The following is a 55,316-nucleotide window of genomic DNA, read 5'->3' as shown; positions in this document are numbered from 1 at the left end:
GGCGCTGCTCGTCGCCGTTTTCGTCGTCTCGGGCTGCACCGGCGACGAATCCCCCACGACACCGGCCCAGAGCGCGCCGGTAATCGTGCCGGGCAAGCCGGGTGAGCAGGCGAGCACCGGCTCCCCCGGACCGGTGAACCGCGCTCAGCCCAACGACGCCGACGTCGAGTACATGACGATGATGATCCCCCACCACCAGCAGGCGAAGGTGATGACCGATCTGGTGCCGGGCAAGACGGCGAACGAGCAGATCAAGGCGATCGCGGGCCGGATCTCGGTGGCGCAGGACGGCGAGGTCGCGATGATGAAGACCTGGCTGTCCGACCGCGGCAAGCCGGTCCCCGGCGAGGGTCACGCCGGGCACGGCGCGGGCCATGACCACGCGCTCATGCCGGGCATGGCGACCGAGGCCCAGCTGGCGGATCTGCGCGCGGCGAGCGGCGTGGCGTTCGAAAAGATGTTCCTCGACCTGATGATCGCGCATCACACGGGCGCGTTGACGATGGCCGAGACCCAGCTCGGCAAGGGTGTGGAGATCAAGGCGCAGGAGATGGCGCAGGAGGTCATCACCGGCCAGACCGCCGAGATCGAGCGGATGAAGACGATGCGCGCGAAGCTCTAAGCGTCGCCGGAAGAACCCATGTCACCTGAGTCGTCGAGAGTGCCCGAGACGATCCAGGTCGCCAGCGCGGCGGCCTGGACGTAGGGCGCGGCCTGCGCCGCGGCGCGTCCGGCGGCCTTGGTACGCCCCCATTTCTCCGGGCGTTCGGCGCGTTCCGGCGCCTCCTCACCCGGCGGGCGCTCGGTGCGCCAGGGCGTCTCCTCCGGCCGGACTTCCGCGAGGAAATCCGCTGTCGGGTCCTCCCCGTCCTTGTCGCTCATGGGGACAGCCTGACACCGCGGGCGGCCGGAAGCCACCCGCTGGTGTGAAGCGGTAAGAAAGCCGTCAGAAGAGCAGTGGCAGGAGCGCGTGGCGGCGTTTGAGGACGGCGCCGTAGCGGGCGTCGATGCGCATCCACGAATCGGTCGCGGTGATCCGGACGACGTCGTCGGCGATCGACGAGTCGAGGAAACCCATCCCGGACAGCGCGAACAGGCACCGCATCTGGACCTTGATCTCCTGCTCGCCGCCGGTGACGGTGAGCACGGCCTGGTCCATCAGCGACGCGGGCGGGTTGCCGTGCGGGCCGACGTTGTCGCGGGCGAGGGTGACCCCGCGATCGGCCAGCTCCGAGATCACCGTCGCGGGCAGTTCGTCCACCAGCTGCCAGCGGCCGGGCGCGGGCAGCTCCGAATGCCACATCAGGTCACGAGTCGGGCCCGGATCCATCCGCTCGCCGCCGGCGATGGTCAGCGCGGCGAGCAGCTCGTTCCCGGACACCGTGATGTCCGACGGCGTGATGTCGCCCGCGACCGCCCTGGTGGCGAGGACCTCGAACGGTGTCGCGCTCCACGCCTCGACGACGCCGTCGCCGCGCTGCCGCAACCGCACCAGCGTGTTCTGATCGAGCCGGACCGCCCTGGCCACGAACGCTCCGAGCGTCTCGCGGTCACCCGCGTCCGGGATGACGAGTTCAGGCATCCGCGAACCCCTTCTCCAGGAAGGCGCGTTCGTCCTCGGTCAGCCGCCGGGGCCGCTCCGAGGAGGTGTCGAACGGCGCGAGCACCGTCTCCGCGGTGACCGCGACCTTGTCGGCCTCGGCGGGCCCGTCATGCACCCGGTAGCCGAGGGTGAAGCTGGCGTGCTTCAAGTCCTTCAACGAGATCTCCACCCGGATGTCCTGATCGGACACCACGATCGGCGAACGGTAATGGACGGCCAGCTTGACCACCACGATGCCCTTGGGCAGTTCGGTGAGCCCGGCCCGGACGGCATCCCCGAACAGCAGGGGGATCCGCGCCTCTTCGAGCAGGGTCACCAGGTTGGCGTGGTTGACGTGCCCGTAGACGTCCATATCCGACCAGCGCGGCCGGATCAGGGAAATGTAGCTCACTACCTCACCGTGCTCCGGATCTGCCTCGCCGCCACCGACAGCGTCGCCAGGTCGAGCTTGCCGAACTGGCTGATCTCGTCCAGCGCGACACGGGCCCGTTGCAGCCTCGAGGCGTTCGTCTTCTCCCAGTGGACGATCTTCTCGTCCGGATCCGTACCCGAATCGCTGTGCCGCAACGCGTCCAGCGTGATCGCCCGCAACGAACCGTAGACGTCGTCCCGCAACGCGAGCCGCGCGAGGGCGTGCCAGCGGTTGCCGCGTTCGAGACCGCTGATCGACGTCAACATCTTGTCGATGCCGAGGTGGTCGGAAAGGGCGTAGTACAGGCCCGCGGTGTCCGACGGGGTGTGCACCGCGTCGATCCCCGCCTGCTGCTCGGCCAGCTCCGCGACGTCGGTGACGTCGAGCAGGCCGAAGGTGTGCAGCAGCAGCGCCACGCGTTCCGCCAGTTCCGTCGGGACGCCCTTCTCCACCAGCCGCGCCGTGTTCGCGTCCACCGACGCGCACTCGACACCGCGAAGCAGTTCGTGGGCGCGCGGAGCGAGCTCGCCGACGACCCGGCCGAACCGGTTGATCTCGGCGAGCGGGGCGAGCGGCTGCGGCCGGTTGGTGAGGAACCAGCGGGCGGCCCGGTCGAGCAGCCTGCGGGTCTCCAGCATCATCTCGTCCGCGACCTCGGTCGGCACGACGTTGTCCAGCGCGTCGATCTGCGCCCACAGGGAGGGCAGGTCGTACGCGTGGGTGACCACGGCGTACGCGCGGACGGCGTCGGTCGCGGTGGCGTTCATCTCCTCCATCAGGCGGAAGACGTAGGAGATGCCGGCGCCGTCGACGACCTCGTTGGCCACCATCGTCGTGATGATCTCGCGCTTCAGCGGGTGCTGGAAGATCGCGTCGCCGAAGCGTTCCCGAAGCGGCTTCGGGAAGTACTCGGGCAGGCGTCGCGAGAACACCTCCGAGTCGGGCAGTTCGCTCGCCAGCAGCTCGTCCTTGAGGTCGAGCTTGACGTGCGCGAGCAGCGTCGCCAGCTCCGGGGAAGTGAGGCCTTCGCCCGCCTTCTCCAGCGCACGGAACTCCGCCGAACTCGGCAGCGCTTCGAGCTTGCGGTTGAAAGCGCCCTTCGCGACCAGTGCCGCGACGAGCCGCTGGTGCACCGAGACCATCGGCCCGGCGTGCGCCCGGCTGACACCGAGCACGGCGTTCTGCCGGTAGTTGTCGGCCAGCACCAGCTCGCCGACCTCGTCGGTCATCTGCTCGAGCAGTTCGTTGCGCTGCTCCGCGCCGAGCGATCCGGTCGAGACCAGGTGGTCCAGCAGGATCTTGATGTTGACCTCGTGGTCGGAGCAGTCGACGCCGGCGGAGTTGTCGAGCGCGTCAGTGTTGATCTTGCCGCCCGCGCGGGCGAACTCGATCCGGCCGAGCTGCGTCAGCCCCAGGTTCCCGCCCTCGCCGACGACCTTGACGCGGAGCTGGTTCCCGTTGACGCGCAAGGCGTCGTTGGCCTTGTCGCCCGCGTCGGCGTGGGTCTCGTTCTCGGCCTTGACGTAGGTGCCGATGCCGCCGTTCCACAGCAGTTCCACCGGCGACAGCAGGATCGCCTGCATGAGGTCTGCCGGGGCCAGCGAGGTGACGTCCTCGGCGAGCCCGAGCGCCTCGCGGACCTGCGGGCTGACCGGGATGGTCTTCGCCGAACGCGAGTAGATCCCGCCGCCCTCGCTGATCAGCGAACGGTCGTAGTCCTCCCACGACGAACGCGGCAGGTCGAACAGCCTGCGGCGCTCGGCGAACGAGGAGGCCGCTTCCGGGTTCGGGTCGAGGAAGATGTGCAGGTGGTTGAAGGCGGCCACCAGCCGGATGTGCTCCGAGAGCAGCATTCCGTTGCCGAAGACGTCACCCATCATGTCGCCGATGCCGACGACGGTGAAGTCCTCGGTCTGGCTGTCCTTGCCCAGCTCGCGGAAGTTGCGTTTGACGCTCTCCCAAGCACCCTTCGCGGTGATGCCCATGGCCTTGTGGTCGTAGCCGACCGAGCCACCGGAAGCGAACGCGTCGCCGAGCCAGAATCCGTAGTGCGCCGAGACCTCGTTGGCGATGTCGGAGAACTTCGCGGTGCCCTTGTCCGCCGCGACCACGAGGTAGCTGTCGTCGCCGTCGTGGCGGACCACACCCGGTGCCGGGACGGTCTTGCCCTCGACGCGGTTGTCGGTCACGTCCAGCAGGCCGGAGATGAACATCCGGTAGCAGGCGATGCCCTCGTTCAGCTGGGCGTCGCGATCCAGGCCCGGGTCACCGGTGGCCGTCGGCGGGCGCTTCACGACGAAACCGCCCTTCGCGCCGACGGGCACGATGACCGCGTTCTTGACCGCCTGCGCCTTGACCAGGCCGAGGATCTCCGTGCGGAAGTCCTCCCGGCGGTCGGACCAGCGCAGGCCACCGCGCGCGACGTCGCCGAAGCGCAGGTGCACACCCTCGATCCGGGGCGAGTACACGAAGATCTCGTACTTCGGCCGCGGCTCGGGCAGTTCGGGCACCGCGCTCGGGTCGAGCTTGAGCGCGAGGTACTGACGGGAGTTCCCGTCCCCGTCGGTGACGTGGTAATTCGTGCGCAGCGTGGCGAGGATGACCGCCATCAGCCGCCGCAGGATCCGGTCCTCGTCGAGACTGGTCACCTCGTCGACCAGTTTGCCGATCTCGGCGGTGAGCTGATCGGCCTGCGACGCGCGGACCTCGGTGCCGAGCGCGAGGTCGAAGCGGGTCTCGAACAGCCGCACCAACGCGGTGGCGATGTCGGTGTGCGCGAGGACGGTGTTCTCGATGTACTCCTGCGAGAACGGGATCTTCGTCTGGCGCAGGTACCGCGAGTAGGCCCGCAGGATGGCCGCCTGGCGCCAGGTGAGCCCGGCGCGCAGGACGAGACCGTTGAAGCCGTCGACCTCGCAGTCGCCGCGCCAGGCGGCGTGGAACGCGTCCTGGAAGCGGGTGCGGAGGTCGTGGTCCGCGTGGTCGAGGACCTGCGGATCGATCAGCAGGCCGAAGTCGTAGATCCAGGACCGGCCGCCGTCTTCCCGGCGCAGTTCGTAGGGCCGCTCGTCGACGACCTCGACGCCCATCCGCTGCAGGACCGGGAGCACCTGCGAGAGCGTGACGCCCTCGCCGCGCAGGTACAGCTTGAAGCGCCGCTCCCCCGGCTCGGCGTCGGCCGGCAGGTAGAACGACATCGACAGGTCGCCCTCGTCGGTCAACGACTCCAGGGCGCGGAGGTCCGCGAGCGCTTCGAGCGCGGTGAAGTCCTCCTTGTAGCCCTCGGGGAACACCGCGGCGAACCGCTGGCCCTGTTCGCCCGCGGACTCCTCGCCCAGCAGGCCGATCGCGACGCCGCTGTCCCCGGCGCGCTCGCGGCGCTCGGCGAGGATCGCCTCGACCATCCTGTCGTCCCAGCTGCGCACGGCTTCGTTGAGCCGTTCCTGGATGCGCAGCGTCTCCGGCTCGGACCGCTGCGAAGGATCGGTGTGCACGATGAAGTGCACCTGCGCGAGCACGGTTTCCCCGATGCGCGCGCTGTACTCCAGTTGCGTGCCTTCGAGTTCCTCGAGCAGGACCTCCTGCATCGCGAGCCGCGAACGGGTCGTGTAGCGGTCTCGCGGGAGGTACACGAGGCAGGAGTAGAAGCGGCCGTACGGGTCACGGCGCAGGAACAGCCGCAGCCGTCTGCGATCCGAAAGCGTGATCGCGCCCGTCGTCGTGGAGTACAGCGAGTCGGTGTCGGCCGAGAACAGGTCCGCACGCGGCCAGTTCTGCAGCACTTCGAGCATCCGCTGTCCGGAGAAGGACTCCATCGGGAAGCCCGCGCGGTGGATGACCTCGCGGACCCGGTTGCAGACCACCGGGATGTCCAGCACGTTCTCGTGCAGGGCGGTGGTGGTGAACATGCCGAGGAAGCGGTGTTCGCCGGTGACATTTCCCTTGTCGTCGAACGTTTTCACGCCGACGTAGTACGGGTGGACCGGACGGTGCACCGTGGACGGGGCGCTCGCCTGGGTCAGCACCAGCAGCGTCGGCGCGAGCGCGGAGGCCGCCGTGTCGGGACCGGCGGTGAGGCTGCGCGCGGCCAGGCTGTCCTGGCGCAGCACGCCCAGCCCAGTGGCGAGCACGGCGCGCAGGGCGGGCTCTTCGCTGTCGGGGTGCGGATTGTCGATGAGCTCGTAGCGGCGGTAGCCGAGGAAGGTGAAGTGGCCGTCGGCGAGCCAGCGCAGCAGCCGGGCACCTTCGGCGACCTCGCGCGCGGAGAGCCGCGGCGGGCTCTCGTCCAGCTCGTCGGCGAGACGGCGCGCCGTCTCCGCCATCTTGTCGGTGTCCTCGACGACCTCGCGCACGTCACCCAGCACCGACGAAAGCCGGTTGTCCAGCTCGCGGGCGCGGTTCGGGTCCGTCACCAGGTCGATCTCGATGTACATCCAGGACTCGGCCGCCGAATTGGACGGCGGCTCGGCCGGATCGGCGTCCGGGTGGACCGCCAGCAGCTCACCGGTCAGATCGCGGCTGACCACGACGATCGGGTGCACGATGCGCTGCACCTGCACGCCGTCGCGGGCGAACTCGGCCGCGACGGAATCCACGAGGTAGGGCATGTCGTCCGTGACGACCTGCACGACGGTGGCCTCACGCGTCCAGCCGTCTTCGGGGCCCGTCGGGTTCAGCAACCGCACGGCGGGACGGCCGGGCATCCGGTCCTTGGCCAGCTGCAGATGCGAGCGGACGGCGCCGACGAGGTCGACCGGGTCGTCACCGAGAATCTCTTCGGCCGGGATGTGCCGGTAGTACAGGCGGATCAGGTCGCCGATCTCCGGGGCGTACGCCGCGGCGGCGTCGATCAGGTCGTCCCGGATCTGCTCCGGGTTCACCGACCGGCGCCTGGCGCCGTCTTCGGTGCCGACATCTTTTCCGGGCAGGGACGAGACTCCCGTCGAGCTCATTTGAGGCAACTCTCCACTGTAGCGAGATTGACACCGCGACCGGCACGACTCTGTACCGGACCAGACCCAACCTACAGCTCCGGACAGTCGGCTCCACAAGGCCGGGTCATTCCCGGCCGTCGAAGATTTCCCTGCTCAGATGCCGGAATCGCCGTGATCGGTTCAGCTACTCGCGGGTCACATAGGCGGTCTGTCCGGCCCTGCCCGCGTCCCGTCGTACCAGGGGTGACCAGCACCCATTGCCCCGCAAAGCGACGGCGCGCGGTCTCACCCGGCCGACTGAATCGTTCAAGCCGACGAGGGCCCCGACCGGGGGCGTAGCAAGGGACCTTTGCTATCGCCCGGTCAGTCGCTCCCGTTGGCGCGGTGCCGGTCGCGGCCGTTGACCGGACGCTTTCCCGAGTCCTGGGAACCGAGCTGTTTCACGAGCGCGGCGGCACTGGCCGTGCCCGCCTGGTGCTCGGCGAGCGCGCGGGCGAGCAGATCGGCGAGACCGGCGTCCGGCGGCGGCTCGTCCTCCGCGATCGCGCGGGCGTAGCTCTCCGGGAACGGCGTGATCGGCCGCCAGGAGCCGGTGTCGGTCAGCGGGTCGAGCGCCGGCGGCATCCGCAGGCGCGGCAACCACGGATCCGCGACCTCTTCCTTGCCGCCCTGCCGGGGGCTTTCCTGGGAGCTTTGCCGAGTACCGCCGCCATAAGACGGTGGCGGGTCTTCCCGAGGCGGCGGCGCGAGCGGGACGGCGGGTTCCGTGTACTCCACCGGCGGCTGCTCCCGGCGGCCGCGTCCCGTGTCGGCGCGTTCCTCGGCCACGGGTTCGGGGTGCACGGGATCCGCGGCACCGTCCGCGCGGCGACGGCCACCGCCGTGCCCGCCCGCGCTCGAGATCCCGAGCCGGTCCAGTACGGATTTCGCCGCAACGGAACCGTGTTCGGCGTCGTGCCTGGTCTTGCGGGAAACGGGTGCGGCCGAGCGGCGGACACGCTCCTCGGCCGCCCACTCGTCGCTCTCCCACAACGGGGCGGCGGTCCCCGGCGGACGCGGCGGTTCGGCCTCGGCCGCGATCCGCGGCCGTGGTTCGGCGGCGGGTTCGGGAGCCAGCAGCAGTTCCGGGACCACGGGTTCCGGAACGGGCACCGGCTCCTCGTACCGGACGGTCACCTCGGGCCGCCGCCGCGCACCCGGGATCGGGGTTTCCGGCCGCGTGACCGCGGGGGGCGTCTCGCGTGCGGCGGGTGCCTCCGGACGGTGGCGTCGCGCGGGCTCCGGCTCCGGTCGCGATACGGGCTCAGGACGCGGCGCGGGCTCCGGTTTCGGCGGCGGCATCAGTTTCGGCGCGGCGGGTTCGGCCTTGGGCTCGAACCTGATCGACGGCTTGGGTTGCCGAGGTTTCCTCGGCACCCGGCGGCGCCAGTCGCTGTCGGACGCCGCGGCGTCACGAGACGGCTCCGGACGGGGCGGCGGTTTCAACACCGGAGCTTCGGTCTTCTCGGCGGCAGGCGCCACGGCCGGCTCCGCCGGACGCGGCGGAGCGGCGGGACGCGGAGGCTCGACAGGCGTGTTCCGCACCGGCTCGGGCTCGGCCTGCCGGTGCTGCCGCGCGGTCCGCGGCGGTTCGCGGCGAACCGGCGGCTCGGCCGCGGCCCGCTTCGGGGGCGCCGCGTCGATCGGCGCCATCACCGCGGTCACTTCGGCCGGAGCCGGAGCGGGCACGGGCACGGACGTGGGTGCCGCCGCGGCGGGCGTCCGCACGGCGACGGTCCGCAGGACGTCGTCGAGGTCGACAGCGGCGTTCTCGGCCGCGCCGAACTCACCGAGCAGGACGTTGCACGCCTGCCGTCGCGCGCGGGCGTGCAGATGTTCGGCGGCCCGCGAACGGTGCAGGCAGCCGATGGCCTCCTCGGCCCGGCCGAGCCGTTCCTCGATCTGCGCGAGTTCCAGCCACAGCCGCGCCGTGACGGCGTACAGCTTGTGATCTTCGGTTCCGGCGACCGCTTCACGGACGAGCATGCCCGCGGCTTCCCCTGATCCCGCGGGCAGCAGGACACGGGTGGCCACCGCCAGCCGCAGCCACGCGGCGGGCGCGATCCCGGCGGCCCGGACGGGCGCGTCGAGGATCGGCTGCGCGACCTCCAGCGCCATCTCCGTGTCGCCCCTGTCCAGCAGCGTGCAGACGAGCTGCAGGATCAGCCGGATCCGGACGAGACCCCCGTCGTCTTCGGGGTTCCCGAGCTTTTCGAGCATGCCCAGCCCGGTCCGGGCCGCGTCGGCCGCCGCCGTCAGGTCGCCGTGGCGACGACGGTGCGCCGACACCCCGACCCGCAGCATCGCGCGGATCAGCAGCTGCGAATCCGCCGTCATCGAGCCGTCGCCGAGCACGAGCTTGTCCGCCTCGGCGAGCACCCGGTCCAGTTCCGCCTTGCGGCCGAACTGCGCCAAGCAGCCGACGAGGTGGCACAACGCCTCGGCCCGGTGCGCCGGTGACACCGCCGGATCCGCCAGCAGCGGCCGCAGGGCGGCCAGCCCGGTCAGCGGGATTCCGACACTGCGCGCGCAGACCGCGAGATCGATCCTCAGCCGCGCGGCGATGTCGCCGTAGCCGGCGTGTTCGGCGGCGCGCAGGGCGGCCACCGCCCTGCCGACCGTCCGGGGACGACCGCCGAGCCGGACCCGAGCGGACACCACCAGGCTCTCCGCACGGATCCACTGCTCGTCGGCACCCGCGGCCTCGGCGAGCGCTGCCGCGCGCTCCCCGAGGACCAAGGCGAGTTCGGGCGCCCTCAGGTGGAGGGCGTCCGCACGTTCGATCAGCCTGCCGACAGCGGACAGGGTTCCTCCTGTGGCAGCCGTCCGCCCGCCCACCATGGTGGTGGGCAGGCCCGGCCGTTGGCGCTTGCTGGCTTCCACGGGGAACCCCCGGCCCTCAGTCGCGGGTCAGCTTGCGATGGGTGACGCGGTGCGGACGAGCCGCCTCGGCACCGAGACGATCGACCTTGTTCTTCTCGTAGCCCTCGAAGTTACCTTCGAACCAGAACCATTGCGAGGGGTTCTCGTCGGTGCCTTCCCAGGCGAGGATGTGCGTCGCGACCCTGTCGAGGAACCACCGGTCGTGCGAGATGACCACGGCGCAGCCGGGGAACTGCTCGAGAGCGTTCTCCAGCGAGCCCAGGGTCTCGACGTCCAGGTCGTTCGTCGGCTCGTCGAGCAGGATCAGGTTCCCGCCCTGTTTGAGGGTCAGCGCCAGGTTCAGCCGGTTGCGCTCACCGCCGGAGAGCACGCCCGCCGGCTTCTGCTGGTCCGGCCCCTTGAAACCGAACGCGCTGACGTAGGCACGCGAGGGCATTTCGGTCTGCCCGACGTGGATGTAGTCCAGCTTGTCCGAAACCACCTCCCATACCGTCTTCTTGGGGTCGATCCCGCCGCGGTTCTGGTCCACATAGGACAGCTTGACCGTCTCGCCGATCTTGACCACGCCGTCGTCCGGCTCCTCGAGCCCGACGATCGTCTTGAACAGGGTCGTCTTGCCGACACCGTTCGGCCCGATGACGCCGACGATGCCGTTGCGCGGCAGGTCGAACGACAGCCCGTCGATCAGCACGCGGTCGTCGAAACCCTTGCGCAGCTTCTCGACCTCGACGACCACGCTGCCCAGCCGGGGCCCCGGCGGGATCTGGATCTCTTCGAAGTCGAGCTTGCGGTGCTTGTCCGCCTCCGCCGCCATCTCCTCGTAGCGGTCCAGCCGGGACCGCGACTTGGTCTGGCGGGCCTTGGCGTTGGACCGGACCCATTCGAGTTCGGTCTTCAACCGCTTGGCGAGCTTGGCGTCCTTCTTGCCCTGGACCTCGAGGCGCTCGCGCTTCTTCTCCAGGTACGTGGAGTAGTTGCCCTCGTAGCCGACGACGCGGCCGCGGTCGAGCTCCATGATCCACTGCGCGACGTTGTCCAGGAAGTACCGGTCGTGGGTGACGGCGAGGACGGCACCGGCGTAGTTCGCGAGGAACTGCTCCAGCCACAGCACGCTTTCGGCGTCCAAATGGTTGGTGGGCTCGTCGAGGAGCAGCAGGTCCGGCGCGGACAGGAGCAGCTTGCACAGCGCGACCCGGCGGCGCTCACCACCGGAAAGGTGGGTGACCGGCTCTTCCGGCGGCGGGCAGCGCAGGGCGTCCATCGCCTGCTCCACCGCGGAGTCGATCTCCCACGCGTCGGCGTGGTCGAGGTCCTCCTGGAGCTTGCCCATCTCCTCCATCAGCTCGTCGCTGTAGTCGGTCGCCATCAGCTCGGCGACCTCGTTGAAGCGATTGAGCTTGACCTTGATCTCGCCAAGGCCTTCTTCGACGTTTTCGCGGACGGTCTTCTCTTCGTTGAGCACCGGCTCCTGCATGAGGATGCCGACGCTGGCGCCAGGCTGGAGGAAGGCTTCGCCGTTGCTGGCCTGCTCGATCCCCGCCATGATCTTCAGAACGGTGGACTTACCCGCGCCGTTCGGCCCCACCACGCCGATCTTGGCGCCGGGGTAGAACGCGGTGCTGACGTCGTCGAGGATGACCTTGTCCCCAACGGTCTTGCGCACCTTCTTCATGGTGTAGATGAACTCGGCCATACAAGCGATCGTAGAGCGAGCCGATCGCGGCCTTGACGGCGGTCACCACCGAACTACCGACAGTCAGCCCTATATCACTGAGCGAGCATCGGGACCCTCAAGCCACGGGTGCCTCCTCCAGTGCGGTGACCATGGGATTCCCGGCGGGCGGCGGCAACGGGATCGCCCTGGGCCGGTCACGCCCGGCTCGCCGGATCTCGGCGGAGCAGCGCGCGAGATTGGGACCGATGGAGAAGGCCTCAAGCTCAGGTAGACCGAGAGGTGCCGGGATCTCCTCCGCGGTCTCGGCGCCGCGCAGCCGCCCGGCCACGATCACCGGATCACCCTTGCTCAGACAGGAAAACGCCGCCATCGCCAGCTTTCGCCAGCAGGTGACCTTGACCGCGAGCTGCCTGCCCTCGCCCCACTCCCCGGTTTCCTTGTCGTACCGGCGTTCGACACTCCGCAGGCCGAACGACACGACGTCGTGCCCGTGCACCCGCCGCGGATGGTGGACCGGTTCGCTGGTCAGGTCGCCGATCATGGTCACCCATGTTTCACCCATCGCCATCACACTCGCCTTTCTCCTCGATCCGGGCCGCTCCCGGTGATCCCCTTGACCACAGACTGCCTCGGATCAAGGGGTGAAAATGGGTGCGATCCGGATCTGTGGACAACTCCGGGCGATGTGGGCTTCCTGTGGACAACTCCGGGCGGAGGGCCGGGAAGAGTCGGCCGGGTGTGCTACCGGGCAGGGGCTGAAGGGGACTTTCACCGCATGCGACGCCGAGAAAGCGCCCTTCACCACGCGAGGTGAGGGGAAGGGGCCCTTCAGCCCCGGGCCAGACGGGAGAACAGGCTAAGAGTCCCGGCCCCGGTCCGCGAGGTTCTTCAGCATCGCGTTGTAGGCGTTCAGATCCGCGTCGCCCGAGGCCTCCTCGCGGCGGTCCTTGCGCCGGGCCTCCCGCTCGTCCTGACGCGCCCACTGCACCAGCAGCGCGACGAGCACCAGCAGTACGGGCAGCTCGCCGGACGCCCACGCGATGCCGCCGCCGAGCCGCTGGTCGGTCAGCAGGTCGGTGACCCACGGCAGTTTCAGCCCGCGGTAGAAGTCCTGGCCGAGCACGGTCTGCATGCTCATCAGCGCGATCCCGAAGAACGCGTGGAACGGCATGGCGGCGAACATCATCCCCAGCCGTCCCAGCGGCGGGATCCGGCGTGGTGCCGGGTCGACGCCGATCACCGGCCAGTAGAAGACGTACCCGGCGAGCAGGAAGTGCGCGTTCATCGCCAGATGCGCCCAGTGGTAGTTCAGCGCGGCGTCGAACAGGCCCGAGAAGTACAAGCCGTAGAAGGAGCCGACGAACAGCAGGAGCGCGACGACAGGATGCGTCAGGAACCGTGAAAGCGGCGAGTGCACGAAGGCGAGCAGCCATTCACGCGGTCCGGGCGGGGCGTCCTTGCCCGCCGCGGGCAGGGCGCGCAGCGCGAGCGTCACGGGCCCGCCGAGCACGAACAGCACCGGCGCCACCATCGACAGCAGCATGTGGTTGCCCATGTGCACGCTGAACATCGCGGGCGCGTACCGGCCGATGCCGGACGACGTCGCGATCAGCAGCACGAAACAGCCCGCGAGCCACGCGACGGTCCGCCCGGTGGCCCAGGTGTCGCCACGCCGCCGCAGTCGCCGGACTCCGGCGAGGTACAGCCCGGCGAGAACGAGCGCGAGGGTGCCGTAGACGAGGTCGAACCGCCAGTCCGTGAGCAGCCGGAGCACGGTCGGCGGACCGTAGAGGTCGTAACCGATCAGCAGTTCCGTGGTCGACGGCTGGGTGAACGATTCCTGCGGCGGCGGGGTCTTCGCGAGGCCGGTGGCGATGCCGATCGTGATGAACATGATCAGCACCTCGACCGCGGCGAGCCGCAGCAGCTGCCCGCCGCCGGCGCCGTTCACCAGCCCGGCGACACCCTTCTGCCGTTGCTGGTGCCCGAAGACACCGAGCAGCAGCAACGCGACGATCTTCGCGAGTACGAGCAGGCCGTAGTCGGTGCTGAACAGATCGGCGATCCTGATCCGCACCAGCGCGTTCACGATGCCGGAAACGGCCATCACGACCCAGCAGACCAGCGCCAGCTTGGAAAACCGCGTCGCGGCGAGCTTGAGGTTCTCGCCGCGGCGCCAGCCGAGCGCGAGCAAGGCCACCAGGCCGCCGACCCACAGCGCGGCGGCGACCAGGTGGTACAGCAGGCTGTTGGTCGCCATGTCGTGCGAGCCGCCGCTCGCGGAATGTCCGGTGACCGCGACCGGGATCAGGCCGCCGACGGACAGGAAGAAGACCACCGTCGTCCAGCCCCAGGTCAGCGCGAGACGGCAGCCGAGCGCGACCAGCAGCGCGATCAGCGCGGTGAACAGCCAGGCCTTGGGCTGCTCGATGGCGTCCACGAGGTCGATCAGCACCTGCGGCGAGAGCACCTCGGTGAACGGGCGCCCCGCGCCGTCGGCCGCGGAGAAGAAGATCGACGCGGCGGCCGCGAAGAACCAGACCCACGCGGCGACACCCGCGACGCGGATGGCCGCGTAACCGTCCGCGGCGAGTGTGCCCGACTTCTGCGGCGGGACGAGGAACGCGGCGAGCAGCAGCGAACCCACGCACAGCACCGAAGCGGCCTCGGCCAGCACCCGGACGACGGTGATGCCGTAGCGCGTCACCAGCCCCGGATCCGGCAGGCCGGCGATGACGTAACCGGCACCGCCGGTCAGCGCGACCAGGCCGACGGCCACCACCGCCGCCAAGAGCGCCCCGATCGACACCAGCGGCAGGACACCGCCCTTCCGCGCGGGCAGGGCCGGTTTCGTCTCGGGGTCTGAAGGCACGTCACGAGGGTATGCCGGACGCGAAAGGGGCAAGATGGCGGCGTGCGGATCATCCTGCTGAGGCATGCCGAGTCGCTCGGCAACGTCGACGAACTCGCCTACACCCGGATTCCCGACCACGCCCTCCCGCTCACCGACGCGGGCCGCGAACAGGCGAGGCTGGCGGGCCCGGAGATCGAGGAACTCCTCGACGGGGAGCGGCCGGCGGTCTACGTCAGCCCGTATCTGCGGACGCGGGAAACGTTGCGGCTACTGGACATCCGTAGTTCCTGCGAGCGGATCGTGCCGGAGCCGAGGTTGCGGGAACAGGACTGGGGCAACCTCCAGGACCCGCTGGAACAGGAGGTCCAGAAGCAACGCCGCCACGAATTCGGGCACTTCTTCTACCGGCTCCCGTTCGGCGAGTCCGGGGCGGACGTCGACGACCGGGTCGCGGCGTTCCTCAGCGAACTGGCGGCCTGCGGCGAAAATCACCCTAAGACCGTGCTGGTCGTCTCGCACGGCCTGACCATCCGGTTGCTGTGCCGCCGGCTCTTCGGCTGGAGCATCGAGCTGTTCGAGTCCCTGTCCAATCCCACGACCTGCGAATATCGCGTCGTCGAACGCGCGGGCGACAAGTGGACGCTGGACCGCCCGTTCCGCCAATGGCGGGACTCACCCGACGGGGAGACTCAGGACTGACGGAGCGAGGAGCACCACCCTCGTCCCCAGTCCCGGGCTGGATTCGATCCGCGCGAAACCGCCGACTTCCGCCATCCGCGCGATGATCGAGTTCTCGAGGCCGAATCCGCGCCGCCGGTCGCCGACGTCGAATCCGGCGCCGTGATCGCGCACCGTCAGGGAGATCCCGCCGCCGATCCCTTCGACGCTGACGACGGCCCGCCTCGTCCCCGAGTGCTTGAGCGTGTTGCGCAAGGCCTCCCTGGCCGCGTCGTGCAGCGCCATGGCCGTCTCCTCCGGGAGCTCCGGACCGCAGTCGTCCTGGACGACGACCTCGGCGCGCAGGCCCTCAGCGGCCATCTCGGCGGCGAGCAGGCGGAGACGCTGGTGAAGTCCGACGGGTCCGGCCGGTTCGTGCTCGAGGCTGATCCGGAGGCGCATCGCCTGGGCGCGAGCGGTGCGGCGGACCCGGTCGAGGCTCGCCGCCGGGTCGAGTTCGTCGGCGGGCGCGGGGATGGCGAACGACTCCATCACCTGCAGGACGGTGTCGTGGACGTCGCGGCGGTGCCGTTCGCGTTCCGCCGCCCGGCCTTGCTGCTCCCCGAACCCGAGCGCGAACCGCATCGACGCGCCGACCAGGCCCACGACAGCGAGTGACGCCACCAGCGCCGTCGCGAGAGTGAGGAAGAGACCGAGCGAGGAAGCCGGGTCCAGCACGGAGTGCAGCACCACCCCGCCTCCGACGACCAGCGCTCCCGCCAGCGCGCCGCGCAGCAGGGTCCAGAGCATCACCGTCCCCATCAGATGGGTCCAGGTGATCGACGTGATCGTGAGGTCCTGCGCGGGCAGCGCGGCTCCCAGGGTCACGAGCGCCGTGAACCCGGCGTCGGCCACCGGCACCAGCCGCGTACCGGCGGGAGACCCGCGGAGGACCCAGATCGCTTCGGCGACGTTCGGCACCAGGTGCAGCACCGCGAACGTCCACAGCACCGACGGTCCGCTGAAACCTGCCGCCCACAGCGCCTGCACCAGCATCGCCAGCCGGAACACCACCGGGACCAGGACGAGCCGGGGCAACGTGGTCCGCACCAGCCGGTCCGGGATCCCGCCCTCGAGCATCAGCACCCTCACGCCGCTCCTCCCCCGGATCAGCCATCCTGAAACAGCGAACGAGTCGCATTCATTTCAGTTTACGAGCAATCAGCTTGCCCGCGTCGCGGCGAGGATGTCAACGGGCGACGGGTTCGGAGACCTCCTCCCGTTTCCGCGCCCGCGCCGCGGCCAGCGCGGACGGCACGATCAGCGCGGCGGTCAAGCCGACGAACAGGAACGACACCGAAAGCGACGTCACCTGCGCGATTCCGCCGATCAGGGGCGGTCCGGCGAGGAAGCCGGTGTAGGCGATCGCGGTGACGAAGGCCAGTTCCCGCTCGCCTCCGGTGCCGTCGGCGCGTTTGCCCGACGCCCCCGCGAGGCTCAACGCTATCGGGAAGGCCGCGGCCAGCCCGGCGCCCGCCAGCGCGAAGCCGACGAACCCGAACACCGGCACGCGGGCCAGCGCGGCGAGCACGAGCCCCGCCGCGGCGATCCCCGCGCCCACCGCCAACGCGCGAGTGGCGCCGAAGCGGTTCTGAAGCCACGCGCCCGCGAGCCTGGCGAGTGCCATGGCCAGGGCGAACCCGGAGTAGGCGAACGCCGCGGCGCCGTCGCCGACCCCGTGCACGGACGTCATCAGCAAGGCGGACCAGTCCGAACTCGCGCCCTCCGCGATCGCCGAGAACAACGCGATGGCGGCCAGCAACCAGAGGGCAGGACGCTTGATCGGGGGCACGCGGGGCTTCTCGACGGGCCCGGTGTGCGTGGGCCGCGCGCCGGGCACGGCCACGATGACGAAGGCGAGCACGACCAGCGCGGCCAACGCGGCGACGGTGAGGTGCCGTCCCGGTGACCAGTGGTGCGAAGCGGCGAATCCGGCGGCGACGGAGCCCGCCAGCGCGCCGAAGCTGAACCCGGCGTGCAGGATCGGCATGATGGCCCGCCCGGAACGGCGCTCCACCTCGACACCCGCGACGTTCATCGCGACGTCCAGCGCGCCGACGCTCGCCCCGAGGACGAACAACGCCCCCGCGAGCAGGACGACCGACGTCGAGAAGCCGATCATCGGCAGCGCGGCACAGGCGATGATCGTGCTGCCCGCGACCACCGCACGGGCACCGTGGCGCTCGATCAGCCGTCCCGAAACCGACGCCGCGATCAGCATGCCGACACTGGCCCCCAGCAGGGCAAGGCCGAAAACACCCGGTGAGGCGTTCACCCTTTCCGACAACGCCGGAGTCCGCGGCGCCCAGGAGCCGAGCGCGGCCCCGTTGAGCGCGAACACGACGAAAACGGCCGTACGGTCACGCATATGCCCAAGTCTCCTTCCGATTCCTGTTCCCCCAGAATGACTTAAGCGCTTCAGAAAGTCCACTGGTCCCGCCCGGGACTAGACTGCGGCGGTGACCAGCACGCGACGGCGACGGCCGACGTTGGACGATGTCGCCGACGCCGTCGGGGTGTCGCGCGCGACCGTGTCCAACGCCTACAACCGGCCCGATCAGCTGTCCGCCCGGCTTCGGGAAGAGGTGCTGCGAGCGGCCAAGAAAATCGGGTACGCGGGGCCGAACCCGACTGCGCGCAGCCTCGCCACCAGCCGCACCGGCGCGATCGCCGTCCTGCTCGACACGAATCTTTCGACGGCCTTCTCGGATCCCGCGCTGTCGGTCACCCTCGACGCGCTCTCAACGGTCGTCGACCCCGAGGGCCACGCCCTCCTGCTGCTGCCCGGCGACGGCGAGAGCGGCGGCCCGCGCGCGGAGCGGATCCTGACCGCACAGGCTGACATCGCCGTGGCGTATTCGCTGGCGGACGGGGCGCCGGCGCTGAACGCGGTCCGCGATCGGGGTCTGCCGCTGGTGGTGATCGACCAGCCGCATATCCGCGGTTCGGCCAGGATCGGCGTGGCGGACCGGGCGGGGGCGGCCGCGGCGGCGCGGCACCTGCTGGAGCTCGGGCACCGGCGGATCGGGATCTTCTCGGCGCAATGCCTCTCGGCGCCGCGTGGCGGCGAACTGAGCGTGGCGGAGGCCGGGAACAGCAGGTTCCACGACAACCGCGAGCGGATGGCCGGTTACCTGGAGACGCTGGCCGAGGCGGGTGTCCCGGCGGCGGACGTGCCGATCTGGGAGGCGTCCGGGCTCTCGGTCGAGGGCGCGCTCCCGAGCGCGTTCGGCCTGCTCGACCGGCATCCGCGGCCGACGGCGTTGTTGTGCATGTCGGATCTGCTGGCGCTGGCGGCGATTTCGGCGGCGAGGCACCTCGGGCTGTCCGTCCCGGGTGATCTTTCCGTCGTGGGCTTCGACGACATCCCGCCCGCCCGGTGGTCCGAACCACCGCTGACGACGGTCCGGCAGGATCTCGCCGCCAAGGGGCGGGCGGCCGGCGACCTGGTACTGGGCCTGCTGCGCGGGGAGAAGACACCCGCTCCCGCCGAGTTGCCCGCCGAACTGGTCGTGCGGGAGTCCACCGCGCGCGTTTAGCAGCCGATTCCGTCGAGCACAAGGCGGTCCCGGTGATATGTGGACAACTCGCCCCGATCAGGCGGCGCACAACTACTCATCCACAGAAGTAGAAATGCGGGCTGACAAAGCCTTCCTCTCGGGTCATCGTGGAATCACACATTCACCGGCGGCGATCGAGCCGCCGATTCACGGGGGAGAACCCAGCCATGCAACGACGTTTGACGAACCTGCGCGCACGCCTCCCGCATGTCCTCCTGCTGGCCGTGTTCGGCCTGCTGACCAGTGCCGGGGTCGCGAGCGCCACCTCCGTCCCGCCCGCACCCGTCTGTCAGAAGGGCGAGTTCTGCGTGTACGGCGAAGAATCGTTCGGTGGCACGGCGCACAAATTCGACCTGCGCACCTCCAATCCCGAGGAATGCATTCCCCTGCCCGAAGGCTTCGACGGGCATTCGTTCGTGAACCGGCTGAGCCGGGACGTCACGATTTATCAGAGCGAGGAGTGCACCACGGAGGGAGATTTCATCACCTATCCGGGTGGCGGCACCTACGTACCCCAGGGACCGTTCGTGATCCGCGCCCTCAAGATCTGGGACTGACCACCCCGGCGGTTCGTGCCGGTCGCTGGCAGAGGAGTCGACTCGCGACCTGCGCGAACCCAGGGGCCGCTCCCCCGAAGCGGCCCCGGCCCGTGAGCGCGTCACCCCGCGTCGTGACGCGCTCACGGGTGTTCCAAAAAACGGTGGGCTCGACCTGAAACGATCTGGCGGTGTCGAACGATCGACAGGTTGGCGACGGCTAAGCTGCCGATGCTGGGCGACACCCAACGTCGCCGACGTCGGCCCTCGTAGCTCAGCTGGATAGAGCAAGAGCCTTCTAATCTCTAGGTCGCAGGTTCAAGTCCTGCCGGGGGCACGTCGCAGACGGTCCTGCCGCGAGGCGCAAACGCGCTTCGCGGCGGGGCCATCAAGACCCGGGCTGTCGCTTTTCGAGCCCGAGTCGCCGCTCGTTCACCTTTCGACGCGGCAGTTTGTCAACTTTCCCCGATACATCGGCGTTTCCCTGGTGCGCGGGCCCTGTCGGAAAGATCACGTCCGAGCTGCGCGGCTTCGCGTTGTCACGTTCCCATCAGGTCTTGCGGGGAGGCGGACATCGCCTCGTTACGCCGACTGGACCAAGACCGAGAAAATCCAAGGAGAGGAGGAGCGCAAGGACTCCCAGACGAAGCCCTGTGACAGGCAGGCCGAGTACTCTCGGCGAACCGGTCCGCAGGCACGTCGGGGCGCTATAGGTTGTGCGCATGTACGTGCCGCCCTCGACACAGCGTGCCCCGCAGCCGACCGCCGGGTCTCCCTGGTGGCTGGTCATCGGCCCCGCCTTCGCTGCGCTCATCGGCCTTTTCCTGGTCACCGTGATCTACCGCTTCGACGGCGAGTCGGCCCTTCAGCTCGATCTGGGCATGTCCAGCCAGTCCCTGCTGCTGAACGGCCTCGTCTCGTACCTCGTCGCGGCCGCGATCGCCTTCCCGGCAGGGCTGCTTCTCGGCGCACGCTTCCCGACGGCGGTGACCGTGCCGGCGATCTTCTCGATGCTCCTCGGCGTGGTGCTGATCGCCTTCGTCCCCAACATCGGCCTGCTCCTGGTCGGCCGGGTGCTCACCGGGCTCGGCGCGGGTGCCGTCCTCGGGGTGACGATCGCCCTGATCCGGCGGCTCCAGGCCGGCCGCGGCGCCGCGGCCGGGATCACGGCGGGCCTCGGTGTCCTCGCCCTGGCGCTCGCGCCGGTCCTTGGTGGGCTGCTCTCGGACGCCACCGGCTTCCGCGTGGTGTTCGTGGTGGCCACGCTGTTCGTGTTCGTCGCACTCGTCGTCGCCGGAATCCTCGGCATCGTCGCGGCGACCAAGGCGAAGCCACCGGTCCCGCCGATGCCGTACCCGCCGCACGCCTGACTTTCAGCCGCCGAGGCCCCGCAACGCCGCGAGCAGCTCGTCCGGCACGGCGAGCCCCGCCTCCACTTCCGACACCTTCGCGGCCACGCGCCGGTACGTCGCCCGGCCGCGGGCGCTGAGGTGGACGAGCACGCGGCGCCTGTCGGCGGCGTCGACCTCGCGATAGGCCTGCGCGGTGGTCACCAGTTTGTCGACCACCCTGGTCAGGGTCGGCCCGGTGGTCAGCGTCCGGTCGGCGAGGTCGGCCATGGCGAGGCCGTCCTTGCCGCTCAACGCGTCCAGCACCAGCCACTGGTCCAGGGTGAGACCTTCCTTGGCGAGCACCTGCTCGACCCTGGTGGCGACGGCCCTGGCGGCACGGGTGAGCGAGCCGGTGAGCGACAACCCGGCCGTCGCGACGCCTCGTGTGCCCATATTCCGTCCCCTTGCCAAAACCGGACACCCTCGCAATACTTCCAGGTGAAAGCACTTTGACCTTACCGGGCCACCGCACGGAGCGCCATGCCCCCACGCCTCGCCACGCGGACCCGCGACGACACCTGGCGCGTGGCCATGGTGGTCCCGTTGCAGGGGCCCGCCGGGCTGTTCGGCCCGTCCTGCGAGGCGATCACGGAGCTGGCCGTCCACGAGCTCAACGAATCCGGCGGCATCCTCGGCAGACAGGTCGAGGCCGAAGTCGTCGACGGCGGCGGCAGCCCCAGGCAAGTAGCCGGAGACCTGCGACGCCTCGTCGAGAGCGGACAGGTCGACGCGGTGAGCGGGTGGCACATCTCTTCGGTCCGGCACGCTCTCGCGCCGGTCGTGGCCGACAGGGTGCCGTACGTGTACACCTCGCTCTACGAAGGCGGCGAGCGCCGCTCGGGCATCTTCTGCACGGGCGAAACACCGCGCTGCCAGATCGAGCCGGCCCTGCGCTGGCTGCGCGACCACCTCGGCGCCCGGCGCTGGTTCGTCGTCGGCGACGACTACGTCTGGCCGCACCGGACGACGCGGGCGATCCGGCACTACGCCAAGGATCTCGGCCTGCGCATCACCGGCGAGGCGTTCGTCGGGCTCGGCGCGGGCGATATGTCCACAGTGGTCCGTTCGGTCGAACAGTCCACAAGCGACGGTGTGCTCATGTTGCTGGTCGGGCAGGACGCGGTGCGCTTCAACCGCGCCTTCGCCGCGCACGGGCTCAGCGACCGGCTGATCAGGTTCAGCCCGCTGATGGAGGAGAACATGCTCCTCGCGAGCGGCGCGAACGCCACCGCCGACCTGTACGTCTCCGCCGCCTACTTCCGGTCCATGGTCACCGCCGACGCGATGGACCTGCTCGGCCGCTACGTCGACCGAAACGGTCCCGGCGCCCCGGCCTTGAACAACGCCGCCGAATCCTGTTACGAGGGACTGCACACGCTGGCGGAACTCGTCCGGCGGGCGGGGACGCCGGATCTGCCCGCGCTCAACGCCGCGATCGACGGCGTCGCCTACCACGGGCCGCGCGGCACGATCGAGTTCCGCGGGCAGCAGGCCGACCAGCACGTCCATCTCGCGGTCGCCGACGGTTACGACTTCGAAGTCCTCACCCGGCTCTGAACCGCACACCCTTGACTCACCGCGGCACACCACATACTTTCATTTGAAATTATTCCATGTGATGCACATTACGCGGAGGTGGGCATGGGCAACGTGGGCCTGCTCTACGTCGGCGCCGCCTTGATGATCAACGGCCTGATGTTGCTCGGCCGGATACCGCCGCGTTCGGCGGCGGTGCTGAACCTGTTCGTCGGGGCACTGCAGTGCGTCACCCCGACCGTGCTGATCGCCCAGGCGAACGGGAATCCGGACGCGATCCTCGCCGCGTCCGGCCTGTACCTGTTCGGTTTCACCTACCTGTACGTCGGCATCGCGAACCTCGCGGGCCTGGCGCCCGAAGGCATCGGCTGGTTCTCGCTCTTCGTGGCGGGCGCCGCCGTGGTGTACGCGGGAATCGCGTTCTGGCACGACAACGATCCGGTGTTCGGCGTCATCTGGCTGTCGTGGGCACTGCTGTGGACGTTGTTCTTCCTGGTGCTCGGCCTCGGCAAGGAACGGCTGACGCGGTTCACCGGCTGGACCGTCCTCCTGCTCAGCCAGCCGACCTGCACGGTGCCCGCCTTCCTCGGCCTGACCGGCGCGTACCGCAGCGACGCCGGCACGGCGCTGCTGGCGGCCGCGATCGCGGTGGTGCTCGTCGCGGCGGCCGGTTCCCTCGACGTCCTGAAAACCCAGTCGGAGAAAAGGAGTCTTCATGCGACACGGTGACATTTCCGCCAGCCCGGACACGGTCGGCGTCGCGGTGGTCAACTACAAGATGCCTCGTCTGCACACCAAGGCCGAAGTCCTCGACAACGCCCGCAAGATCGCCGAAATGGTGGTGGGCATGAAATCCGGGCTCCCCGGTATGGACCTCGTGGTGTTCCCGGAGTACTCGACGCAGGGCATCATGTACGACCCGAAGGAAATGTACGAGACCGCGGCGACGATTCCCGGTGAGGAGACCGAAATCTTCGCCGCCGCTTGCCGGGAAGCCCAGACCTGGGGTGTCTTCTCCATCACCGGAGAACGACACGAAGACCACCCGGACAAACCGCCGTACAACACCCTCGTGCTCATCAACGACCGCGGCGAGATCGTCCAGAAGTACCGCAAGATCCTGCCGTGGTGCCCGATCGAAGGCTGGTACCCCGGCGAGGAGACCTACGTCAGCGACGGCCCCAAGGGCATGAAGATCTCGCTGATCATCTGCGACGACGGGAACTACCCGGAGATCTGGCGCGACTGCGCGATGAAGGGCGCCGAACTGATCGTGCGCTGCCAGGGTTACATGTATCCGGCCAAGGAACAGCAGGTCCTGATGGCCAAGGCGATGGCGTGGGCCAACAACTGTTACGTGGCCGTGGCGAACGCCGCCGGTTTCGACGGCGTCTATTCCTACTTCGGCCACTCCGCGATCATCGGTTTCGACGGGCGCACGCTCGGCGAGACCGGTGAAGAGGAATACGGGATCCAGTACGCGCAGCTTTCGGTTTCGGCGATCCGCGACGCGCGGACCTACGACCAGTCGCAGAACCACATCTTCAAGCTGCTGCACCGCGGGTACACCGGCATGCAGGACGCGGACGAAGGCGACAAGGGTGTCGCGGACTGCCCGTTCGACTTCTACAAGCTCTGGGTCACGGATGCCAAGAAGGCACAGGAGAAGGTCGAGTCGATCACCCGCGACACCATCACTCCTCCGCACCCATGATGAGCACCGTCAGGCGGACACCCCGGGACGTGTGGACGAAACTCAGCACCAGCGGGACGAGCACGAACGCGATGTAGGTCCACAAAGGCCAGTGGTACAGATGGTTCAGGTGCCAAGTCTCCTTGAGGGCGATGAAGAAGGCGCCCGCGCAGACGATGAACCAGCCTTTGGCCTTGTTGGCGAAGGTGGTCATGGTGCGCCGCTGGCCCGCCGTGAGCGTCTCCATGAACTCGCGCTGCGCCTTCTTCCGGCGACGGCGTTCCTTGATGACGGCCACCGGCGGCACCAGCCACCACCAGCGCGACGCGGGGGTGCCGCCGGTGGGACGTCGCGTCTGGACCGAGCGCAGGTCTTCGAACCGCTCGCTCTCCTCACGGAGTTCGAGGGCGCCCTGGTACATGGGCCCGGCGACGAGGAGCCAGCCGCCGAGGAAGGCGGACCAGGCGATGACGAACTCGATGTGGATCACCCTCTCGTAGATTCCCCGGCGATCAGGGTATCGGTCCTACAATCGGGCGATGGACAGGATCGACAGCGGCAGCCGCGTGATCGCCGCACCGCCCGCGACCGTCTACGAAGCCCTGCTCGACAAGGAATCGCTCGAGTCCTGGCTGCCGCCCGAAGGCATGCGCGGCCGGATCGAACGCTGGGATCCGAGGCCCGGCGGGGGTTTCCGGATGATCCTCACCTACCTCGACGCGTCCGCCGCGCCCGGTAAGTCCTCGGAAGCGACGGACGTCGTCGAAGTCGGGTTCGCCGACCTGGTGCCGCCGGAGCGTGTGGTCCAGCTGGCCGTTTTCGAGTCCGGAGACCCCGCCTTCGCGGGCACCATGACGATGACCTGGCAACTGGCCGCCGCGGGTGACGGCACCGAAGTGACCGTCACCGCGACGGGTGTCCCGCCCGGCATCGGACAGGCGGATCACGAAGCCGGAATCGCCTCCTCACTGGCCAATCTGGCTTCCTTCACCGAAACGCGCTGACGGCCGGACGCGATGATGACCGCGGCGAGGACGGCCATCGCCAGTGGCACGAAGAGCGCCGCACGGAAGCCGCCGAGCACGGCCTCCGGCGAACCGTCCCCGAGGGCGGCGACGTTGACCGCGGTCACCGCGGACAGACCGAGCGCCGCGCCGAACTGGAAGGCCGTGTACAGCAGGCCGCCCGCCAGTCCTTGCTCGTCCTCGGCGATCCCGTCGGTGGCGACGATCGTCAGCGGACCATAGGCGAGCGCGAACCCGAGGCCCAGGATGATCATCGACGGGAACATCGCCGCATACGTCCAGTCCAGGCCGAGCGGCAGGAAGAGCGCGTACGCCACGGCGGCGAGCACGAAGCCGCCGAAGATCAGCCGCGTGTTGCCGAACTTCGCCACCAGCCACGGGGTCAGCGTCGGCGCGAGGATCGCGTCGATTCCGACGGCCAGCAGCGCGAAACTCGTCTCGAGCGTCGACCAGCCCCGCAGTTCCTGCAGGTACAGCGTGACGAGGAACTGGAACCCGAAGAACGAACCCGCGAAGAGCAGGGCGCTCGTGTTCGCCCGCACCAGCGGCCCCGACCTCAGGATGCCCAGCCGCACCAACGGCGCGGGCGAGCGGCGTTCGACGGCCACGAAGGCCACCAGCGCCGCCACTCCCCCGGCGAAGGAGGCGACCGTCCAGCCCCAGCCCTGTCCGGGATGTTCCAGCCGGACCACCGCGTAGGCGATCAGCAGCATCGCCAGGGTCACGGTGACCGCCCCGGCGAAGTCCAGGCGTTGGGGCACGCGTTCCTTTCGCGCGGGTTCCTTGATCAGCCAGAGCGCGGCGAGCAGGATGACGGCCGACAGGAACACCGGAGTGAAGAACACCCAGCGCCAGTCGATCCTGGTCAGCAGCCCGCCGATGACCAGGCCGAGCGAGAACCCGCCCGCCCCGGTGCCCGCGTAGAACAGCAGTGCCTTGTTGCGCTTCGGGCCTTCTTCGAAGCTCGTGGTGATGATCGACAGGCCGGCCGGGGTCATGAAGGCCGCGGCGACGCCGGTGACGAACCGGGCGAGCAGCAGCATCCAGCCCTCCGTGGCGAATCCGCCGAGACCGGAGAAGACGAGGAACACCACCAGCCAGCCGAGGAACATGCGACGGCGGCCGTAGAGGTCGGCCGCGCGCCCGCCCAGCAGCATGAATCCGCCGTAGCCGAGCACGTAGGCGCTCACCACGCCGCTCAGCGTCGCCGTCGACAGGCCGAGTTCGGCCCGGATGGACGGCAACGCCACGTTCAGCATCGCGACGTCGATGCCCTCCAGGAAGATGGCGCCGCACAGCACCAGGAGCACGCCCCAGGCCCGCCCGCTCATCCGGTCCGCGGCACGTGTTGTAGTCAAGATCAGCTCTCCCTCAGTGGACGAGAGACCGACGGTTACTCATCTGCCGGTCGGTTCCCTCTTGTAACCAAGGAGATCTTCCGTCACCATCGATGACCATGGAAGAAGGCACTTTGAACTCACCTAGTCATTGTGAACTCACCGAGGAGGACTACGAAGCCTTCCAGTGGGACACCCGGGAGGACTGCGAAGTCCGCCAGATCCTGGACAGGGTGGCGGACAAGTGGTCACTCCTGGTCATCGCGCTGCTCGACCGGAACACCCTCCGGTTCACCGAGCTGAAGTACAAGATCGACGGCATCAGCCAGCGCATGCTCACCACCACGCTGCGTCACCTCGAACGCGACGGGCTCGTGAGCCGCACCGTCTATCCGGTCGTGCCGCCCAGGGTCGAGTACGCGCTGACCCCGATGGGCATCACGCTGCACAAGACCATCCAGTCGCTGGTCAGCTGGACCGAGGACCACCAGAGCCAGATCGCCGTCGCGCGCGCCCAGTACGACAAACGCGTCAACGCCTAGGGAGTCGCATGGCCAGACTGTCCGGAGGGGATCCGTCGCTGTTGCGGCGGCTCAACGCCATCGCCGTCCTGCGAGCGCTGTACGCGGCCGAGGAACTCACCCTCGCGGAACTGGTCAAAGCAAGCGAGGTCTCCCGGCCGACGGTCGAAGAAATCGCCGCGGACCTCGGCGGACAGGGCCTGGTCGAGGAGGTCCCGCTCTCCCCCGACGCTCCGCGCCCCGTGGGCAGGCCCGCCAAGCGCTACCGCTTCCGGCCCGAGGCCGGGCATGTCGCCGGTCTCGAAGTCGGCACGCACAAGGCGTTGTGCCTGGTCGCAGACCTTCGTGGCGACGTCGTCGGGCGAGCGAGGGCCGAACTCACACCGGAAATGGAGAGGCCCGACAGGCTCGGTGTCGCGCGCCGGGTGCTCGGCGACGCCATCGAAGGCCACGCGAACCTGCGGGTGCTCGGCATCGGCACCACGGGCGTGGTGTCCGACGGCAAGGTCGTCAACAGTGAACGCCTCCCCGGCTGGGCCGGTCTCGACCTCCCCGCGGAGTTCGGCGGCGGATACGCGGTGCTGGCCGGGAACGACACGAAACTCGCGACGCTCGCCGAGCATTGGCGCGGGGCCGCGCACGGTATCGACGACGTCGTCTACGTGCGGGCCGGGCGCACCGTCTCCCTGGGCCTGCTGCTCGGAGGGAAGCTGCATGACGGCCACCACGGCGCGGCGGGCGAGATCGGTGTCCTGCGGCGGGTCGGCTGGTCCGCGTCACCCGGCAGGCTTCTCGAACTCCTCGCCGCGACGGTGCTCACGGTCGACCCGCAACTGGTGGTGATCGGCGGCGGGTTCGCGCGGGCCGGAGAACTGCTGACGGCGCCGCTGCGCACCGAACTGTCCCGGTTGTCCCTCTTCCCGGTGCGCGTCGAGACGTCGATACTCGGCGACGACTCGGTGGCGCTCGGCGCGGTCCGCCTGGCTCTCAGCCGGGTGGAACGCGAACTGTTCAGCGTCGCCGACGTCGCCTGAGCAGGCTGATCGCCACGATCAGCACGGCCACCGCGCCACTGGTGAACAGCTGCGCACGCGCGTCGGCGTCCGTCCACATGAGAACGAGAACGCCGGCCATCGCGAGCAGGGCGACCCAGCTGAGCCACGGGAAGCCCCACATCCGCACCGGCAGGTCCGCGGCCGTGCCGTCGCGTTCCGCCCTCTTCCTCAGCCGCAGCTGGGAGATGGCGACGAAGATCCAGACCAGCAGGATGTTCGCGCCGATGGCGTTCAGCAGGAACGGCAGCACGTGTTCGGGGGCGAGGAAGTTCAGCAGCACGGCCACGAAACCGAAGGCCACCGACGCCAGCACCGCCGTCCGGGGGACGCCCGTGCCGGACAGTTTCAGCATCGCGCGCGGCGCTTCACCGCGGTCGGCGAGGGAGAACACCATCCGCGAGGCGCCGTAAAGGTTCGCGTTCAGCGCCGAGAGCAGCGAGGTCAGCACGACGAAGCTCATCAGCAGCGCCGCGGACGGCACCCCGATCTGCTCCAGGATGGTCACGAACGGGCTGGAGTTGGCCGACGCGGACTCCCACGGCAGCAACAGCACCATCAGCGCCACGGAACCGATGTAGAACAGCAGCAGCCGCACGATGACCGTGCGCGTGGTGCGGCGGATCGAACCCGCCGGATCGTCGGACTCCGCCGCGGCGATCGTGACCAGTTCCATGCCCCCGAAGGAGAACGCGACGGCGAGCAGTCCGGTCAGCACCCCTTGGAGGCCGTTGGGCAGGAAGCCGCCGTGCCCGGTGAGATTGTCGAGGCCGACCGGCGAGGTCCCCGGCAGGATCCCGAACACCGCGAGCGTGCCGAGGACGAGGAAGCCGACGACGGCGGTCACCTTGATGGCGCCGAACCAGAACTCGAACTCCCCGAACGACCGGACGGCGAACAGGTTCACCACGGTCAGCACCGCCATGAACAGCAGCACCCAGGTCCACTGCGGGATCGCGGGCAGCAGCCCGTTCGCGATCCCGGCCGCCGCGGTGGCCTCGGCGGCCACGACGACCACCAGCAGCGACCAGTACAGCCAGCCGACGGTGAACCCGGCCCAGCGCCCGAGCGCCTTCTCCGCGTACACCGAGAACGAACCGCTGCTCGGCTCGGCGGCCGCCATCTCGCCCAGCATGCGCATGACGAGCACCATGAGCAGGCCGGCGACCACATAGGACAGCAGGATGCCGGGGCCCGCGGCCTTGATCCCCGCGCCGGTGCCGACGAACAGTCCCGCCCCGATCGCCCCGCTGATCGCCAGCATGGTGACGTGCCGCCGCCGGAAGCCGGTACCGAGCGAACGGGTCTCGATCGCGGTCACGGGTTCGGCGGGACCTGATTCGGGCATGGTGGATCCATTCGTCTGCGGCGGTGCTCGGTGCTCAACCGCGGGACAACTCTTCCAGCCGTTCGTGGAGCCGGTCGACGTGGTCCTCGCTTTCGGGCTTCATCAGCACGCTACGCAGGATCCGCGCGCCGTCCGCATCCGCGTCGACCCCGGTGTGACGCAGGCCGAACCGCGGCGCGCTCACCCGCAGCGTGCTGAGGAACACCGGATCCTTGGCGGCGGCCATGCCGACGCGCATGATCCGCGCGCTCGCCTCGTCGATCTTCGAGAGGGAACGCGGCTCCGTGCGGGGGAAGTACACGACGATGTCGAGTTCCGGTGACTGGTACAGATCGAACCGCTCGGAGTCCTCGAGCAGTTTCGCCCACCGCAACGCGGCGCGGCGCCCGGCCGCGAGCACCCGGCCCAGTCCGTCGGGGGTGGGCGGCAGCAGCCGGAAGGTGAGCCACAACGCGGCGGCGGCCGCGCCCGCCCGCGAGCATTCGAGACTGATCTCGCCGAGGTGCAGATCTTCCGAAGTGAAGTAGGTGTACGGCGAATCGTGGAGGTAGAACCGGCCGGCACCGGGGTCCTTGAACAGCACCGCGCCGCAGCCGTAGGGCTGGAGGCCGTGTTTGTGCGGGTCGATGACGATCGAGTCGGCCTCGGCGATCGCGAGCCACGGGGCTTCGGGAAGCCCTTCGGGACCGTCCAAACCGGACAGGAGCCGGAAGAACCCACCGTAGGCGGCGTCGACGTGCACCCGCACGCCGTACCGTTCACGCAGCGCCATGGCCTCGTGGACCGGTTCCACCGTGCCGAGCGCCGTCGTGCCCGCGGTGAGCACCACGGTGCCGATCTTCCCGGTGCGCAGCAGTTCCTCGAGCGCGTCGAGGTCCATCGCGCCGCGGGCGTCGACGGGCACCGTATGCCCCTCGACGCCGAGAACGCCGCACATCCGGCCGTGCGTGTAGTGCGCCTCCGCGCTGTAGGCGATCCCCTTGCCCGGATGCGTTTCGCGCGCGACGAACAGCGCCTCCAGATTCGCCACCGTGCCGCTGGTGGTCAGATGCCCCAGATGCTCCGTGTAGCCGAACATCGTCGCCAGCTGACCGACGACCTCGCGTTCCATCTCGGCCGTCGCGGGACCGCCGTCGAGCGCGTGGTTGTTGGGGTTGACCAGCATCGCGGTCAGATAGCCGACCACGGCGGCCGGATGCGGCGGTTTGAGCATCTGCCCCGCGTAGGACGGGTGGAAGAACGGGTAGTTGTCCTTCAACCGCTCGGTGAGCTCTTCGAACGCGGTCTCGAACCGGCCGTCGGAGATCTCCAGCGAGGGATGCGGCCGTACGGGGGTGAACGTCTCCGCCCACGCCTCGTTCGACGACAACGCCTGACCGAGCCAGTACCGGAAGTCCATCAAGGGCGCCCTTCGATCGTTCGGCTCCAAAAAACGTAAGAGTCGCCGGAGGTCTGGCGCAACCGTCTTCGGTAGGGGTCAGCGGTCCTTCGCCACCGCCGCCTGCCGCCGTTCCTCGCCCTTGTCCTCGAGTTGTTTGACGATCTCCCGCAGCGAAACGGCCAGTTCGGTGCACTCCGCCGGGCTGAGGCGATCGGTCACGAACGCCTCCTCCTGGTTGAACTCGGGGAAGAGCTCCCGCATCAGCCGCTCGCCCTCCGGCGTCAGCGCGAGCAGCACCAGCCGTCCGTCGACGGGGTGTTTGCGCCGGGTGACCAGGCCGTGTGCTTCCAAGGTCTTCATCACCCCGGTCAGCGTTCCCTTGGTGATCCCGGACTCCGCGGCGACGTGCCGGGTCTCCTTCTCGCCGAAGATCCACACCACCCAGAGCACCACGAACGCCGTCCAGGTGAGTCCCGCGGTGCGCAGGACCGAGTTCTCGAAATGCAGCCGGACGGCCGTGGCGGCCCGGTGGAGATTGGCCACCGCCTCCATCCGCTCCCACAGCAGGGGTATTCCGCCCAGCTTCGCCCGTACGGCGTTTTCGGTCTCGGCCAGCGTGTGATACCCGGTCAACAGCCACATCCTCACCGGCCCCGCGGGCGCCAGTACGGTGGGCGCGCACCCCCGCGCGCCCGATCCGCCGATCGTATGCGGAACGGGCTGGAGTCCACAGTGGTCTTTCGGGGTGGCTGTCCTGTTTCGGACAATTCGCGCCTCACCGAGTGGGAACGGCGGCGCGATGCTCGGCGATGTCGCCGAACAGGTCGCCCATCTCCTCGACGCGCTCGATCACCTGCTCGGCGGTGAACAGCAGGTCGGCGGCCTTGCGGCAGGCCTCGACCTCCTCCCACGTCACCGGGGTGGACACGGTCGGGATGGCGCGACCGCGCAGGGAGTAGGGCGCGATGGTCGTCTTGGCGGTGTTGTTCTGGCTCCAGTCGATGAACACGCGGCCGGGGCGGATCGCCTTCGTCATCCGGGCGACCACGGTTTCCGGTGATCGGCGCGCGAGCTCCTCGGCGACGGCCTTGGCGTATTCGGAAGTACGTTCGTCGGATCGCGTGCGCACCGGGCAGTACAGCTGCATTCCCTTGTTGCCGCTTGTCTTCGCGTAGACGGTCAGGCCGTCTTCGGTGAGCAGGTCGCTCAGTGTCTCGGCCACCCGGCAGCAGTCGACGACGTCCGCGGGCAGGCCGGGGTCGAGATCGAACACCAGCAGATCGGGTGATTTCCGCGCGCCACGAGGTCCGACAGTCCACTGTGGAACGTGCAGTTCCAGCGCGGCGAGATTGGCCGCCCACATCAGCGTCGGGAGATCGCCGACCACCGGGTAGTCGAGCGTCTCCTCACCGCCCCGGCGGCCGCGGTTGGTGAGCCGCGCGGTGCGCACCCAGTCGGGCGCGTGCCGGGAAACGTTCTTCTCGTAGAACGGTTCGCCGTCGACGCCGTCCGGGAACCGGCGGAACGTGGCGGCGCGGTCGCGCAGATGCGGGAGCATGGCCGGGGCGATGCGGCGGTAGTAGTCGAGCACCTCGCGTTTGGTGAAACCGTGCGCCGGGTAGAGCACCTTGTCCAAATTGGACAGCCCGAGCCGCCGTCCCTCGACCTCGACCGTTATCCGCTCTTCAGGCACCCCTCGACGATAGATCACCGGACGGGTTCCCGGGGTACCGTGAGGCATGAGCACCGTGCCGGACGCGATCGCCCCGATGCTGGCGACCGACGGCGACCTGCCCACCGGCGGGTGGGGGTACGAGTACAAATGGGACGGCTACCGCTGCTGCCTTCGTGTCGCCCGCGACGGCGAGACGCGTCTGACCAGCCGACGCGGCCTCGACATCACAGCGACGTATCCCGATGTGACCGGCGAAGCCCTCGATGGCCGCGAAGCCGTCCTCGACGGCGAGATCGTCGTCCTCGACGACCAGGGACGGCCGAGCTTCCCGCTGTTGCAGACGCGGCACCTGCGTACGCCGGACGCGTCGCTGCTGGAACGCAGCCCGGTGCACTTTTTCGCCTTCGACGTGCTGCTCCTCGACGGCACCACCCTGCTCGACGAGCCCTATGCGGCCCGTCGCGAACTGCTGACGTCCTTGGGCGGCGGCGACCGCCTCGTCATCCCGCCGGGGTACACCGACGACGACATCTCGCCTGATCAGCTGCTCGAGGTCGTCCGGCAACACGGGCTCGAAGGGCTGATCGCGAAGAAGCTCGACAGCCGGTACCACCCCGGCAAGCGGACCAGGCAGTGGATCAAACGGGCGCTGTGGCACAGCCAAGAGGTCGTGATCGGCGGCTGGCGCCCCGGCGAGGGACGGCGTTCGGGGACGCTCGGCGCGCTGCTGCTCGGCGCGCACGACGAGTCCGGTGACCTGCGGTACGTCGGCGACGTCGGAACCGGGTTCAGCGACAAGGTCCTCGAAGACCTGCACGCCCGGCTCACCCCATTGGAGCGGAAGACACCGCCCTTCGCTTCGGAGGTCCCGCGCGAGCGGGCGCGGCGGGTGCACTGGGTGGCGCCGGAGCTCGTCGGGGAGGTCGTGCACCGGAACTGGACCCCGGACGGACGGCTGCGGCACACGACCTGGCGGGGGCTGCGGTCGGACAAGGCGCCCGAGGACGTCAAAGTGCCCTTGTCGCCTTAGCCACCTGATGGCGCAGGTGAAGCACCCGAATGCCCTGGATCACCACGTCGGGATCCTCCAACAGGTGCTGCGCGTCGACCGACCCGAAGTAGCGTTTGCCGGATCCGAACACCACGGGCACGACGTCCATGCGCACCTCGTCGACAAGGCCCGCGGCGAGCACCTGGCCACCGACGTCGCCGGCGGCGACCTCGACCAGACGGTCACCGGCGAGCTCCCGCGCCTTGGCCACGGCTGCCTCGATACCGTCGACGAAGTGAAACGGCGCCTCGGCGTTCCAGCCCTCGGGCGCCGGCCGGTGCGTCACGACGACCACGTGGTCGATCCCGCTCGGAGGTTTCCCGTCCCAGCCGTCCGTCAGGTCGAAGACGTGGCGGCCGGCGATCGTCACCCCGATCCGGTCCCAATACGGCCGGGTGTAGTCGTAGGACGTCTGCGACACCTTGAGCGCTCCGCTCTCGTCCAAGGGGACGTCACCGCCGGACAGCCAGTCGAACAGCGGCCCGGGCTGGTCGTCCTCGTCCGCGATGAAGCCGTCCACCGACACCGAGCCGTACATGACCACCTTGCCCACGGAGCTCTCCTCTTCTCGGGGTGCCCCCGAAACTAGCTTGTCGTGAGCCGTCGCTCTTGTAAGAAATCAATCGGCGGGCAGCGGCCAGCCGTCCAGCACGTGGCCGGGGTGTTCGCGCAGGAACCGCCGCCGGACTTCGACGTACCTGGTCGGCGTGAGCCCGGTGAACTCCCGGAACTCGTGACCGAAGTGGGCCTGGTCGAAGTAGCCGGCACCGCCGGCGAGGTCGCTCCAGTCGATCCGCCCGGCGGGGTCGATCGCGAGCACGGCGGTGGTGAGGCGGTAGGTGCGGGCCAGCCGCTTCGGCGTGACGCCGACGAGCTGCTTGAACCGCCGTGCCAGATGAGTGCTGCTGACACCGGCCGCCACGCTCAGGTCGCCGATCGCCGCCGCTCCGCCGGTCGCCGCGAGGACGCCGCGCGTATGGCGGACCAGCCCCAAGCCGTCGGTCTCGCACAGCCGTCGCATCAGCTCCTCCTCGAGCAGCGTCAGCATCTCGCGCGGTCCGTCCGCCGTGGCCAGCCGATCCCGCAGCCCGGCGACCGCGGACCGCCCCCAGACCTGCTCCAGCGTCACCGGCCGGTCACACAGCTCGGCCGCGGGCATCGACAGGAACGGCGCCAGCCCCCACGGCTTGACGTGCACGCCGACGGACCGGGTCGGGAGTGGATAGCCGAACTCCAACGCGCGGGTGCGCATGGTGATGACGCAGCCGTCGGCGTATTCGGCCGTCTCGATGCCGGTGCCGGCGCGGATGCGGAACGGCGCACCGAGATTGACGATGAGCAACGCCGCCGGTGCGGGCGGCAGCGTCAGCCGGGCGTACGGAGGCGCGCCCTCCAGGTAGTAGAGGTCGTCGATCAGCCCGTCCAGCGGCGGTCGCGGCACTCTGGACACGTACTCCACGCCCACAGCATCGCCGACACCCCGCCGTACTCGCGCGCCGGGGACGGTCCGGCCGCGCTGTCCCCGGCGTGTCAGCGCCATGACGGTCCGGTGTCAGGCCGGTCGGTGATCGTTGCTCCACCAACGAAAGAGCACCATCACCGAGGGAGTTCCCACCATGTCTGTTTTCACCACGCCGGAGCCGATCACCGCCACGCTGACCACCGCGGGTGCCCGGGTGCGCCTCCTCGCGAGCGAGCGTACGGACACGGTGGTGCGGGTCGAGCCCGTCGACGCCGCGAGCAAGTCGGACGTGAAGGTCGCCGAGCACACCAAGGTCGAGTTCGCGGACGGGGAGCTGTCGATCGAGACGAAGAAGGCGGGCGGCAAGGACGGTTCGGTCGCGATCACGATCGAACTGCCCACCGGATCGCGGCTGACACTGAACACGGCGTGGTCGGACGTACTCGCCGAAGGGCTGTTCGGTGACTGCGTGCTGGACGTGGCGTCGGGCCGGATCCAGGTCGACCGCGTCGCGGCGGTCCGGGGGAACCTGGCGGCGGGCGAGGTCGGGATCGGGTACGTCGCCGGGACCGTCGGCATCGAAGGCGGGGCCGCCGGGATGCGGATCGGCGAGGTCGTGGGCGCCGTCCGGTACGTGGGCTCGCACGGGAGGGTTTGGATCGGGCACGCCCGCTCCGACGTCGACCTCTCCGGTGCGAACGGCAGTTTCGACATCGACCGCGCCGACGGCGCCGTCGCCGCGAAGGCGGCCAACTGCCCCATCCGCATCGGACGGCTGTCGCGTGGCCGAGCCGAGCTGGTGAACACCTCCGGGGGTATCGACGTCGGCGTCGACGGGGACACCGTCTCGGTGGACGCCAAGAGCACGAAGGGTGCGGTGCGCAGCGCCTTCGCCACGGATGGCGGGGTCGGTGGGGTCGGCGGGGTCAGGGTTTACGCCCGCACGCGGCTCGACGACATCGTCATCCACCGTGCGGCTGCCTGAGGTGTGTGGAAATAGGGACACTCAACGTCTCTATTTCCACACACCCTCTCGGAGCCCGGCCGGACTGGACCGGTCATCGCGGGACTGTGTGGATATCGGGTCATCCAACGTCCCAAAATCCACACAGTCGGTCGCCACAAGCCCATCGACGAGTGCCGCTTCGGGTTGATTTTCGTGACACGTGGACTTCACCGCTCACGCGAGCAGAAGCGGTTCAGTGCTTCCAGTTTCCAGGCCCGTTTCACGTCGCTCGACCGATGGCCCGAACCGTCGTCGATCAGCAATTCCGCTCCGGGCCAGGCGCGGGCGAGTTCCCAAGCCGTGTCCACCGGGCAGCTCAGGTCGCGGCGCCCGTGGATGAGCACGCCGGGAATCTCTCGCAACAGGCCCGCGTCTCGGATCAGTTCGCCGGGTTCCAACCAGCCGTCATGGGAGTAGTAGTGCGTGACAATGCGCGCGAAAGCCAGTTCCTCCCTGCCGATCGGGCCATTGTGGACGGTCGCGCCGGGTTCCAGTGACAGTACGGTGTCTTCCCAGACGAGCCACGCGCGAGCGGCCTCGGTCCGGATGTTCGGGTCGGGATCTTCCATGAGCCGGGCGTAGGCGGCGACGAGATCGCCGGAGTGATCGCCGCGGAAGCGGGCCCACTCTTCGGGGAAGAACCGGCCGACGCCGCGATACAACCAGTCGATCTCGGAGCGCCGTGTCGTGCTGATGGCGCTGACGACGATCTCCGTCACCCGTTCCGGATGCCGTTCGGCGTAAGCCAGCGCGAGGGTCGTTCCCCACGAGCCGCCGGTGACGAGCCAGCGGTCGATGCCCAGGTGTTCCCGCAGCCGTTCCATGTCGGCGACGAGGTGGTCCGTCGTGTTGTGCCGCATGTCCGTCGCCGGGTCGCTCGCGTGCGGGATGCTGCGGCCGCAGCCGCGCTGATCGAACAGGACCGCGCGGTAGCGGGCCGGGTCGAACATGCGGCGCATCCCCGGCGCGCACCCCTGTCCGGGGCCGCCGTGCAGCATGACGGCGGGCTTCCCGTCCGGGTTCCCGCAGGTCTCCCAGTGGACGGCGTTCCCGTCACCTACATCGAGCAATCCCTCGTCGTAGGGCTCGATGGCCGGATACAACTCGATCATGAACTCAGACTAGACGTTCCGTAAGTCCTTGAAACACTTTCGCCGCAACGAAGTTCAGCACACCGGCCCTTTCCTCGCCGCGCCGGAAGGGGGAGATTCATTGGTACCGGCGAAAATCATCAGAGACGGAGAGTCATGGCGGTTGACGGCACGAACTTCACCCTTGGCGTGGAAGAAGAATTCGTCCTGCTCGACCCGATGGACGGCTCGGTCGCGTTGCGCGCGCCCGCTCTTCTCGAACACCTCGCCCCTGAGCCGGACGTCACCGGTGAGCTGATGCGGTTCCAGATCGAGACCGCGACCGGCATTTGCCGCAGCCTGGACGAGGTGCGTTCGGAACTCATCAGGCTGCGGCAGATCGTCGCGAAAGCGGCGGAGGACGACGGCTGCCTGATGGTGGCGGCGGGCATACCGCCCGGCGAACTGCGGCCCGACGCGATCATGCCGGAGCCCCGGTACCGGCGGATGGCCCAGGCGTTCCCCGATCTGATCGACGGCGCGGGGACGTGCGCCTGCCACGTGCACGTCGGCTTGCCGTCGCGGGATCTCGCCGCGCGGGTCCTCGCCGGACTGCGGCCGTGGCTCGCCCCGTTGCTGGCGCTCAGTGCCAACTCGCCGGTCGAGAACGGCACCGATTCCGGCTGGTCCAGCAGGCGCTTCCCGATCTGGGACCGGTGGCCGACGGCGAAACCGCCCGACGAATGGCCCGGTGCGGCCGCGTACGACCGGAGTATCGGGGAGGCCTTGAGCCACGGCGCCGCCCTCGACCCGGCGGGCGTGTACTTCTACGCCCGGCTTTCCCCTCGCTACCCCACGGTCGAGATTCGGATCGCCGACGTCTGTCTCGCCGTCGACGACGCCGTGCTCCTCACGGCGCTGGTCCGCGGGCTGGTCGCGACCTGCGCCGGAACGACCGGGGTGCCGCGTGCCCGCAGCACCCGGATCGGCGCGGCGCTGACGGCCGCCGCCCGCCGGGGCCTCGACGGGCCGGGGATCGACGTCTTCACCGGCAGGGAGGCCGATCAGCGCGACCTGGTCGGCGAACTCGTCGACTTCATCCGGCCGGCGCTCAGCGCCGCCGGTGACACCGAAGACGTCGAGAAGGGGCTGGACTGGCTGTTCGAGCACGGCACCGGCGCGGCCCGGCAGCGACGCCTGCTCGCGGAAGCGGATTCCCCCGGTGAGTTCGCCGCGGATCTCGCCCACGCGACGATGACCGTCCCGGCCCGGTGACGCGGACCCGGCCGGGTCACAGCCAGCCGGACTCCCGCGCGATCCGCACGGCGTCGACCCGGTTGCGGGCGCTGAGCTTCGACACGATCGTCGTCAAATAGTTCCGCACGGTCCCGGCGGAAAGGAAGAGTTCGGCCGCGATCTCTGTCGGCTCGGAGCCGACCGACGCCAGCCGGAGCACCTCGATCTCGCGCGCGGTGAGCGGGCACTCCTCGCTGTCCCAGGCGGCGAGCGCCAGATCGCCGTCGACGACGCGGCGTCCGGCGGCGACCCCGCGGACGGCGTTGGCCAGTCTGTCGGCGGGCGCGTCCTTGCGGAGGAAGCCGTTGACCTTCGCGGCCAGCGCCCGCCGGAGGGTGCCGGGGCTGCCGAGCGAGGTGAGGATCAGCGTGCGCACCCCCGGCAGTTGTTCGTGCAGTTCGGCGGCCGCGGTGAGCCCGTCCTTGCCCGGCAGGTCGATGTCGATGAGCGCGATGTCGGGGCGTGAGGACTGGGCGAGCGGGAGGATCTCGTCACCGCTGGCGCATTCGGCGACGACCTCGATGTCGGCTTCCAGCCCGAGCAGCGCGACCAGGGCCCCACGGACAATGTGCATGTCCTCCGCGACCAGGACCTTGATCATCGACCCCATCTGCCTTTCGCCTGCGTCTCGCCCCACGAGCCGACAATACTATCCTCACACACCCGTCCCGCGAAATGGAAACCGGCCCTTGACCGCCGCGGGGGGACGCGGTCAAGGGCCGGTTCTGTGTTGCCGCGGGAATACGTTCTTCGGACCGCGCCAACACGGCCGGGGTGGTTCCGGCGTGAATGCGCTACCAGGAATTTTGCGGCCGTCCGCCGTGAAGATCCAGTGTTCGCACCATCGGCGACATGTGGTTTTCGCATGCCCGGCCCGTGATCCCCGGCTGCGCCCGATCACCGTGAAATTTTCACGTCGCCACGCACATGAATCCATATCCGGCGGTGAATCAAGCACTTCAGGAGAAGTGGCGTCGAACACTACTGTCGAAAACAGCAAAGCACGCCAGAATTTCTCGAGCGAAAGGACGGTACAATGGATGAGACTGTCCGGCGAGCCGTGGAGCGAGCCATTGGGGCCATGAACGAGAAACTGGGCGAAGAGCTCACTATCGACGACATCGCCCGAGCCGCGACGTTCAGCAAATTCCATTTCACCAGGGTGTTCCAGCAGGCCACCGGCGTCTCGCCCGGCCGGTTCCTGTCCGCGCTGCGGCTCGACGAAGCCAAACGCCTGCTGCTGACGACCTCGATCACGGTCGCCGACATCAGCCACCGAGTGGGCTACAACAGCGTCGGCACGTTCAGCACGCGGTTCAGCAGCCGCGTCGGCCTCTCCCCCTCCGCGTACCGCCAGCAGCGTGGTTTCCAGCACCGGCTGGCCGGCACCCCCCTTCCCGGCACGAAGCGGGCGACCGTCCGCGGTTTCGTGTCGGCGCCGCCGGAGATCTCGCCCGGCCTCGTCTTCGCCGGCCTCTTCCCGACGCGCATCCCCGAGGGCGCGCCCGTGTGTTACACGGTCATCGACGTCCCCGGCCCCTACCAGCTGACCGATGTCCCGGAAGGCACCTGGCACCTCATCGCGCACTGCGTGACCGGGCCGCTCACCCGCCGGGGCACCGGGTACACCGGCCATCATGGCCCGATCACCGTCGAGCCGGGCGTCACCGCGCGGCTGGCCGACCTGCGGATGCGCCCCAAGCGCCTGTTCGACCCGCCGGTCCTGCTCGCGCTGCCCGATCTGCGGTACCGGCCCGAGCCGTTCAAGCACGCGGCCTGACCGGTCGCCGGAAAGGGGCCTTCGAGACGCGATCCGTCTCGGAGGCCCCTTTCTCGACGTCTACGCGGACAGGCGGCCCGCCGACGGGGCGAAACCCTCGCGGATGTTGCGCCGCCAGAGTTCGTAGGCGGGCGTCCCGTCCGCGGCGTTCTCGACGACCTCTGTCGAGTCGGCCAGGTCGACGGCCTCCTCGAGGCTCAGCCCGGCGAGCGCCCGCGCAGCCCGGCGCGTGTGCGGCGGGACGAAGGAGGAGAACGTCCTCGCCTTCACCGCGAACACGACGCCGAGGCCGAGGTGGTCCTGGTGCTCCCCCGCCGTCTCGCGCAGCCTGGTCAGGCCGGCCTGATCGCAGCCGCCCGCGAAGGTCGCGGCCAGCCCGACCCCGCTCCACAGATCCGGACGGCGTTCGGCCGGGAACCGGCCGACCGCCGCGGCGACCTTCACCGGGTCCGCGCCGTTGATGAACCACAGCGCCCGCCCGATGCCCTGGTCGCAGGCACGCGGGAAGTACGCGGGCGCGCCTGCCCACGGGTACGGCTTGGGGACGAACTGCTCGTCGACCCACTTGCGCGTGTCGAAGTAGGCGCGGTCGAAGGCGTAGCCGTCGACCGCCAGCCAGCTCATCGTCGGGTGGAACGGGACGCCGTCGAGATCCGGCAGCACCTTGTTCCACAGCGGTCGGGGCAGCCGGGCCATCGCGAACCCGATGCCGATGTAGGTCAGGAACACGTGCGGGAGACCGGGACCGCTCATCAGTTCGGCCGTGCGGTCCTTACGCCCGCCGGGCATGACGTCGAGGATGGTGAACGCCATCGCCGCGCCCTCGTAGGCGAACCCTCGCATCTCCGGCTCGACCATGTCCAGCCGCCGTTCGGCCTCCCACAGCGGCGGCGCCTCGATCCCCCATTCGAACCCGCACACCACCGCCTGCGGGATCGACTCCAGCCGGGCGGTCGCCGGGGTGGGCGGGATCCCGAAGCCGCGTCCCTCGAAGCCGACCGAAGCCAGCGAGGGTGCGAACAGGACCTTGCGTAGGGCACCCAGCAATGAGCTCATCAGACGTCCTTTGTGGATAGTGTCGGCTTCGCGCGCGAACTCGGCTCTTGCCGAGGAGACCACGCCCCGCTCGCCGCCCGCTCGACAGCCGGTCGAGGTGACGGCCTGTACCGCCGATCGGTCCGGCGGGCACCATTGACAATGGTGAATTCACCCGTTCGCCGAGCGAATTCACCGGTTTGGAACGTACTCAGCGGGTATTGCGAGGCACGTTTGACGGCATTTTGCCACCTATTATCCTGACACTCGGTAATCGATCGGTAGCATTTTCAGCATCTGCGAACCTTCGGCATCGTCGCAGCTCACCAGGGTCGTGATCACTCCAGGAGGCGCCCGGAAACCGCTCGAACTCAAATCGTGCGATTTAGATTCACTCTTCCGGGCTTGCTATGTACACTGAGAGTTAGCATCTTTGGGGGATAGAGGAGGTCGGAGTGATCCGAGTCCTATTGGCCGAGGATATGCACATGGTCCGCGGCGCCTTGGTCGCACTGCTGAACCTCGAACAGGACATAGAGGTCGTCGCGGAGGTCTGCTCCGGCGACAAGATCCTCCCGATGGCCGCAGAGTACCTCCCGGACGTCGCGATCATCGACATCGACCTGCCTGCCAAGGACGGACTCGCCGCCGCTTCCGAGCTCTACCAGCAATTGCCCAGCGTCCGCACGCTGATCCTCACCTCGCTCGGCCGCCCGGGCACCGTGCGCCGCGCGCTGGACGCGAAGGTCAACGGCTTCCTGCTCAAGGACGCGCCGGCCGACAAACTCGCCAACGCCGTCCGCTCGGTCGCCATCGGCCGCCGCGTCATCGACAGCGAACTGGCGTTGTCGGCCTGGGAAACGGAAGATTGCCCCTTGACGCCGCGCGAGGTCGAGATCCTCCGGCTCGCCGCGAACGGGCGCACGGTCGCCGACATCGCGGCGGAACTGTTCCTGTCACCGGGAACCGTGCGGAACTATCTCGCCACGGTGGTCACGAAACTCAACGCCCGCAACCGGGTCGACGCCATCCGGATCGCCACCGATTCCGACTGGCTCTGACCCGCTCGCGCGTCTTCTGTTCTGCCATAACCGGTTCCGCGCTCCAGGTCGTGACGATCGCATGTGGGGCAAGGAAGAAATCTAGGTCAGCTGGGTGTTTCCGGCACTGTTCCGAAGGTTCCGCCTCTGTCACTGTCGCAGAGGGGGAGTCCGCCGGAGGGGTAGGGGATGCACGCGATGACCATCGAACCGGGAGACACGGCCACCGGGCACCGGGGGCCGGACACGGTGCGCGCGCGACTCCTCGGCCCGGTCGAACTGCACGCCGGCGGGGTCGATCGCGCGCCGACCACGCCGAAGCTCCTGCAACTGCTGGCGATGCTGCTCATCCGTCCCGGCAAGACGGTCCGCGTCGACTCACTGGTCCACGAGCTGTGGAACGACGCTCCCCCGCGCAGCGTCCGCCGGACCCTGCACACCTATGTCCACCACCTCCGCCGTCACCTCGACCCCGACGGTGACCGTGGGGAGGGTCTGCTGGTCACCAGCGCGCCCGGCTACCGGCTGGAGATCGATCCGGCCGTGGTCGACGTGTCGGAGTTCGCGCGGCTGCACCGCCTCGGCCGCGACCTGCTGACCGGAGGCGACCACGCGGCGGCCGCCCACGCGTTCCGTACCGCGCTGGACCTGTGGTCCGGTCCCCCGCTGGCCAACATCCACTGTGGACCGACACTGGCCGCCTACACCGTCTATCTGCTGGAGCACCGCCGCAACGCCCGTGACCTGTGGATCGAAGCCGAGATCCGCGCCGGGCAGCACCGGGAGATGCTCGGCGTGCTGAGGTCGCTGACCACCGCGGACCCGCTCGACGAGACCCTGCACGGCCACCTGATCCGCGCGCTGGGGCTGAGCGGCCGTCGCAGCGACGCGCTGGCGGCCTACCAGCGGCTGCGGACGCGGCTCGACGACGAACTGGGGGTGGAACCCTGCGCCGAACTGCGAGAGCTGCACCGCGAGCTGCTCTCCGAGCGACACCCGATCCGCTGATCGCCGTCCCGGCGAACGAGAACCACCCCGTCACCAGATCCAGGAAGTTGAGGAGTCAAGCATGACCGCTCGCACCTACGGCCAGTTCTGTGGCCTCGCCCGCGCGCTCGAGATCATCGGGGAACGCTGGTCCCTGCTCGTGATCCGCGACCTGGTGCTCGGCCCGAAGCGCTACGACGAGCTGCAGCAGGGCCTGCCGAAGATCCCGACGAGCATCCTGTCGACCCGGCTCAACGAACTCGAACGCCACGGCGTCGTCCAGCGCCGGGTGCTCTCGCAGCTCGACGCCGGCGTGGTCTACGAGCTGACCGAGTACGGCAACGACCTCGACCAGATCCTGCTGCAGCTGGGCCTGTGGGGCGCCCGTTCGCTCACCGACCCGGCGGCGGACGACCTGTTCACCCTGGACGCGGCCATCCTGTCGCTGTACACGACGTTCCAGCCGGACGCGGCCCGCGGCGTCGAGTGCTCGTTCGAGCTGCACTACGGCGACCAGATGATCGTCCACGCGGTGGTCGAGGACGGCGCGATGACGGCGGGCGAGGGCCCGCATCCGGATCCGGACATCGTCATCGAGCCGCGCGGCCCGGTCATGCTCAAGCTGCTGAACGGCGAGCTGGCCGCCGAGAGCGCGCTCACCTGCGGCGCGGTGGCCGTCAAGGGTGATCCCGCGCGGCTGGAGCTGTTCACGCGGCTGTTCCACATCCCGTCGGCCCCTTCGAAGGCTGAAGGGCTCGTCACGCACTGAAGACGGCCTCGCGATCCGGCACCCGCTCACGCACGCGACCAGCGCGGGCAGGTGCCGGATCGCGTCATTCGAAGCGGCTGGTGTCGCCGGCGCCCCGCCGGACGATCTCCGGCTCCCCCGACGAGAAATCGATGACCGTGGTGGGTTCGACCCCGCATTCGCCGGAGTCGATCACCGCGTCCACCACGTGCTCGAGCCGCTCCTTGATGTCCCAGCCCTGGGTCATCGGCTCCTCCTGGTCCGGCAGCAGCAGCGTGCTCGACAGCAGCGGCTCACCGAGCTCGGCCAGCAGCGCCTGCGTGACCACGTGATCCGGGATGCGCACGCCGACCGTCTTCTTCTTGGCGTGCAGCAGACGGCGCGGAACCTCCTTCGTGGCCGGGAGGATGAACGTGTAACTGCCCGGTGTGGACGCTTTGACCGCGCGGAAGACCACGTTGTCCACGTGCACGAACTGGCCCAGCTGGGCGAAATCCTGGCACACCAGGGTGAAATGGTGGCGGTCGTCCAGTTTGCGGATGCTCCGGATGCGGTCGATGCCCTGCTTGTTCCCCAGCTGGCAGCCGAGGGCGAAGCAGGAGTCCGTCGGGTACGCGATGAGACCGTCTTCGCGCAGGATGTCGACGACCTGTCCGATCGCGCGCCGTTGCGGATTTTCCGGATGTACGTCGAAATACCTGGCCATGCGCCGAAGCTTAGGGCCACCGGTGCCGCCGCGCCGCGAGAGCCCGCCCCCGCGTGGTGCGAACGACCGACACCCGCGAGGGTGAGCGGCGGGTTTTTCCTTGTCTCCGGCCGGGAAAACGTCACCTACCGGGCAGGTATCCCTTACCCTCGTGGATCTATGCGGGTAACACGTATGGGATAGGATCCGAATATACCGCAATGGAGGGTCGTGCCACGCCCGTCGTGAGGGCGAAGCACAACCGAAAGAGACGTCTTCCGTTACCACTGGGGTGCCTGTGCCGGACCAGCTCGCGGTGACCGCCGAACCGGTGGGGATCGACCGGCGGCCCCGGCGGGCGCTGTTCCTCGCCGGACTGATCATCACGGTCGTCTTCGTCAACTCATGCCTCTTCGGCCTCCTCTCGATCCTGCTCCAGCCCGGCGTGGACTTCTGGCAGGGCGCGCTGGCGGTGCTGTACGTCGGGCCCGTGCTGCTGATCCAGCTGCTGTACTTCTCCCGTCCGGCGGTCCGCCTGGACACCCGGCTGGCGAAGGGCGTGCTGGTCGTCCAAGCCTGCCTCGCGTACCTGCCGACCCTGCACTTCGACGCCGCGCTGACGTCGCTGACCACCCTCGCGGCGGGCAGCGCGCTGCTGCTCTTCCGGCCGCGGACGGGCTGGACGGTGTTCACCGTCTTCATGGCGGCCACGACGTGGATCCTGTGGACCTACGACGACACCCCGCTCGGGGCGCTGTTCGACAGCGTCACCGCGATCTTCTACGCGCTGGTCGTGTACCTGCTGACCTGGCTCGCGCGGCTGGTGACCGAACTGCACCAGGCCAGGACCGAACTGGCCCGGCGTGCCGTGGCCGAGCAGCGGCTGGCCTTCGCGAGGGACCTGCACGACCTGCTCGGGCTCAGCCTTTCCGCGATCGCGCTGAAGGGCGAACTGGTGCACCGGCTGCTGCGCAAGTCGCTGGACCGGGCGCGTGAGGAACTCGCCGAGATCACCGGGATCGCCCAGCGGACGCTGTCCGACGTGCGCTCGGTGGCCAGGGGCTACCGGGAGCTTTCGCTCGACAAGGAATCACGGACCGCGGTCTCGCTGCTCTCGGCGTCGAACGTCGCGGTGCGGGTCGACCTCGAGCAGGTCGAGCTGCCGGTGAAGCTGCGGACCCTGCTGGCGAAGGTGCTGCGGGAGGGCGTCACGAACGTGCTCCGCTACACCGGCGTCGAGCACTGCGAGATCACCGTGCGCGAGACCGAAGGCCGGGTCGCGCTGGAGATCGTCCACGACGGAACGGCGCACGAGGACGTCCCGGAGGAAACGGCCGAGAGCCTGCGCGAGGTGACCGCGGAGGTCTCCAGGCACGGCGGGACGCTGAGCGCCGGCCCCGAAGCGGCGGGCAAGTGGCGGCTGCACGCCGAACTCCCGGTGCCCGACCAGGTCGAACCCGCCGAGACGGCGCTGGAGCAAGGGCCGGGCCACTGGTCCCTGATCGACGCCAGGAACGTCCAATGGACGCTGACGGTGGTCTTCATCCTCTTCGGTCTGTCGGCGATGACCCGGGCCTTCATGCTGACCGACGACGGCTGGTCCATCGCGCTCATCGCCGGTTATCTCACCACGCTGATCACGCTGCAACTGTCCTATTTCGCCCGCCCGAACGTCCGGTTGCGCTCGCGGCAGAGTTACGCGCTGCTGTTCGTCCAGGCCTGCCTGATCTTCCTGCCGCTGATCCCGCTCGGGCATGCCTGGGTGAGCCTGCCCAGCCTGTTCGCCGGCACCGCGTTGCTGGTGCTGCCGCCGCTGGCCGGGTGGACGGCGTTCGCCGCGACCGCCGTCGGCGTGGTGCTGATCCGGATCGGTTACGGCACCGACTTCAGCGGCGGCTTCTACAGCTTCGCGTCCATCTTGAACACCGGGCTGATGGTGTTCGGTCTCATCTGGCTGCTCCGGCTGGTGACCGAACTCGGCGAGACCAGGAAACGCCTCGCCGAGGTCGCGGTCGCGGAGGAGCGGCTGCGGTTCGCCCGCGATCTGCACGACCTGCTGGGGATGAGCCTGTCGGCGATCGCGCTGAAGAGCGAGCTGACGAGCCGGATCATGGACATCGACACGAACAGGGCCTCCGATGAGCTACTGGAGATCCTCGGGCTGACCCGGCAGGCGCTGGCCGACGTCCGGTCGGTCGCGAGCGGCTACCGGGAACTGTCGCTGGATCAGGAGTCCCGGTCGGCGCAGGCGGTGCTGGTGGCCGCCGACGTCCAGGTGCGGTTGGAGATCGAGCACGAAGACCTGCCGGCGACCGTGCGCACCGTGCTGGCCGTGGTGCTGCGCGAGGGCGTGACGAATGTGTTGCGGCACAGCAAGGTCGAACGCTGCGAGATCGCCGTGCGGCGGATCGGCGCCGGTGTCGCGCTGGACATCGTCAACGACGGCGTCGAAAACGGGCGGCCGCCGCAGGCGGAGAAACCGGTGCGGGTCGAGGCGCCGGGCAGCGGCATCACGAACATGTCCGACCGCGTCGCCGGGCTCGGCGGCGAACTGACGGCCGGTGTCGAACCCGACGGACGGTTCCGGCTGCGCGCGGTGGTCCCTGTCTAGGCGCTAGATCCAACCCGCCTCTTTGGCGATGCGGATCGCGTCGACCCGGTTGCGCGCGTTGAGCTTCGAAACGATGGTGGTCAGGTAGTTGCGGACGGTTCCGGTGGAGAGAAAGGCCTTCGCCGCGACCTCCAGGGTGTCGCGGCCCTCCGCGGTCAGTCGCAGGACGTCGATCTGGCGCGGGGTCAGCGGGCAGTCCGCGGTGTCCCAGGCGGCGAGCGCCAAGTCGCCGTCGACCATCCGCCGTCCGGCCGCGACGCCGCGGACGGCGTTGGCGAGTTTCTCCGCCGGGGCGTCCTTCAACATGAAGCCGTTCACTTTGGCCGCAAGGGCCCGGCGAAGCGTGCCCGGTCTGCCGAGGCTGGTCAGGATGAGGGTTCTGACCTCGGGAAGCTGCTCGTGCAGTTCGGTGGCCGCGGTGAGCCCGTCCTTGCCGGGGAGATCGATGTCGATGATGGCGACCTGGGTGCGCGAAGTCCGCGCGGCGGCGAGGATCTCGTCTCCGGACGCCACTTCCGACACCACTTCGATGTCCGGCTCCAACCGCAGCAACGCCACGAGCGCGCCTCTGACGATGTGCATGTCTTCGGCCACGAGAACTCTGATCACCATCGCACCGTCCCCCGCCCACGCCCCCGTGCCCCAAGATAAACACGCTCGGACGGAACGCGTTCCACCGTTCGAGTGGTGAGTCCTCTGAGGCCACCGGGGTGGCACGAGAGGAAAAGCGTTACACGGGCACGTGTTTCGTGGTCGGTCGGTGACTTTCCGTCGCCTTGATCAGGAGCGGCACGCGAAACGGCCGCCTCTCGCGTCCGGGTGCGGGAGACGGCCGTCGAGGGATGCTCTCAACTCGCCTCGGCCAAGGGCGGAGCGGTACAACAGGCGCCGGTGAAACAGTCGAAGACCTGACCGCCCGGCCGGTTGGTCCAGTTGTCGAACCGGTCGATCACCAGGTCGACCTGGTCACCGGCGACACCGGTGTCGATTCCCCGGACGGCGAAGAGCGAACGGACGTTGTCGAGCACAGCGTTCTGCATCGCATGTCTCCCAGGCGTTTCGGTGGTTTCCTTCGATGAGGAAATCCTGCTGCCCGAGGCCGGTGCGCAACCAGTGCCATGCATCATCGCGCGGATGTGCTTTTCGCCTACGCCGGAAGGTTCTCTTCGACTGCTCCACTTCCGCCGTCGCGACTTCCGGATGGAGCAAGGGAGGCGGTTTCCGGGCGCGGAGCGCGACAGGCCGGTCACCACCGGAGACAGTGTCCGGAGTGGACGGCCGGCGTCAGGACTCGAGCAGCCGCGCCAGACCGGCGTAGCCGCCCTCCTTGAGCCGCACGCCCGAGGTTTTCGCATAGTCGGCGTCCGCGCGGATCCCGAGTCCCTCGACCATCCGGTTCATGAAGTTGAACAGGGCGCACACGAGTACGGCGTCGTGCAGCGCCGCCTCGTCCCAGCCCGCCGCGAAGACGGCCGCGGCGTCCTCCTCGGTCACCCGGGACGGCGTCCGCGTCAGCTTGCCCACGTAGGCCAGCACGGGCTTCATCCGGTCGTCCACGGGCGAGGAGTCCAGATCCGCCAGAGCGGCGGCCAGAAGGCCCTCAGGCACGCCGAAAGCCTCCGCGGTGACGGTGTGGACGCCGTGGCAGTACCGGCAGTCGTTGACGCCGGAGACGTAGGCCGCGATCAGTTCCCGCTCACCGGGGCCGAACACCGACGGCGCCCGCATGACGAGTTCGTGGAAGTCCAGCAGTTTCGAAGCCGGAGCGGGGAACTTCTGGAAGACCTGCAGCAAGGTGGCGTCAGTCGGCAAAGACCCGAGATAGGACATCGTGCGTGCCACTCCCCTTTTCCGGCGTCCGCCCGTGTTCGGCGAACTCGTCGACGTCTTCGCGGCGCAGCCAGCAAGCCGCGAGGCAGGCCACCGACGCCGGACCGAGCCCGGTCACCGTGTCGGTGACCCGCTTGGTGGTGTGTTCCCATTCTTTCCGCAGGGAACCGGCCGCCGTCATCTCCTGACCGGCTTCGATCAGCGGGCGGACCGCGCGCCAGCGGGCGATCCCGGCTTCGATCAGCGCTTCGGTGCCCAGGTCGAGCGCGTCGTGCCGGGCCTGGTCGACGGCGAGCGCGACCAGCCCGGGCTCGTCGGCGATCCGCGCGAGCCCGACGCCGGCGAGCAGCCGTTCGGCGTCGAGTCCCATCAGGATCACCCCCGCCTCGGTCGCCGGGTCGTCGTCGATCGAAGGCAGGGTGAACCGTGAGTCGTAGGGCTCAGACACGGGCGACGTCCTTCGCGGCCGTCCGCAGCGGGGCGTCCCGGCGCAGGTTTTCGGCGACGGCGGCCGCGACCCGCGCGGTGGCGACACGGTGGCCGTCGATGTTGCGGGCGGCCGGGCCCAGCGCCATCCCCGCGGCGGCGCCGACGGCGAAGACCCTGGGCGCGCCGACGTAGGCGAAGGTGCGCTCGTCCAGCTGAGGCCAGCCGCCCTGGTCGAGAACGGCGTTGTCCGGCATCAGGCCGTCGCCGATCGAGGGTGTCGTGCCGAGCGCGAGGACGGCGTGGTCCACGGAGACGCGCGAACCGTCTTCGAGGTGGAGGCCGCCCCCCGGCGTCACCTTCGTGATCGCCTTGCCGCGATGCACGACCAGCCGCCCTTCGGCTTCGGCCTTCTCGAGTGTCGGCCGGAACTCGAACATGATCGACGCGCGCCGGAACCGGCCCATCAGTTCGAGCCTTTCGGACCAGCTCACGCCGTCGAACCGGGCACGGCCCTCGGGACGGAAGAACGACGAGTTGACGTCGGCGCACTGGTAGCGCTCGCCTGCTTCGCGGACCACCCAGTGCACCTCGCGGCCCTGGGCGAGGCCGTTGGAGATCAGATGCGCGGCGGTGAGACCCGCGCCGACGACGGCGAGCCGGTTGCCGGCGGTGGGGACGGGTTCGTCCCAGTAGCTCACGCCGCGTGGCGGATAACCCCCGCCCCACCAGGTGTCCGGGGCGGATCGGCGTTCCTCGCCGAGGCACAGCACCACGTGGCGCGCGGTGACGGAGAACCGGTCCGCGCGCACGGTGACCGCTTCCGACGTCGGCAGCACTTCACGGACCGAACCGCGCCAGGTCCGCTCGGTGACGTGATGGCTCGCGGCCAGATGACGGCAGTACGCCTCGAAGACGTCGACGGGGACGACCGAGCGATGCCCCGCCTGCGCCATGCGGATCTCGCGGCGCTCCACCGGGGTCAGCACCGACCAGTGCAGCCGGGCGAAGTCCAGCAGTTCGCAGTCGCGGTACCCCTCGACGCCGGGGTGGTGTTCGTACGGCGAACGCAGCACGCGCTGGCCGAGCAGATCGACGCGGTCGAAGAACCGGCCGCAGGGACGGCCGTCGCGATCGACGAGGACGAGGTCCCGGACACCGTGGTGCCACAACGCGGAAGCGACCGCGAGCCCGGCGGGGCCGGCGCCGACGATGACCACGTCGGCGCCGGACGGCGGTTCGGGGGTGACGGCCGAGCGGGTGGCCGGCAGGACCGGCCACTCCCGCCCGCGCGGCGATTCGAGCAGCCGGGGTTCCGGAACGAAGGTGATCACCGGCGTACTCAGCCGATCACGGTCACCGGGACGATCAGCTCGATCACCGGGCGTTGCCGCATCCCGTTGCTGATCATCTCGTCCAGCGTCTGCCGGGACTTCTCGGCGGTGTCGGTCGCGATCGGGCTGTACCGGGAGTACGAGTAGGTCGGCTTCCGCCCGCCCGCGTCCAGCGAGTACACCTTCAGCACGGCCTCGCCGGGCCGGACTTCACCGTCGTAGAAGGTGAGGCGGCGCAGGTCCGGGGTCATGAAGGACTTCGAGAACTGGCGCGAGAGCACGAGGGTCTCGGCGTCGTCGACGAAGGTCGAGTCCTCGTCGGTGACGACCTGCATCGCGACCCAGGTCTTGTCGGTCAGGTTGGTCTCGGACTTGATCACCTGCCAGCGGCCCGGCTCCGGCAGGTTGACGCTGACCGAAACGTCGTGCTCGGTGGTGTCGATCGCACCGGAGATCATCAGTACCCGGCGGCGGACGTCGGCCACCCCGGCCATCTGAATGTCACGTGCGCGTACCCGGGTGGAAACGTCCAATCCAGGAAATTCGGGTGACGACATCTTTCATGCCTCCAGACCTCGATTACCGCAATTTCGCCCACCAGGAATTCTTAATCCGCAAACACCGGAAGAATTTCATGCCCAAGTGGACGATGTCAAGATGAGGAAAGCATGATCCACTGGTGCGAAAGGCGGCCGTCACCGGTCCCGGGACTGGTCCGTTCAGCGGTATGAAGCCTGGTCTCGTCGGCCTCGCCCGCCCGCGTAGCAGGTCAGGACCCGTCGGAGTCCTCGGCCCACGCCGCGGCGGGCGTCCCCTGCTCCAGTGCGCCGATATAAACGATCTCGAACGAGGAATCGGTGCGGCGGAGCCCTATTTTGATCACGAGGTCGTGCTTCACCAGAATAATGAACTGATGCGGATCCCGGCCATCTCCGAAAATGTCGTAGATGAGAAAAGCGGATCCGTCGGCTACCGCGAACAGGGCTTCGTAGATAACATTGCGGTCGGCCTGGGGTGCGTTCACCGCCCATTCTTCGAGCACCTGCAAACCCGACGTGAGCTGGAGGCGCATAGCCATCCGAAGGCCTCCTCGAGGTCTTGCCGGGTCGCGGACGATCTTCATTCTCCCGCGCGCGATACCCGGTGGTCTTCTCTGTCCGTGCTGTCCACGCTGGTCGCGGCTCATGTTCTTCAGTTGTAGCCGAGGATGATGTGCTCGGCCGGGAAATCGTTTTCGACGGCCCGTCTCTGCTCCGGAACGAACACCGTGTCCTCGTTCTCGGCGTTCCCGCGCGGGTCGAAATCATCGGTCCCGACCCAAATTCGCACCTGTGCCGTCATGACGTTCCTCCTGGGCCGGGATGAAGAGCTCACTTGACAAACCCAGGATGGACCCCTCCGGTCGGAAGCCGATCGTGGTGCGCTCGAGGACGACTGGAGATCCCGATGAGCAAATAACGAGTCGCCGATGAGGGCCTACCGGTAGTGCTCTTGTGGTACCCCGAAATCCAAGGAGCGCGCCATGACCGAACGCCTCGACCCGTACGAGATCTACGCCGACGACGAACTGGACGTCGACCTGCTGGGCCTGTCGTGGTCCGAGCCGGCCGTCCCGGAGCCCCGAGACCGGCCGTGAGCGCCGCGGATCGCCAGCGGACCTGCGCGGCCTGCGGAGGCCCGTTCGCCTCGGACGAGCGAACGGGCTTGGAGACCGTGATCGACGGTGAGGTCCTCTACGTCGCCGTGCACACGCGGCACAGCACGTATCCCCCGCGCAGGGAAGCCGAGGCGACACACCGGCTCACGACCGTCACCGCGGCGTGACTCAAGGGACACTCGCGTGCTCAGACACGGAACTCGCGTGATCAGAGACGGAACTCGCGTGATCAGACGCCGCACTCGGGTGTGCGGCGCCTGATCACGCGAGTTCCGTGCCCAATCACGCGAGTTCCGTGTCTGAGCACGTGAGTGACGCCCTCGAACGACCTCAGCGCAGGATCGACGTGCGCCAGGTCGCCGGGGTCCGGGGTGACCAGGCCGACCGCGCGGGCGCGGCGGGCGGGGGCGCCGCCGAAGCGAGCGCGGTGAAGACGGCGACGAGCGCCGCCAGTTCGGCGTCTTCCGGATCCCCCCGCAGGACCCGGAAGACCGGCACGCTGTCCACTTCGGACGGTGACATGACGCTCCGTTCAGATCGGGTGGTTGCCGTGCTTGCGCTGGGGCGCCGCCTTCCGCTTGTCCTGCAGCATGGCCAGCGCCCTGGCGACGGCCGAGCGGGTGTCCGCCGGGTCGATGATGTCGTCGACGAGCCCCCGTTCGGCGGCGTACTGCGGGTTCATGAACTCCTCTGTGTACTCGGCGACCAGGTGGGCGCGCAAGGCGTCCGGGTCGGGAGCGGCGGCGAGGTCCTTGCGGAACAGCACGTTGACGGCGCCCTCCGCGCCCATCACGGCGATCTGGTTGGTCGGCCAGGCCAGCGACAGGTCGGTCCCGATGGACCGCGAGTCCATCACGATGTACGCGCCGCCGTAGGCCTTGCGCAGGATGACCTGGATCCGCGGCACGGTCGCCTCGCAGTAGGCGTGCAGCAACTGCGCCCCGTGCCGGATGATCCCGGAGTGCTCCTGTTCGACCCCCGGCAGGAAGCCGGGAACGTCCACGAGCGTCACCAGCGGGATGCTGAACGCGTCGCAGAACCGCACGAACCGCGCCGCCTTCTGCGAGGCCGGGCCGTCGAGTACGCCGGCGAACACCACCGGCTGGTTGCCGACCAGGCCGACCACACGCCCGTCGACCCGCGCGAGCGCGCACAGCACGTTCCGCGCCCACCGTTCGTGCAGCTCGAAGAACTCGCCGTCGTCGGTGAGTTCGGCGAACACGTCCCGCATGTCGTAGGGCTTGTTCGGCTCCACGGGGACGAGTTCGGCGAACCGGGGCCGCCGGTCCTTGCCCGCGTCCCGCGAAGGCTCGCCGGGCGAGGGCTCCAGGTAGTTCGACGGCAGCAGCGACACCAGGTAGCGGACGTCGGCGAGGCAGCTCTCCTCGTCGTCGTGCACCACCGTCGCCACGCCGGACGACGCGCCGTGCACGTCCGCACCACCGAGTTCGTCGTGGCTGACGCGTTCGCCGGTCACGGTCTCGACGACGTCCGGCCCGGTCAGGTACATGCGGGCGGTGTCGCGCACCATGAAGACGAAGTCCGCCAGCGCGGGCGAATACGCCGCCCCGCCGGCGCACGGCCCCAGCACCACGCTGATCTGCGGGATGACGCCGGACGCTTCGACCTGACGGCGGAAGATGCCGCCGTAGCCGTTGAGCGCCATGACGCCTTCCTGGATCCGCGCCCCGCCGCTGTCGTTGAGCCCGATCAGCGGTGAACCGGTGGCGATCGCCAGATCCATCACCTTGTGGATCTTCGCCGCGTGCGCCTCGCCGAGCGAACCGCCGAAGACGGTGAAGTCCTGCGCGTAGACGAACACGCGCCTGCCGTCGATGGTGCCCGAACCCGCGATGACGCCGTCGGTGTACGGCCGGTTCTCCGCCAGCCCGAGCCCGCTCGCCTGATGCCGCCGGTACAACTCGACCTCGGTGAAGGAATCGGGATCCAGCAACAGATCCAGCCGTTCGCGCGCGGTGTGCTTGCCGAGCGAGTGCTGCCGCCGGACGCCGTCGAGCCGTCCGTCGACGATGTGCTCGCGCAGTTCGTCGCGCTGGGTGCGCAGCAACGGCATGGTCGGTTCCGGTGGGTGCACCGGTTCGGCGCCGCGGGCGAGCGGGATCACCTGCCCGTCGTTCGCCCTCGGGATCCGCGGGCGCCGCAGCCGGTCTTCCGGCAGCGGCACCACCTCGGAGTCCTCCGTGCGCTGAGCGCCCGGATCACCTTGCAGGGTCACGCCGCCTCCTTCATGCGGGCCTCGCGCTCGAGCTCGTCGAGTTCGATCTCGCGCACGATGTCGCGCCAGCACACCCCCCGTCCGAGCCGAGGCATCGTGGTCACCACCGGCGGACGGGGCGCCGGGGCGGGCGTCTCGTCCGGCCGGACGGTGGCGGGTTCGTTGGTGGTCATGACGATTCCTTTCTCTCAGGCGGATGCCCGGACCCTGCCGTCGATCTGGTGGTAGCCGCCGCCGTAGAAGACCAGCGAGTCCTGCGCGGTGCCGCGGCTCGAGGCGACCACCTTGCCGAGGAAGATCGAGTGGTCACCGCCTTCGTAGACCTCGGCGAGCTCGCATTCCAGCCACGCCAGCGCGCCGCCGAGCAGCGGGGAGCCGGTCTGCGGACCCGCCGTCCAGTCCACCGAGTCGAACTGCGCGAGCCCGGCGGGCCGTCGCCAATCCGCGAAGTACTTCGCCAGGTCCTTCTGATCGGACGCCAGCACCGTGACCGCGTACGAGCCCGCCGTCACGATCGCCTCGTGCATCCGGGCCGCGCGGGAAACACAGCACAGCACCATCGGCGGTTCGAGGGACACCGAGGTGACCGCGTTGGCGGTCATCCCGTGGGCCCGTTCGCCGCCGGCGGTCAGCACGGTGACCCCGGTGGCGAACTGGCCCATCACCTCCCGCAGCCCGGCTTGCGCGGACAACCGGCGTCGCGTCGCGGGCGTCGGCAGGCGTTTCAGCACCGGCCGCGAGGGCTCCTCCACCGTCCCCACGTCACTCCCCCTTGCCGTCGACCGCGTACGGGGCCAGCGCCTCACGCAGCTGCTCGGGCACCCTGCTGGGCACCGTCGCCGTGTTCGGGCCGCGCATGCACGCGATCCGCTGTCGTCCGCGGGCCACCA

The 55,316-nt window shown here is 69.2% G+C and carries 56 protein-coding genes and 1 tRNA gene (2 of these 57 cut by a window edge); 21 read left to right on the top strand and 36 right to left on the bottom strand.

The features are described 5' to 3' along the window. Positions 1-622: the 3' portion of a DUF305 domain-containing protein gene (locus HDA45_RS30815; RefSeq protein ID WP_184901225.1), read on the top strand. It extends 20 nt beyond the left edge of the window; 622 of the gene's 642 nt are visible here — the last part of the coding sequence; its start codon lies beyond the left edge, outside the window; its stop codon occupies positions 620-622. On the opposite strand, the gene HDA45_RS30810 is transcribed toward HDA45_RS30815, so the two are convergent. From HDA45_RS30810 to HDA45_RS30775, 8 genes are all read right to left on the bottom strand, one after another. Next, complete coding sequence (locus HDA45_RS30810; RefSeq protein ID WP_184901223.1) at positions 619-882, bottom strand: hypothetical protein; 264 nt, start codon at positions 880-882, stop codon at positions 619-621. The genes HDA45_RS30815 and HDA45_RS30810 overlap by 4 nt on opposite strands. A 64-nt stretch (positions 883-946) precedes the next feature. Further along, positions 947-1,582, bottom strand: a complete 636-nt coding sequence (locus HDA45_RS30805) for a DUF8010 domain-containing protein (protein ID WP_184901221.1) — start codon at positions 1,580-1,582, stop codon at positions 947-949. Continuing rightward, on the bottom strand, positions 1,575-1,994 hold the full coding sequence (locus tag HDA45_RS30800) for a thioesterase family protein (protein WP_184901219.1): 420 nt from the start codon (positions 1,992-1,994) through the stop codon (positions 1,575-1,577). The genes HDA45_RS30805 and HDA45_RS30800 overlap by 8 nt, the downstream gene beginning before the upstream one ends. Further along, complete coding sequence (locus HDA45_RS30795) at positions 1,994-6,967, bottom strand: NAD-glutamate dehydrogenase (RefSeq protein WP_184901217.1); 4,974 nt, start codon at positions 6,965-6,967, stop codon at positions 1,994-1,996. The genes HDA45_RS30800 and HDA45_RS30795 overlap by 1 nt, the downstream gene beginning before the upstream one ends. Positions 6,968-7,312: 345 nt before the next feature. Next, positions 7,313-9,871, bottom strand: a complete 2,559-nt coding sequence (locus HDA45_RS30790; protein WP_184901215.1) for a hypothetical protein — start codon at positions 9,869-9,871, stop codon at positions 7,313-7,315. 16 nt (positions 9,872-9,887) lie between these two features. Then, positions 9,888-11,564: an energy-dependent translational throttle protein EttA gene (gene ettA / locus HDA45_RS30785; RefSeq protein ID WP_184901213.1), complete on the bottom strand. Its 1,677-nt coding sequence runs from the start codon at positions 11,562-11,564 to the stop codon at positions 9,888-9,890. Between the two features lie 97 nt (positions 11,565-11,661). After that, on the bottom strand, positions 11,662-12,108 hold the full coding sequence (locus HDA45_RS30780; RefSeq protein ID WP_246480843.1) for a single-stranded DNA-binding protein: 447 nt from the start codon (positions 12,106-12,108) through the stop codon (positions 11,662-11,664). A gap of 294 nt (positions 12,109-12,402) precedes the next feature. Further along, a complete protein-coding gene (locus tag HDA45_RS30775; RefSeq protein WP_184901209.1) occupies positions 12,403-14,418 on the bottom strand; it encodes a cytochrome c oxidase assembly protein in 2,016 nt (671 codons plus the stop codon). 42 nt (positions 14,419-14,460) lie between these two features. Here HDA45_RS30775 and HDA45_RS30770 point away from each other — a divergent pair, with 42 nt between their 5' ends. Beyond that, on the top strand, positions 14,461-15,099 hold the full coding sequence (locus HDA45_RS30770; protein WP_184901207.1) for a histidine phosphatase family protein: 639 nt from the start codon (positions 14,461-14,463) through the stop codon (positions 15,097-15,099). On the opposite strand, the gene HDA45_RS30765 is transcribed toward HDA45_RS30770, so the two are convergent. Beyond that, positions 15,073-16,203 carry an ATP-binding protein gene (locus HDA45_RS30765; protein WP_184906225.1) on the bottom strand — a complete coding sequence of 377 codons (1,131 nt, stop codon included), beginning with the start codon at positions 16,201-16,203 and terminating at the stop codon, positions 15,073-15,075. The genes HDA45_RS30770 and HDA45_RS30765 overlap by 27 nt on opposite strands. A gap of 103 nt (positions 16,204-16,306) precedes the next feature. Next, a complete protein-coding gene (locus tag HDA45_RS30760; RefSeq protein ID WP_184901205.1) occupies positions 16,307-17,485 on the bottom strand; it encodes an MFS transporter in 1,179 nt (392 codons plus the stop codon). Between the two features lie 121 nt (positions 17,486-17,606). On the opposite strand from HDA45_RS30760, the gene HDA45_RS30755 reads away from it, so the two are divergent. The 4 genes from HDA45_RS30755 to HDA45_RS30740 all read left to right on the top strand — a co-directional run bounded on the left by HDA45_RS30755 (position 17,607) and on the right by HDA45_RS30740 (position 20,583). Next, the gene (locus tag HDA45_RS30755) at positions 17,607-18,656 is read left to right on the top strand and encodes a LacI family DNA-binding transcriptional regulator (protein ID WP_184906223.1); all 1,050 of its coding nucleotides are present in this window, start codon (positions 17,607-17,609) and stop codon (positions 18,654-18,656) included. A gap of 188 nt (positions 18,657-18,844) precedes the next feature. Next, entirely contained in the window at positions 18,845-19,234 is a 390-nt protein-coding gene (locus tag HDA45_RS30750) for a peptidase inhibitor family I36 protein (RefSeq protein ID WP_184901203.1), read from the top strand. A gap of 242 nt (positions 19,235-19,476) precedes the next feature. Beyond that, positions 19,477-19,550, top strand: a tRNA-Arg gene (locus tag HDA45_RS30745). A gap of 385 nt (positions 19,551-19,935) precedes the next feature. After that, positions 19,936-20,583 carry an MFS transporter gene (locus HDA45_RS30740; RefSeq protein ID WP_184901201.1) on the top strand — a complete coding sequence of 216 codons (648 nt, stop codon included), beginning with the start codon at positions 19,936-19,938 and terminating at the stop codon, positions 20,581-20,583. A gap of 3 nt (positions 20,584-20,586) precedes the next feature. Here HDA45_RS30740 and HDA45_RS30735 read toward each other — a convergent pair whose 3' ends face one another. After that, complete coding sequence (locus HDA45_RS30735) at positions 20,587-20,997, bottom strand: MarR family winged helix-turn-helix transcriptional regulator (protein ID WP_184901199.1); 411 nt, start codon at positions 20,995-20,997, stop codon at positions 20,587-20,589. An 87-nt stretch (positions 20,998-21,084) separates the two neighbouring features. Here HDA45_RS30735 and HDA45_RS30730 point away from each other — a divergent pair, with 87 nt between their 5' ends. The 3 genes from HDA45_RS30730 to HDA45_RS30720 all read left to right on the top strand — a co-directional run bounded on the left by HDA45_RS30730 (position 21,085) and on the right by HDA45_RS30720 (position 23,854). Beyond that, on the top strand, positions 21,085-22,161 hold the full coding sequence (locus HDA45_RS30730; protein ID WP_281400806.1) for a substrate-binding domain-containing protein: 1,077 nt from the start codon (positions 21,085-21,087) through the stop codon (positions 22,159-22,161). An 84-nt stretch (positions 22,162-22,245) separates the two neighbouring features. Continuing rightward, positions 22,246-22,869: an AmiS/UreI family transporter gene (locus HDA45_RS30725; RefSeq protein WP_184901197.1), complete on the top strand. Its 624-nt coding sequence runs from the start codon at positions 22,246-22,248 to the stop codon at positions 22,867-22,869. Then, the gene (locus HDA45_RS30720) at positions 22,856-23,854 is read left to right on the top strand and encodes an aliphatic amidase (protein ID WP_184901195.1); all 999 of its coding nucleotides are present in this window, start codon (positions 22,856-22,858) and stop codon (positions 23,852-23,854) included. The genes HDA45_RS30725 and HDA45_RS30720 overlap by 14 nt, the downstream gene beginning before the upstream one ends. On the opposite strand, the gene HDA45_RS30715 is transcribed toward HDA45_RS30720, so the two are convergent. Next, positions 23,835-24,323, bottom strand: a complete 489-nt coding sequence (locus HDA45_RS30715) for a hypothetical protein (RefSeq protein ID WP_184901193.1) — start codon at positions 24,321-24,323, stop codon at positions 23,835-23,837. The two genes, HDA45_RS30720 and HDA45_RS30715, sit on opposite strands and share 20 nt — an antisense overlap. 49 nt (positions 24,324-24,372) lie before the next feature. On the opposite strand from HDA45_RS30715, the gene HDA45_RS30710 reads away from it, so the two are divergent. Continuing rightward, positions 24,373-24,837, top strand: coding sequence for an SRPBCC family protein (locus tag HDA45_RS30710; RefSeq protein ID WP_184901191.1), 465 nt, complete (start codon positions 24,373-24,375; stop codon positions 24,835-24,837). Here HDA45_RS30710 and HDA45_RS30705 read toward each other — a convergent pair. Further along, on the bottom strand, positions 24,777-26,216 hold the full coding sequence (locus HDA45_RS30705; protein ID WP_378316885.1) for an MFS transporter: 1,440 nt from the start codon (positions 26,214-26,216) through the stop codon (positions 24,777-24,779). The genes HDA45_RS30710 and HDA45_RS30705 overlap by 61 nt on opposite strands. Before the next feature lie 92 nt (positions 26,217-26,308). Here HDA45_RS30705 and HDA45_RS30700 point away from each other — a divergent pair, with 92 nt between their 5' ends. Then, a complete protein-coding gene (locus HDA45_RS30700; protein WP_221471281.1) occupies positions 26,309-26,737 on the top strand; it encodes a winged helix-turn-helix transcriptional regulator in 429 nt (142 codons plus the stop codon). Positions 26,738-26,745: 8 nt separating this feature from the next. Next, positions 26,746-27,750: an ROK family transcriptional regulator gene (locus tag HDA45_RS30695; RefSeq protein WP_184901189.1), complete on the top strand. Its 1,005-nt coding sequence runs from the start codon at positions 26,746-26,748 to the stop codon at positions 27,748-27,750. Here the strand turns inward: HDA45_RS30695 and HDA45_RS30690 are convergent. From HDA45_RS30690 to ligD (HDA45_RS30675), 4 genes are all read right to left on the bottom strand, one after another. Further along, complete coding sequence (locus tag HDA45_RS30690) at positions 27,728-29,116, bottom strand: amino acid permease (RefSeq protein ID WP_184901187.1); 1,389 nt, start codon at positions 29,114-29,116, stop codon at positions 27,728-27,730. The two genes, HDA45_RS30695 and HDA45_RS30690, sit on opposite strands and share 23 nt — an antisense overlap. Positions 29,117-29,150: 34 nt before the next feature. Next, positions 29,151-30,515 (bottom strand): pyridoxal phosphate-dependent decarboxylase family protein, encoded by a 1,365-nt coding sequence (locus HDA45_RS30685; protein WP_184901185.1) that lies wholly within the window; start codon positions 30,513-30,515, stop codon positions 29,151-29,153. 78 nt (positions 30,516-30,593) lie between these two features. Further along, the gene (locus HDA45_RS30680) at positions 30,594-31,139 is read right to left on the bottom strand and encodes a MarR family winged helix-turn-helix transcriptional regulator (RefSeq protein WP_184901183.1); all 546 of its coding nucleotides are present in this window, start codon (positions 31,137-31,139) and stop codon (positions 30,594-30,596) included. Between the two features lie 133 nt (positions 31,140-31,272). Next, entirely contained in the window at positions 31,273-32,190 is a 918-nt protein-coding gene (gene ligD, locus HDA45_RS30675) for a non-homologous end-joining DNA ligase (protein WP_184901181.1), read from the bottom strand. 46 nt (positions 32,191-32,236) lie between these two features. On the opposite strand from ligD (HDA45_RS30675), the gene ligD (HDA45_RS30670) reads away from it, so the two are divergent. Beyond that, positions 32,237-33,202: a non-homologous end-joining DNA ligase gene (gene ligD / locus HDA45_RS30670; RefSeq protein ID WP_184901179.1), complete on the top strand. Its 966-nt coding sequence runs from the start codon at positions 32,237-32,239 to the stop codon at positions 33,200-33,202. Here the strand turns inward: ligD (HDA45_RS30670) and HDA45_RS30665 are convergent. Both HDA45_RS30665 and HDA45_RS30660 read right to left on the bottom strand, forming a co-directional pair. Next, the gene (locus tag HDA45_RS30665; RefSeq protein WP_184901177.1) at positions 33,180-33,776 is read right to left on the bottom strand and encodes a dihydrofolate reductase family protein; all 597 of its coding nucleotides are present in this window, start codon (positions 33,774-33,776) and stop codon (positions 33,180-33,182) included. The genes ligD (HDA45_RS30670) and HDA45_RS30665 overlap by 23 nt on opposite strands. A 66-nt stretch (positions 33,777-33,842) precedes the next feature. Beyond that, positions 33,843-34,664, bottom strand: coding sequence for a helix-turn-helix domain-containing protein (locus HDA45_RS30660; protein ID WP_184906214.1), 822 nt, complete (start codon positions 34,662-34,664; stop codon positions 33,843-33,845). Positions 34,665-34,839: 175 nt separating this feature from the next. On the opposite strand from HDA45_RS30660, the gene HDA45_RS30655 reads away from it, so the two are divergent. Beyond that, the gene (locus HDA45_RS30655; RefSeq protein ID WP_184901176.1) at positions 34,840-35,670 is read left to right on the top strand and encodes a DUF4097 family beta strand repeat-containing protein; all 831 of its coding nucleotides are present in this window, start codon (positions 34,840-34,842) and stop codon (positions 35,668-35,670) included. A 188-nt stretch (positions 35,671-35,858) separates the two neighbouring features. Here the strand turns inward: HDA45_RS30655 and pip are convergent, their stop codons facing one another. After that, positions 35,859-36,803, bottom strand: a complete 945-nt coding sequence (pip, locus tag HDA45_RS30650; RefSeq protein ID WP_184901174.1) for a prolyl aminopeptidase — start codon at positions 36,801-36,803, stop codon at positions 35,859-35,861. A gap of 135 nt (positions 36,804-36,938) precedes the next feature. Between pip and HDA45_RS30645 the strand changes: the two genes are divergently transcribed. Continuing rightward, positions 36,939-38,036 carry a carboxylate-amine ligase gene (locus HDA45_RS30645; RefSeq protein WP_184901172.1) on the top strand — a complete coding sequence of 366 codons (1,098 nt, stop codon included), beginning with the start codon at positions 36,939-36,941 and terminating at the stop codon, positions 38,034-38,036. Between the two features lie 16 nt (positions 38,037-38,052). Here HDA45_RS30645 and HDA45_RS30640 read toward each other — a convergent pair whose 3' ends face one another. Continuing rightward, the gene (locus tag HDA45_RS30640) at positions 38,053-38,658 is read right to left on the bottom strand and encodes a response regulator transcription factor (protein ID WP_184906212.1); all 606 of its coding nucleotides are present in this window, start codon (positions 38,656-38,658) and stop codon (positions 38,053-38,055) included. A 480-nt stretch (positions 38,659-39,138) separates the two neighbouring features. On the opposite strand from HDA45_RS30640, the gene HDA45_RS30635 reads away from it, so the two are divergent. After that, complete coding sequence (locus tag HDA45_RS30635; protein WP_184901170.1) at positions 39,139-39,837, top strand: AraC family transcriptional regulator; 699 nt, start codon at positions 39,139-39,141, stop codon at positions 39,835-39,837. Between the two features lie 60 nt (positions 39,838-39,897). On the opposite strand, the gene HDA45_RS30630 is transcribed toward HDA45_RS30635, so the two are convergent. After that, positions 39,898-40,893: a DUF1702 family protein gene (locus HDA45_RS30630; RefSeq protein WP_184901168.1), complete on the bottom strand. Its 996-nt coding sequence runs from the start codon at positions 40,891-40,893 to the stop codon at positions 39,898-39,900. A gap of 434 nt (positions 40,894-41,327) precedes the next feature. On the opposite strand from HDA45_RS30630, the gene HDA45_RS30625 reads away from it, so the two are divergent. From HDA45_RS30625 to HDA45_RS30615, 3 genes are all read left to right on the top strand, one after another. Continuing rightward, the gene (locus HDA45_RS30625; protein ID WP_026466657.1) at positions 41,328-41,933 is read left to right on the top strand and encodes a response regulator transcription factor; all 606 of its coding nucleotides are present in this window, start codon (positions 41,328-41,330) and stop codon (positions 41,931-41,933) included. A 168-nt stretch (positions 41,934-42,101) separates the two neighbouring features. Further along, positions 42,102-42,920 (top strand): AfsR/SARP family transcriptional regulator, encoded by an 819-nt coding sequence (locus tag HDA45_RS30620; RefSeq protein WP_184901166.1) that lies wholly within the window; start codon positions 42,102-42,104, stop codon positions 42,918-42,920. A gap of 61 nt (positions 42,921-42,981) precedes the next feature. After that, positions 42,982-43,668 (top strand): winged helix-turn-helix transcriptional regulator, encoded by a 687-nt coding sequence (locus HDA45_RS30615; protein WP_184901163.1) that lies wholly within the window; start codon positions 42,982-42,984, stop codon positions 43,666-43,668. Between the two features lie 64 nt (positions 43,669-43,732). Here HDA45_RS30615 and HDA45_RS30610 read toward each other — a convergent pair whose 3' ends face one another. Beyond that, positions 43,733-44,353, bottom strand: coding sequence for an L-threonylcarbamoyladenylate synthase (locus tag HDA45_RS30610; protein WP_184901161.1), 621 nt, complete (start codon positions 44,351-44,353; stop codon positions 43,733-43,735). 277 nt (positions 44,354-44,630) lie between these two features. Between HDA45_RS30610 and HDA45_RS30605 the strand changes: the two genes are divergently transcribed. Beyond that, positions 44,631-46,943, top strand: coding sequence for a histidine kinase (locus HDA45_RS30605; protein ID WP_184901159.1), 2,313 nt, complete (start codon positions 44,631-44,633; stop codon positions 46,941-46,943). A gap of 3 nt (positions 46,944-46,946) precedes the next feature. On the opposite strand, the gene HDA45_RS30600 is transcribed toward HDA45_RS30605, so the two are convergent. From HDA45_RS30600 to HDA45_RS30565, 8 genes are all read right to left on the bottom strand, one after another. Further along, on the bottom strand, positions 46,947-47,552 hold the full coding sequence (locus HDA45_RS30600; protein ID WP_484477143.1) for a response regulator transcription factor: 606 nt from the start codon (positions 47,550-47,552) through the stop codon (positions 46,947-46,949). Between the two features lie 239 nt (positions 47,553-47,791). Further along, the gene (locus HDA45_RS30595) at positions 47,792-47,983 is read right to left on the bottom strand and encodes a hypothetical protein (protein WP_184901155.1); all 192 of its coding nucleotides are present in this window, start codon (positions 47,981-47,983) and stop codon (positions 47,792-47,794) included. Between the two features lie 244 nt (positions 47,984-48,227). Further along, positions 48,228-48,773, bottom strand: a complete 546-nt coding sequence (locus tag HDA45_RS30590; protein WP_184901153.1) for a carboxymuconolactone decarboxylase family protein — start codon at positions 48,771-48,773, stop codon at positions 48,228-48,230. Continuing rightward, positions 48,745-49,221, bottom strand: a complete 477-nt coding sequence (locus HDA45_RS30585; RefSeq protein ID WP_184901150.1) for a DUF6187 family protein — start codon at positions 49,219-49,221, stop codon at positions 48,745-48,747. The genes HDA45_RS30590 and HDA45_RS30585 overlap by 29 nt, the downstream gene beginning before the upstream one ends. Continuing rightward, on the bottom strand, positions 49,214-50,533 hold the full coding sequence (locus HDA45_RS30580; RefSeq protein WP_184901148.1) for an FAD-dependent oxidoreductase: 1,320 nt from the start codon (positions 50,531-50,533) through the stop codon (positions 49,214-49,216). Before HDA45_RS30580 ends, HDA45_RS30585 begins: the two co-directional genes overlap by 8 nt. 8 nt (positions 50,534-50,541) lie before the next feature. Next, positions 50,542-51,027, bottom strand: a complete 486-nt coding sequence (locus tag HDA45_RS30575; RefSeq protein ID WP_184901146.1) for a DUF6423 family protein — start codon at positions 51,025-51,027, stop codon at positions 50,542-50,544. A gap of 275 nt (positions 51,028-51,302) precedes the next feature. Continuing rightward, positions 51,303-51,611, bottom strand: coding sequence for a DUF6235 family protein (locus HDA45_RS30570; RefSeq protein ID WP_184901143.1), 309 nt, complete (start codon positions 51,609-51,611; stop codon positions 51,303-51,305). 113 nt (positions 51,612-51,724) lie between these two features. Continuing rightward, on the bottom strand, positions 51,725-51,874 hold the full coding sequence (locus HDA45_RS30565) for a hypothetical protein (protein WP_184901141.1): 150 nt from the start codon (positions 51,872-51,874) through the stop codon (positions 51,725-51,727). A 291-nt stretch (positions 51,875-52,165) separates the two neighbouring features. Between HDA45_RS30565 and HDA45_RS30560 the strand changes: the two genes are divergently transcribed. Then, positions 52,166-52,357, top strand: a complete 192-nt coding sequence (locus HDA45_RS30560) for a hypothetical protein (protein WP_184901139.1) — start codon at positions 52,166-52,168, stop codon at positions 52,355-52,357. Positions 52,358-52,520: 163 nt separating this feature from the next. Here the strand turns inward: HDA45_RS30560 and HDA45_RS30555 are convergent, their stop codons facing one another. From HDA45_RS30555 to HDA45_RS30535, 5 genes are all read right to left on the bottom strand, one after another. Then, complete coding sequence (locus tag HDA45_RS30555) at positions 52,521-52,712, bottom strand: acyl-CoA carboxylase subunit epsilon (RefSeq protein ID WP_184901137.1); 192 nt, start codon at positions 52,710-52,712, stop codon at positions 52,521-52,523. A gap of 10 nt (positions 52,713-52,722) precedes the next feature. Next, complete coding sequence (locus tag HDA45_RS30550; protein WP_246481450.1) at positions 52,723-54,264, bottom strand: acyl-CoA carboxylase subunit beta; 1,542 nt, start codon at positions 54,262-54,264, stop codon at positions 52,723-52,725. Between the two features lie 158 nt (positions 54,265-54,422). After that, positions 54,423-54,599: a DUF6222 family protein gene (locus HDA45_RS30545; RefSeq protein WP_184901132.1), complete on the bottom strand. Its 177-nt coding sequence runs from the start codon at positions 54,597-54,599 to the stop codon at positions 54,423-54,425. A gap of 15 nt (positions 54,600-54,614) precedes the next feature. Then, positions 54,615-55,187, bottom strand: coding sequence for a flavin reductase (locus HDA45_RS30540; RefSeq protein ID WP_184901130.1), 573 nt, complete (start codon positions 55,185-55,187; stop codon positions 54,615-54,617). Between the two features lies 1 nt (position 55,188). Next, positions 55,189-55,316, bottom strand: partial view of an acyl-CoA thioesterase gene (locus HDA45_RS30535; RefSeq protein WP_005154182.1) — the 3' portion only. Its footprint extends 313 nt past the window's final position; the window shows 128 of its 441 coding nt (coding positions 314-441); its start codon lies off the right edge, out of view; its stop codon occupies positions 55,189-55,191.

Source organism: Amycolatopsis umgeniensis (assembly GCF_014205155.1).
Taxonomy (GTDB): domain Bacteria; phylum Actinomycetota; class Actinomycetes; order Mycobacteriales; family Pseudonocardiaceae; genus Amycolatopsis; species Amycolatopsis umgeniensis.
This window is presented reverse-complemented; position numbering and strand designations above follow the sequence as displayed.

What these genes read in the sequence shown, in the direction of transcription:
- HDA45_RS30710 (WP_184901191.1), top strand. Translation starts at nt 24,373, where the DNA reads ATGGACAGGATCGACAGCGGCAGCCGCGTGATCGCCGCACCGCCCGCG.
- HDA45_RS30570 (WP_184901143.1), bottom strand. Translation starts at nt 51,611, where the DNA reads ATGGCTATGCGCCTCCAGCTCACGTCGGGTTTGCAGGTGCTCGAAGAA.
- HDA45_RS30780 (WP_246480843.1), bottom strand. Translation starts at nt 12,108, where the DNA reads ATGGGTGAAACATGGGTGACCATGATCGGCGACCTGACCAGCGAACCG.
- HDA45_RS30725 (WP_184901197.1), top strand. Translation starts at nt 22,246, where the DNA reads ATGGGCAACGTGGGCCTGCTCTACGTCGGCGCCGCCTTGATGATCAAC.
- HDA45_RS30760 (WP_184901205.1), bottom strand. Translation starts at nt 17,485, where the DNA reads ATGCGTGACCGTACGGCCGTTTTCGTCGTGTTCGCGCTCAACGGGGCC.
- HDA45_RS30575 (WP_184901146.1), bottom strand. Translation starts at nt 51,027, where the DNA reads ATGGCCGGGGTGGCCGACGTCCGCCGCCGGGTACTGATGATCTCCGGT.
- HDA45_RS30730 (WP_281400806.1), top strand. Translation starts at nt 21,085, where the DNA reads ATGCCCCCACGCCTCGCCACGCGGACCCGCGACGACACCTGGCGCGTG.
- HDA45_RS30620 (WP_184901166.1), top strand. Translation starts at nt 42,102, where the DNA reads ATGCACGCGATGACCATCGAACCGGGAGACACGGCCACCGGGCACCGG.
- HDA45_RS30690 (WP_184901187.1), bottom strand. Translation starts at nt 29,116, where the DNA reads ATGCCCGAATCAGGTCCCGCCGAACCCGTGACCGCGATCGAGACCCGT.
- HDA45_RS30700 (WP_221471281.1), top strand. Translation starts at nt 26,309, where the DNA reads ATGACCATGGAAGAAGGCACTTTGAACTCACCTAGTCATTGTGAACTC.
- ligD (WP_184901179.1), top strand. Translation starts at nt 32,237, where the DNA reads ATGAGCACCGTGCCGGACGCGATCGCCCCGATGCTGGCGACCGACGGC.
- HDA45_RS30795 (WP_184901217.1), bottom strand. Translation starts at nt 6,967, where the DNA reads ATGAGCTCGACGGGAGTCTCGTCCCTGCCCGGAAAAGATGTCGGCACC.
- HDA45_RS30565 (WP_184901141.1), bottom strand. Translation starts at nt 51,874, where the DNA reads ATGACGGCACAGGTGCGAATTTGGGTCGGGACCGATGATTTCGACCCG.
- HDA45_RS30555 (WP_184901137.1), bottom strand. Translation starts at nt 52,712, where the DNA reads ATGTCACCGTCCGAAGTGGACAGCGTGCCGGTCTTCCGGGTCCTGCGG.
- HDA45_RS30610 (WP_184901161.1), bottom strand. Translation starts at nt 44,353, where the DNA reads ATGGCCAGGTATTTCGACGTACATCCGGAAAATCCGCAACGGCGCGCG.
- HDA45_RS30680 (WP_184901183.1), bottom strand. Translation starts at nt 31,139, where the DNA reads ATGTGGCTGTTGACCGGGTATCACACGCTGGCCGAGACCGAAAACGCC.
- HDA45_RS30810 (WP_184901223.1), bottom strand. Translation starts at nt 882, where the DNA reads ATGAGCGACAAGGACGGGGAGGACCCGACAGCGGATTTCCTCGCGGAA.
- HDA45_RS30735 (WP_184901199.1), bottom strand. Translation starts at nt 20,997, where the DNA reads ATGGGCACACGAGGCGTCGCGACGGCCGGGTTGTCGCTCACCGGCTCG.
- HDA45_RS30695 (WP_184901189.1), top strand. Translation starts at nt 26,746, where the DNA reads ATGGCCAGACTGTCCGGAGGGGATCCGTCGCTGTTGCGGCGGCTCAAC.
- HDA45_RS30720 (WP_184901195.1), top strand. Translation starts at nt 22,856, where the DNA reads ATGCGACACGGTGACATTTCCGCCAGCCCGGACACGGTCGGCGTCGCG.
- HDA45_RS30635 (WP_184901170.1), top strand. Translation starts at nt 39,139, where the DNA reads ATGAACGAGAAACTGGGCGAAGAGCTCACTATCGACGACATCGCCCGA.
- HDA45_RS30740 (WP_184901201.1), top strand. Translation starts at nt 19,936, where the DNA reads ATGTACGTGCCGCCCTCGACACAGCGTGCCCCGCAGCCGACCGCCGGG.
- HDA45_RS30550 (WP_246481450.1), bottom strand. Translation starts at nt 54,264, where the DNA reads ATGCCGTTGCTGCGCACCCAGCGCGACGAACTGCGCGAGCACATCGTC.
- pip (WP_184901174.1), bottom strand. Translation starts at nt 36,803, where the DNA reads ATGATCGAGTTGTATCCGGCCATCGAGCCCTACGACGAGGGATTGCTC.
- HDA45_RS30805 (WP_184901221.1), bottom strand. Translation starts at nt 1,582, where the DNA reads ATGCCTGAACTCGTCATCCCGGACGCGGGTGACCGCGAGACGCTCGGA.
- HDA45_RS30750 (WP_184901203.1), top strand. Translation starts at nt 18,845, where the DNA reads ATGCAACGACGTTTGACGAACCTGCGCGCACGCCTCCCGCATGTCCTC.
- HDA45_RS30595 (WP_184901155.1), bottom strand. Translation starts at nt 47,983, where the DNA reads ATGCAGAACGCTGTGCTCGACAACGTCCGTTCGCTCTTCGCCGTCCGG.
- HDA45_RS30545 (WP_184901132.1), bottom strand. Translation starts at nt 54,599, where the DNA reads ATGACCACCAACGAACCCGCCACCGTCCGGCCGGACGAGACGCCCGCC.
- HDA45_RS30590 (WP_184901153.1), bottom strand. Translation starts at nt 48,773, where the DNA reads ATGTCCTATCTCGGGTCTTTGCCGACTGACGCCACCTTGCTGCAGGTC.
- HDA45_RS30630 (WP_184901168.1), bottom strand. Translation starts at nt 40,893, where the DNA reads ATGAGCTCATTGCTGGGTGCCCTACGCAAGGTCCTGTTCGCACCCTCG.
- HDA45_RS30640 (WP_184906212.1), bottom strand. Translation starts at nt 38,658, where the DNA reads ATGATCAAGGTCCTGGTCGCGGAGGACATGCACATTGTCCGTGGGGCC.
- HDA45_RS30655 (WP_184901176.1), top strand. Translation starts at nt 34,840, where the DNA reads ATGTCTGTTTTCACCACGCCGGAGCCGATCACCGCCACGCTGACCACC.
- HDA45_RS30645 (WP_184901172.1), top strand. Translation starts at nt 36,939, where the DNA reads ATGGCGGTTGACGGCACGAACTTCACCCTTGGCGTGGAAGAAGAATTC.
- ettA (WP_184901213.1), bottom strand. Translation starts at nt 11,564, where the DNA reads ATGGCCGAGTTCATCTACACCATGAAGAAGGTGCGCAAGACCGTTGGG.
- HDA45_RS30685 (WP_184901185.1), bottom strand. Translation starts at nt 30,515, where the DNA reads ATGGACTTCCGGTACTGGCTCGGTCAGGCGTTGTCGTCGAACGAGGCG.
- HDA45_RS30615 (WP_184901163.1), top strand. Translation starts at nt 42,982, where the DNA reads ATGACCGCTCGCACCTACGGCCAGTTCTGTGGCCTCGCCCGCGCGCTC.